The organism is Vogesella margarita (assembly GCF_028548475.1).
Taxonomy (GTDB): domain Bacteria; phylum Pseudomonadota; class Gammaproteobacteria; order Burkholderiales; family Chromobacteriaceae; genus Vogesella; species Vogesella margarita.
In genome coordinates, this window is record NZ_JAQQLE010000014.1 from 55,613 (window position 1) to 112,774 (window position 57,162).

Annotated in this window: 50 protein-coding genes and 1 other RNA gene (1 of these 51 running past the window's edge); 44 read left to right on the top strand and 7 right to left on the bottom strand. The window is 67.1% G+C overall.

The window, feature by feature from the left end; genetic code table 11:
• The first annotated feature begins 40 nt into the window (after positions 1–40).
• Together PQU96_RS14470 and PQU96_RS14475 are read left to right on the top strand one after the other, a co-directional pair.
• Complete coding sequence (locus tag PQU96_RS14470) at positions 41–577, top strand: hypothetical protein (protein ID WP_272773117.1); 537 nt, start codon at positions 41–43, stop codon at positions 575–577.
• Positions 578–1,204: 627 nt separating this feature from the next.
• Complete coding sequence (locus tag PQU96_RS14475) at positions 1,205–2,728, top strand: cryptochrome/photolyase family protein (protein ID WP_272773118.1); 1,524 nt, start codon at positions 1,205–1,207, stop codon at positions 2,726–2,728.
• Positions 2,729–2,838: 110 nt separating this feature from the next.
• Here the strand turns inward: PQU96_RS14475 and trxC are convergent, their stop codons facing one another.
• Complete coding sequence (trxC, locus tag PQU96_RS14480) at positions 2,839–3,291, bottom strand: thioredoxin TrxC (RefSeq protein WP_272773119.1); 453 nt, start codon at positions 3,289–3,291, stop codon at positions 2,839–2,841.
• A 194-nt stretch (positions 3,292–3,485) separates the two neighbouring features.
• Positions 3,486–4,256, bottom strand: a complete 771-nt coding sequence (locus PQU96_RS14485; RefSeq protein ID WP_272773120.1) for a class I SAM-dependent methyltransferase — start codon at positions 4,254–4,256, stop codon at positions 3,486–3,488.
• Positions 4,257–4,479: 223 nt separating this feature from the next.
• Between PQU96_RS14485 and PQU96_RS14490 the strand changes: the two genes are divergently transcribed.
• From PQU96_RS14490 to PQU96_RS14500, 3 genes are all read left to right on the top strand, one after another.
• Entirely contained in the window at positions 4,480–5,328 is an 849-nt protein-coding gene (locus tag PQU96_RS14490) for a DMT family transporter (RefSeq protein WP_272773121.1), read from the top strand.
• A 165-nt stretch (positions 5,329–5,493) separates the two neighbouring features.
• Positions 5,494–7,209, top strand: coding sequence for an autotransporter assembly complex protein TamA (locus PQU96_RS14495; protein ID WP_272773122.1), 1,716 nt, complete (start codon positions 5,494–5,496; stop codon positions 7,207–7,209).
• A complete protein-coding gene (locus tag PQU96_RS14500; protein WP_272773123.1) occupies positions 7,209–11,036 on the top strand; it encodes a translocation/assembly module TamB domain-containing protein in 3,828 nt (1,275 codons plus the stop codon). The genes PQU96_RS14495 and PQU96_RS14500 overlap by 1 nt, the downstream gene beginning before the upstream one ends.
• 156 nt (positions 11,037–11,192) lie before the next feature.
• Here the strand turns inward: PQU96_RS14500 and PQU96_RS14505 are convergent, their stop codons facing one another.
• Complete coding sequence (locus PQU96_RS14505; protein ID WP_272773124.1) at positions 11,193–14,309, bottom strand: bifunctional diguanylate cyclase/phosphodiesterase; 3,117 nt, start codon at positions 14,307–14,309, stop codon at positions 11,193–11,195.
• 111 nt (positions 14,310–14,420) lie between these two features.
• Between PQU96_RS14505 and rnpB the strand changes: the two genes are divergently transcribed.
• From rnpB to PQU96_RS14555, 10 genes are all read left to right on the top strand, one after another.
• Positions 14,421–14,870: RNase P RNA component class A (gene rnpB / locus PQU96_RS14510), an RNA gene on the top strand.
• 166 nt (positions 14,871–15,036) lie between these two features.
• A complete protein-coding gene (gene dusB / locus PQU96_RS14515; protein WP_272773125.1) occupies positions 15,037–16,077 on the top strand; it encodes a tRNA dihydrouridine synthase DusB in 1,041 nt (346 codons plus the stop codon).
• Between the two features lie 23 nt (positions 16,078–16,100).
• Positions 16,101–16,340, top strand: coding sequence for a DNA-binding transcriptional regulator Fis (gene fis / locus PQU96_RS14520; RefSeq protein ID WP_272773126.1), 240 nt, complete (start codon positions 16,101–16,103; stop codon positions 16,338–16,340).
• Between the two features lie 183 nt (positions 16,341–16,523).
• The gene (purH, locus tag PQU96_RS14525; protein ID WP_272773127.1) at positions 16,524–18,101 is read left to right on the top strand and encodes a bifunctional phosphoribosylaminoimidazolecarboxamide formyltransferase/IMP cyclohydrolase; all 1,578 of its coding nucleotides are present in this window, start codon (positions 16,524–16,526) and stop codon (positions 18,099–18,101) included.
• Between the two features lie 74 nt (positions 18,102–18,175).
• Positions 18,176–19,453, top strand: a complete 1,278-nt coding sequence (gene purD, locus PQU96_RS14530) for a phosphoribosylamine--glycine ligase (protein ID WP_272773128.1) — start codon at positions 18,176–18,178, stop codon at positions 19,451–19,453.
• A gap of 130 nt (positions 19,454–19,583) precedes the next feature.
• Positions 19,584–20,309, top strand: coding sequence for a substrate-binding periplasmic protein (locus PQU96_RS14535; protein WP_272773129.1), 726 nt, complete (start codon positions 19,584–19,586; stop codon positions 20,307–20,309).
• Between the two features lie 59 nt (positions 20,310–20,368).
• Positions 20,369–20,941, top strand: a complete 573-nt coding sequence (tsaC, locus tag PQU96_RS14540) for an L-threonylcarbamoyladenylate synthase type 1 TsaC (protein WP_189375169.1) — start codon at positions 20,369–20,371, stop codon at positions 20,939–20,941.
• A 20-nt stretch (positions 20,942–20,961) separates the two neighbouring features.
• The gene (tolQ, locus tag PQU96_RS14545) at positions 20,962–21,630 is read left to right on the top strand and encodes a protein TolQ (RefSeq protein ID WP_272773130.1); all 669 of its coding nucleotides are present in this window, start codon (positions 20,962–20,964) and stop codon (positions 21,628–21,630) included.
• Positions 21,631–21,750: 120 nt separating this feature from the next.
• On the top strand, positions 21,751–22,374 hold the full coding sequence (locus PQU96_RS14550) for a glutathione S-transferase family protein (RefSeq protein ID WP_272773131.1): 624 nt from the start codon (positions 21,751–21,753) through the stop codon (positions 22,372–22,374).
• 130 nt (positions 22,375–22,504) lie between these two features.
• Positions 22,505–23,884 carry a class II fumarate hydratase gene (locus PQU96_RS14555; RefSeq protein ID WP_272773132.1) on the top strand — a complete coding sequence of 460 codons (1,380 nt, stop codon included), beginning with the start codon at positions 22,505–22,507 and terminating at the stop codon, positions 23,882–23,884.
• A gap of 28 nt (positions 23,885–23,912) precedes the next feature.
• Here PQU96_RS14555 and PQU96_RS14560 read toward each other — a convergent pair whose 3' ends face one another.
• Entirely contained in the window at positions 23,913–25,337 is a 1,425-nt protein-coding gene (locus PQU96_RS14560; protein WP_272773133.1) for a methyl-accepting chemotaxis protein, read from the bottom strand.
• A complete protein-coding gene (locus tag PQU96_RS14565; RefSeq protein WP_272773134.1) occupies positions 25,334–25,876 on the bottom strand; it encodes a PAS domain-containing protein in 543 nt (180 codons plus the stop codon). Before PQU96_RS14565 ends, PQU96_RS14560 begins: the two co-directional genes overlap by 4 nt.
• A 256-nt stretch (positions 25,877–26,132) precedes the next feature.
• Here PQU96_RS14565 and yedA point away from each other — a divergent pair, with 256 nt between their 5' ends.
• The 6 genes from yedA to nagE all read left to right on the top strand — a co-directional run bounded on the left by yedA (position 26,133) and on the right by nagE (position 34,620).
• The gene (yedA, locus tag PQU96_RS14570) at positions 26,133–27,005 is read left to right on the top strand and encodes a drug/metabolite exporter YedA (protein ID WP_272773135.1); all 873 of its coding nucleotides are present in this window, start codon (positions 26,133–26,135) and stop codon (positions 27,003–27,005) included.
• A gap of 392 nt (positions 27,006–27,397) precedes the next feature.
• Positions 27,398–28,132 carry a GntR family transcriptional regulator gene (locus tag PQU96_RS14575; RefSeq protein WP_272773136.1) on the top strand — a complete coding sequence of 245 codons (735 nt, stop codon included), beginning with the start codon at positions 27,398–27,400 and terminating at the stop codon, positions 28,130–28,132.
• Complete coding sequence (gene nagA / locus PQU96_RS14580) at positions 28,129–29,247, top strand: N-acetylglucosamine-6-phosphate deacetylase (RefSeq protein WP_272773137.1); 1,119 nt, start codon at positions 28,129–28,131, stop codon at positions 29,245–29,247. Before PQU96_RS14575 ends, nagA begins: the two co-directional genes overlap by 4 nt.
• On the top strand, positions 29,228–30,250 hold the full coding sequence (locus PQU96_RS14585; RefSeq protein ID WP_272773138.1) for an SIS domain-containing protein: 1,023 nt from the start codon (positions 29,228–29,230) through the stop codon (positions 30,248–30,250). The genes nagA and PQU96_RS14585 overlap by 20 nt, the downstream gene beginning before the upstream one ends.
• A 119-nt stretch (positions 30,251–30,369) precedes the next feature.
• Positions 30,370–32,895, top strand: coding sequence for a phosphoenolpyruvate--protein phosphotransferase (ptsP, locus tag PQU96_RS14590; protein WP_272773139.1), 2,526 nt, complete (start codon positions 30,370–30,372; stop codon positions 32,893–32,895).
• A 78-nt stretch (positions 32,896–32,973) separates the two neighbouring features.
• Positions 32,974–34,620, top strand: a complete 1,647-nt coding sequence (gene nagE, locus PQU96_RS14595; RefSeq protein WP_272773140.1) for an N-acetylglucosamine-specific PTS transporter subunit IIBC — start codon at positions 32,974–32,976, stop codon at positions 34,618–34,620.
• 78 nt (positions 34,621–34,698) lie between these two features.
• On the opposite strand, the gene PQU96_RS14600 is transcribed toward nagE, so the two are convergent.
• On the bottom strand, positions 34,699–35,217 hold the full coding sequence (locus tag PQU96_RS14600) for an RDD family protein (RefSeq protein ID WP_272773141.1): 519 nt from the start codon (positions 35,215–35,217) through the stop codon (positions 34,699–34,701).
• A gap of 233 nt (positions 35,218–35,450) precedes the next feature.
• Here PQU96_RS14600 and ilvB point away from each other — a divergent pair, with 233 nt between their 5' ends.
• From ilvB to PQU96_RS14655, 11 genes are all read left to right on the top strand, one after another.
• The gene (gene ilvB, locus PQU96_RS14605) at positions 35,451–37,217 is read left to right on the top strand and encodes a biosynthetic-type acetolactate synthase large subunit (RefSeq protein ID WP_272773142.1); all 1,767 of its coding nucleotides are present in this window, start codon (positions 35,451–35,453) and stop codon (positions 37,215–37,217) included.
• Positions 37,218–37,226: 9 nt separating this feature from the next.
• Entirely contained in the window at positions 37,227–37,718 is a 492-nt protein-coding gene (ilvN, locus tag PQU96_RS14610; protein WP_189375149.1) for an acetolactate synthase small subunit, read from the top strand.
• A 51-nt stretch (positions 37,719–37,769) separates the two neighbouring features.
• Positions 37,770–38,786: a ketol-acid reductoisomerase gene (gene ilvC, locus PQU96_RS14615; protein WP_272773143.1), complete on the top strand. Its 1,017-nt coding sequence runs from the start codon at positions 37,770–37,772 to the stop codon at positions 38,784–38,786.
• Positions 38,787–39,010: 224 nt separating this feature from the next.
• Positions 39,011–39,775, top strand: a complete 765-nt coding sequence (gene pssA, locus PQU96_RS14620) for a CDP-diacylglycerol--serine O-phosphatidyltransferase (protein ID WP_272773144.1) — start codon at positions 39,011–39,013, stop codon at positions 39,773–39,775.
• Positions 39,776–39,975: 200 nt separating this feature from the next.
• Positions 39,976–41,766, top strand: coding sequence for a 2-isopropylmalate synthase (locus PQU96_RS14625; RefSeq protein ID WP_272773145.1), 1,791 nt, complete (start codon positions 39,976–39,978; stop codon positions 41,764–41,766).
• A 210-nt stretch (positions 41,767–41,976) separates the two neighbouring features.
• Positions 41,977–42,609: a dethiobiotin synthase gene (gene bioD / locus PQU96_RS14630; protein WP_272773146.1), complete on the top strand. Its 633-nt coding sequence runs from the start codon at positions 41,977–41,979 to the stop codon at positions 42,607–42,609.
• A gap of 146 nt (positions 42,610–42,755) precedes the next feature.
• Positions 42,756–43,871 (top strand): cytochrome c oxidase subunit II, encoded by a 1,116-nt coding sequence (gene coxB, locus PQU96_RS14635; RefSeq protein ID WP_272773147.1) that lies wholly within the window; start codon positions 42,756–42,758, stop codon positions 43,869–43,871.
• Positions 43,872–43,884: 13 nt separating this feature from the next.
• A complete protein-coding gene (ctaD, locus tag PQU96_RS14640; protein WP_272773148.1) occupies positions 43,885–45,528 on the top strand; it encodes a cytochrome c oxidase subunit I in 1,644 nt (547 codons plus the stop codon).
• Between the two features lies 1 nt (position 45,529).
• Complete coding sequence (locus PQU96_RS14645; protein ID WP_272773149.1) at positions 45,530–46,072, top strand: cytochrome c oxidase assembly protein; 543 nt, start codon at positions 45,530–45,532, stop codon at positions 46,070–46,072.
• Positions 46,069–46,248: a DUF2970 domain-containing protein gene (locus PQU96_RS14650; RefSeq protein ID WP_272773150.1), complete on the top strand. Its 180-nt coding sequence runs from the start codon at positions 46,069–46,071 to the stop codon at positions 46,246–46,248. The genes PQU96_RS14645 and PQU96_RS14650 overlap by 4 nt, the downstream gene beginning before the upstream one ends.
• A 15-nt stretch (positions 46,249–46,263) precedes the next feature.
• The gene (locus PQU96_RS14655) at positions 46,264–47,118 is read left to right on the top strand and encodes a cytochrome c oxidase subunit 3 (RefSeq protein WP_272773151.1); all 855 of its coding nucleotides are present in this window, start codon (positions 46,264–46,266) and stop codon (positions 47,116–47,118) included.
• Between the two features lie 155 nt (positions 47,119–47,273).
• Here PQU96_RS14655 and PQU96_RS14660 read toward each other — a convergent pair whose 3' ends face one another.
• Positions 47,274–47,468, bottom strand: coding sequence for a DUF2909 family protein (locus PQU96_RS14660; protein ID WP_272773152.1), 195 nt, complete (start codon positions 47,466–47,468; stop codon positions 47,274–47,276).
• On the opposite strand from PQU96_RS14660, the gene PQU96_RS14665 reads away from it, so the two are divergent.
• From PQU96_RS14665 to hisA, 12 genes are all read left to right on the top strand, one after another.
• The gene (locus PQU96_RS14665) at positions 47,467–48,210 is read left to right on the top strand and encodes an SURF1 family cytochrome oxidase biogenesis protein (protein ID WP_272773153.1); all 744 of its coding nucleotides are present in this window, start codon (positions 47,467–47,469) and stop codon (positions 48,208–48,210) included. The genes PQU96_RS14660 and PQU96_RS14665 overlap by 2 nt on opposite strands.
• Complete coding sequence (locus tag PQU96_RS14670) at positions 48,182–48,625, top strand: hypothetical protein (RefSeq protein WP_272773154.1); 444 nt, start codon at positions 48,182–48,184, stop codon at positions 48,623–48,625. The genes PQU96_RS14665 and PQU96_RS14670 overlap by 29 nt, the downstream gene beginning before the upstream one ends.
• A 53-nt stretch (positions 48,626–48,678) precedes the next feature.
• On the top strand, positions 48,679–49,650 hold the full coding sequence (locus tag PQU96_RS14675) for a COX15/CtaA family protein (RefSeq protein WP_272773155.1): 972 nt from the start codon (positions 48,679–48,681) through the stop codon (positions 49,648–49,650).
• A complete protein-coding gene (locus tag PQU96_RS14680) occupies positions 49,647–50,549 on the top strand; it encodes a heme o synthase (protein ID WP_272773156.1) in 903 nt (300 codons plus the stop codon). The genes PQU96_RS14675 and PQU96_RS14680 overlap by 4 nt, the downstream gene beginning before the upstream one ends.
• Before the next feature lie 4 nt (positions 50,550–50,553).
• A complete protein-coding gene (locus PQU96_RS14685; RefSeq protein WP_272773157.1) occupies positions 50,554–51,141 on the top strand; it encodes an SCO family protein in 588 nt (195 codons plus the stop codon).
• A gap of 52 nt (positions 51,142–51,193) precedes the next feature.
• Positions 51,194–51,958 carry a flagellar brake protein gene (locus tag PQU96_RS14690; RefSeq protein ID WP_272773158.1) on the top strand — a complete coding sequence of 255 codons (765 nt, stop codon included), beginning with the start codon at positions 51,194–51,196 and terminating at the stop codon, positions 51,956–51,958.
• A gap of 27 nt (positions 51,959–51,985) precedes the next feature.
• Positions 51,986–52,627, top strand: coding sequence for an ATP phosphoribosyltransferase (gene hisG / locus PQU96_RS14695; protein ID WP_272773159.1), 642 nt, complete (start codon positions 51,986–51,988; stop codon positions 52,625–52,627).
• Between the two features lie 58 nt (positions 52,628–52,685).
• On the top strand, positions 52,686–53,987 hold the full coding sequence (hisD, locus tag PQU96_RS14700; RefSeq protein WP_272773160.1) for a histidinol dehydrogenase: 1,302 nt from the start codon (positions 52,686–52,688) through the stop codon (positions 53,985–53,987).
• Between the two features lie 218 nt (positions 53,988–54,205).
• A complete protein-coding gene (hisC, locus tag PQU96_RS14705; protein ID WP_272773161.1) occupies positions 54,206–55,270 on the top strand; it encodes a histidinol-phosphate transaminase in 1,065 nt (354 codons plus the stop codon).
• A 6-nt stretch (positions 55,271–55,276) separates the two neighbouring features.
• A complete protein-coding gene (gene hisB / locus PQU96_RS14710) occupies positions 55,277–55,870 on the top strand; it encodes an imidazoleglycerol-phosphate dehydratase HisB (RefSeq protein ID WP_120812434.1) in 594 nt (197 codons plus the stop codon).
• Positions 55,867–56,508: an imidazole glycerol phosphate synthase subunit HisH gene (gene hisH, locus PQU96_RS14715; RefSeq protein WP_272773162.1), complete on the top strand. Its 642-nt coding sequence runs from the start codon at positions 55,867–55,869 to the stop codon at positions 56,506–56,508. The genes hisB and hisH overlap by 4 nt, the downstream gene beginning before the upstream one ends.
• Positions 56,509–56,532: 24 nt before the next feature.
• Positions 56,533–57,162, top strand: the 5' portion of a protein-coding gene (gene hisA, locus PQU96_RS14720; protein ID WP_120812437.1) for a 1-(5-phosphoribosyl)-5-[(5-phosphoribosylamino)methylideneamino]imidazole-4-carboxamide isomerase. 114 nt of this gene lie beyond the right edge of the window; the window shows 630 of its 744 coding nt (coding positions 1–630); it begins with the start codon at positions 56,533–56,535; its stop codon lies beyond the right edge, outside the window.

Sequence of the window (57,162 nt, forward strand, 5' to 3'; positions counted from 1 at the left end):
ATTAAAAATCAGCGAATAATAATTAAAATAAGGATAAGACGTGAATGTACATAATGTATGTTTTTTTATTCTGTTGATTTTGCAGGGTTGCCAGCCAAGTGGTTCACATCTCTCCATTTCACCAAAGAATGGTGGAGATTTGATTGTTAATTTACAAAGTTGTAACTTTCCATTTCAGGAAGTTAATTACATAGCTTTTCATACTGACATTGATGACAATCATTCTGGGTTTTCATGTGCTATTGGAGCGCCTGCTGATGATTTTGTTGAGATAAGAGAGGAAAGATCATTGGATATGAGTTTTAGGTTGAAAAATTACAATCTAATTGGTATTGAAAATGATTACACCATTTATTCAAATGGTCGGTATGAGATTGTTAGTTACCATAATGATGGTATGACTGTTTATTTGCAATACTCCATTAGATACGATGGTAGTATAAATATTTATAAAATATACCAAAATGGATTAAGTGTTTCAGTTGCATTTGATAGCCAGTCAAGAGATCGAGCGTTTCTTGTGAAAAAATCGAGAGCTATTCTGGAGTCAAAGTTTAATAATCTGATGAAAGGCTAACGCGGTAGGTTGTGCTGAGCTTGCAAAGCCCAACGTTTACCGCGACCACATACCCAAGGTTGGCCGCAAGTCGTCACGGCTTTGCGGCCAACCTTGTTTTGTCTGGGGTATCCGCTGCGCGGATGTTTTTTATCTGCCGCTTTCCGCGCGGCGGCGGGTGACTTTCTTTTGCTTCGCCAAAAGAAAGTCACCAAAGAAAAGGCGACCCGACGGCGCAGGAATTCCCGTACCAGCGGCCACCATCCCGGCGCCGCCCATACGCTGCGCTCAAAAGAGGGCGGCTTGTTTCCGGGCTGGCGGCCGCTGCTACGGCCTGCGCCAACGGGGGTGGGGCGAGTCGGTTCGGTTTTGGCTGGCGGTGGAATGGCTTGTGGCCAACCTTGGCTCATTCCAGCGCTTTTACTTTCGAGTTTTTCACGGTTAATCGTCGTCTTTGCCTTTGTCCGTGTTTTCCGTGTTCTTCCGTGGCAAAAAAATCAAAGCCGATTACCGCGCCAAGGTTGGCCGCAAGCCGTGACGGCTGTGTGGCCAGGCTTGTGTTATCGGCACGCCGTCGCGCTGTGACCTGGCCTGATGGCATCATGCAACGGCTCGCCATGCTGGTGGGCCGTTTGTCTGGGAGACTGCATGCAACTGCGCCTGATTCTGGGGGACCAGCTCAACGCTGGCCATAGCTGGTACCGCGAACGCCGCGGCGATGTGGTGTACGTGATGATGGAAATCCGCAGCGAGACCGGTTACGTCCGCCACCACGCGCAGAAGGTGCTGGCGCTGTTTGCCGCCATGCGCTGTTTTGCCGGAGCGCTGCAGGCGGCCGGTCATCGCGTGCATTACCTGCGCATTGGCGATGCGGCCAACCGCCACGACTTTGCGGCCAACCTGGGTTGGCTGGCCGCGCATTATGCTGCCGACAGCCTGGCCTGCCAGCAGGCGGACGAGCGTCGGGTGGATGTGCTCCTGGCGGCGCTGCAGCAGCAGCTGGGCCTGCCGCTGAGCGTGGTGGACAGCGAGCATTTCTACACCGCGCGTGATGAGGCGGCAGCGCTGTTCGGCAGCAAGGGCTGGCGTATGGAAACCTTCTACCGCCACATGCGCCAGCGTCACGGCGTGCTGCTGGATGGCGCCGGCAAGCCTGAAGGCGGGCAGTGGAACTACGATGCGGCCAACCGCGAGCCGTATCGCGGCGAGGTGCCGCTGGCGCCGTGGCCGTTTGCCGGCCACGACGAACGCGCGCTGTGGCAGGAAATCGTGGATGCCGGCGTGCAGACGCTGGGTGAGCCGCAGGCCGACGCGCTGCGCTGGCCGCTGAGCCGGCGCGAGGCGCGCGCCTGGCTGGCCGATTTCATCCGGCAGCGGCTGCGACACTTTGGCCGCTATCAGGACGCGCTGGTGCACGACGAGGCCTGGCTGTTTCACAGCGGGCTGAGTTTTGCGCTGAATACCAAGATGCTGTCGCCGCACGAGGTGGTGCACGCCGCCGAGGCCGCGTGGCGCAGCGACCCGACGCTGCCGCTGGCCAGCGTCGAGGGCTTCATCCGCCAGATTCTGGGTTGGCGCGAATACGTGCGCGGCGTGTACTGGGCGCGGCCGGATTTCGGCCGCGTCAACGTGCTGCAGCACAGCCGGCCGTTGCCGCGCTGGTTCTGGGATGGCGACACCGGCATGGCCTGCGTGGCGCAGGCGGTGCGCGGCAGCCTGCAGCACGCCTACGCCCACCACATCCAGCGCCTGATGGTCACCGGCAACATCGCGCTGCTGCTGGGCTGCGATCCGGACGAAGTGGATGCCTGGTATCTGGGCATCTACATCGATGCCTTCGAGTGGGTGGAGCAGCCCAACACGCGCGGCATGAGCCAGTGGGCCGATGGCGGCTTCATGGCCAGCAAGCCCTATGTGTCCGGCGGCGCCTATCTGGCGCGCATGGGCGACCACTGCGCGCACTGCCGCTACACGGTCAAGCAGAAAACCGGGCCGCAAGCCTGCCCGTTCAACAGCCTGTACTGGCACTTTCTGGCTCGGCACGAGGCGACGCTGGCGGCCAACCCGCGCCTGGCCATGCCCTACGCCAGCTGGCGCAAGATGGATGCGGCGACGCGGCAGGCGCTGCTGGCGCAGGCTGACGCCTGTATCCGGAACGCCGATACGCTGTAGCAATCATCCCCGGATGCGCTGTCGCCTATCCGGGCGACACGTGTTCATGCCCGGCAAGGTTGGCCGCAGGTCGTGCCGTCTTACGCTGCGCCAACCCGACCTGCACACGCTTACCGCCCCGCCTTCTGTAGCCCGGCGGCGATCCAGCGCTGGATGCTGGCTGCGTCCATGGCGCCGGCCTGGCGGGCAATCTCGCGCCCGCCGACGAACAGGATCAGGGTCGGGATGCTGCGGATGGCGAAGCGCTGGCCGAGGGTGGTTTCGTTCTGGGTGTTGATCTTGGCGAAGCGCACCTGCGGCAGGGCGGCGGCGGCCTGGGCGAAGGCCGGGCCCATCATCTGGCAGGGGCCGCACCACGGCGCCCAGAAATCCACCACCACCGGGATGTCGTTGCGCGAGATGTGGCGCTCGGCGTGGTCCACGGTCAGTTCCAGCGGTTTGCCGGTCAGCAGCGGCTGGTGGCACTGGCCGCAGTTGGGGCCGTCGGTGAGGCGGCTGGCGGGGACGCGGTTGAGCGCGTGGCAGTGCGGGCAGGCCAGGTGCAGGGCGGTGGGGGTGTTCATGGCAGGCTCCAGGGGGTCTCTGCTGGCCATATCGGTGCGGTGTGGCCACTTTCAAGGCTTGGCGCCTGCTGCCGGTCCGTGCGGCCAGCCGCCTGACGCACTGGGCTGACCTTGGCCGGGCACCTGCCGCAGCTCAGGCCGCAAGGTTGGCCGCAGGCGTCACCGCCTTGCGGCCAACGTTAGCCTGTGCCCGCTCAGCCGGCGCGCTGGCCCCACCACAGCCCGGTGCGGGTGGTGAAGCTGCCGTCGGCTTCCAGTTGCAGCGCGCTAGCGACTTCCTGCGGCGCCTCCTGCTGCAGCTGGCGCAGCAGGGCGACTTTTTCCGGCGGCGTGCGCATGCGGCTGACCCAGCTGCCGAATTCCAGCCGCAGCGGCCAGCCTTGCTGCTGTTGCAGGCTGATGCCGGCGTCGGCCAGCAGCCGGCGCCATTCCGCGTCGGAACGGTCGCGGATGTGGGAGCGGTCGCGCAGCAATTCCCAGCACTGCAGGTGGGTGTCGACCAGCGCGTCGGCGTCGGTTTCCACATCGATCAGCAGCAGGTAACCGCCGGGGCGCAGCACGCGGCACATCTCGCGCACGCCGGCGGCGAGGTCCAGCCAGTGGTGGGCGCTGTAGCGGCTGGCGACCAGGTCGAAGCTGGCGTCGGCAAACGGCAGCGCGGCGGCGTCGCCCTGTTGCGTGACGATGTTGGCGTGGCCGTTGGCGGCGGCTGCCGTGGCGACGGTAGCCAGCATCCCCGGCGCCGGGTCCAGCGCCACCACTTCGCCCAGCAGCGGCGCCAGCGCGAAGCTGAGGTGGCCGGCGCCACAGCCGACATCGAGGGTGCGGCCGTCGCGTGGCAGGTGGGCGGCGACCAGCTGTTGCGCAGCGGCGAGGTCGGGGCCGGCGGCGTGCACCGCGCTGGTGAGGTAGGCTTGCGCCTGCGGGTCGAACTGTTGCCGGGTGGCCTGGTGATGGCTGCTCATGTCGGGTGCTCCGCAATAGGGGAACACCGACCTTAACCGCTGCCGGATAGGGGTACAAGATAAGCAGTTATCATGGTATCCGCGCTACCTGCCTGTGCGGCTGGCAGTGGCCGGCGCGCGCCGGCGCCGCAAAAAGCGGTTATGGTAGGCAGTACCAGCCGCTGGCGGCGCTCGCCAGTGGCCTATCCCGATTTCTTGCCCTATCCCTGTTAAAGGAGCCGCCGTGACCCCACGCGTGCAGACCCTGTGGCTGACCTGGCTGGCGATGCTGGCCTTTGCCGGCAATTCGCTGCTGTGCCGGCTGGCGCTGAGCAGCACCGGCATCGACGCCGCCAGTTTCACCGCGATCCGCCTGCTGTCCGGCGCGCTGATGCTGGCGGCGCTGGTGGCGTGGCAAACGCGGCGCTGGCCGGCGGCCGGCAGCTGGCGCGGCGCGGCGGCGCTATTCGTCTACGCCGCCGCGTTCTCGTTTGCCTATCTCAGCCTGCCGGCGGCCAGTGGCGCGCTGTGCCTCTTCGGCGCGGTGCAGGCGACCATGATCGCCTGCGGCTGGTGGCAGGGCGAACGCCTGGCCGCCCGCCAGTGGCTGGGGTTTGCCGCCGCGCTGGGCGGGCTGTTGCTGCTGCTGTTGCCGGGGGCGTCGGCGCCGCCGCTGGGCGGCATGTTGCTGATGTTGCTGGCCGGCATGGCGTGGGGTGCGTATTCGCTGCTCGGGCGCGGCGCCGGCGACGCCACCGCGGTGACCGCCGGCAATTTCCTGCGTGCGCTGCCGCTGGCCTTGCTGTTGTGGCTGTGGCAGGCGCCGCCCTTGTCGCCGCCGGCGGCCGGGGTAGGGTACGCGGTGGCATCGGGGGCGCTGGCGTCCGGCCTCGGCTACGCGATCTGGTATCGCGCGCTGCGCGGGCTGAGTGCCAGCAGCGCGGCCACGGTGCAGCTGAGCGTGCCGCTGCTGACGGCGCTGGCCGGCTGGCTGCTGCTGGCCGAGCAGCCGGGCTGGCGCCTGCTGGTGGCGGCGCTGGCGATACTCGGCGGCATCGCGCTGGTGATCCGTGCGCGGCCGCAGCGCGCCTAGACGGCGTCGGCGCCGGCAAGGTTGGCCGCAACCCCGGCTGCGTGGGGAACATGGCGCGGTGGCGAGGGTCTGTTGCAGGGCGCCGGCCGTGTGAATGTCATTTTTCATCGCGCGGCAACTGCACTACCATGGGCGCTTGCCCACCCACCTTCCGATTGTCTGCCCATGTATCGCGTCCTGTTCCTGCTTGCCTGCCTGCCCCTGTCTGCCCACGCGCTGGATTACCGCGTTGAGCTGGAGGCGCCGTCGGAGCTGGCCGGGCTGCTGCGCGACAACCTCGACCTGTACACGCTGCAGCAGGACGAGGCGCTGACGGCGCAGGACCTGGACAGCATCGTGGCCGGCACCCCGGCCGAGGCGCGCGCGCTGCTGGAGACCGAGGGCTATTTCGACAGCGAGGTCAAGGTTGGCCGCGACGGCGACACGGTGCGGGTGCAGGTCAGCGCCGGCGCGCCGGTGATCGTGCGCGCGGTCGATGTCACGCTGCAGGGGCCGGTGCGGCAGCAGGCGGATTTCAGCCGCTTTCTTTCCAAGGTGATGGAAGACTGGGCGCTGCCGGAGGGGGCGGTGTTCCGCCAGGACGACTGGGACAGCAGCAAGAAGGCGGCGCTGCGCCCCTTCCTGCTCGACCGCTTCCCGCAGGCGAAGATCAGCGCTTCGCAGGTGCGCATCGACCCGGCCAGCCGTGAGGCGCGGGTGACGCTGACGGTGGACAGCGGGCCGCTGATCCGCTTCGGCGACTTCCGCATCGACGGCCTGCAGCGCTATCCGGCAAGCATCGTCAGCGGCATGGCCGATTTCGCGCCCGGCGCGCCGTACTCGCAGCCGTCTCTGCTGGCGTTGCAGGCGGCGCTGGAGAACGATCCGCACTTCACCGGCGTGGTGGTGGCGCCGCTGTGGGAGCAGCGGCAGGGCGACACCGTGCCGTTGGGCATCACCCTGAGCGAGCAGCAGCGGCAGAAGCTGGAGGTCGGCCTCAACTACAGCACCGGCGACGGCGCCGGCACCCGCCTGGGTTACGAACACTACAACCTGCTGCGCCGCGGCTATACCGGCTCGGTGGCCTACGACTGGAAAAAGTCGCGGCAGCAGCTGGATCTGGGCCTCGGCTTCTCGCGTGGCAGCGACGGCTACGCGCACAGCCTCAACCTGCAGCAGCGCCACGCCGAGCAGAACCTGACCATCACCGACGCCACCGAGCTGGGCCTGTTCCGCGTGCGCCAGCAAGGCGAGATCGAGGCCCGCTTCGGCGTGGAATACCTGATCGAACGCGAGCAGATCGAGGGCGAGGCCACCCGCGACAACAAGGCGCTGGTGCTGTCCTACGGCTGGGCAAAGCGCGCGGTGGACAACCCGCTGCGCCCTGCGGCCGGCTACCTGCTGGAGGGGCACGTGTCCGGCGCCGGGCTGGCGGCGGACACCCGCTTCCTGCGCGGCTACGGCCGCGGTGCGCTGTACTGGAGCCCGTCCTTCATGCGCGGCACCTGGCTCACGCGGCTGGAGCTGGGCCAGGTGTGGGCCGACGACGCGCTGCAGGTGCCGGCGTCGCGCCTGTTCAAGGCCGGCGGCGTCGGCAGCGTGCGCGGCTACGACTACCAGAGCCTGGGCATCGTCAGCCCGGACAGCGGCGCGGTCACCGGCGGCCGCGTGCTGGCCACCGCGACGCTGGAGTACCAGTATCCGCTGACACCGGCGTGGCGGCTGGCGGCGTTTGTCGATGGCGGTGACGCCGCCGACAGCTGGCAGAGCTGGCGCCTGGCGCGCGCACAGGGGGTCGGCGTGCGCTGGCTCAGCCCGCTGGCGCCGCTGGCGTTCGACATCGCCTACGGCGCGCGCGACCAGCGCTGGCGCTGGAACCTCAACCTGGGGCTGGCCTTCTGATGGCGCACACCGAAGACCTGCTGCCGTCGTCGCCGCCGGCCGATGTGCCCCCCGTGATACCGGAACCGCCGCCGCCGCCGCGCCGCCGCCTGCGGTGGTTGCGCTGGCTGCTGCTGGCACTGTTGCTGTTGCTGCTCGGTGTCGGCGGCGCGCTGGCGTGGTTCACCGCCACGCCGCTAGGCTTCGCCAGCCTGTGGCCGCTGCTGGAGCGCGCCAGCGGCGGCCAGCTCAAGGTTGGCCGCAGCCACGGCACGCTGTGGCACGGCTTCGTGCTGGAAGACATCCGCTGGCAGACGCCGCAACAGCAGCTGGCGCTGAGCCGGCTGCAGCTGGCATGGTCGCCGCAGCGGCTGTGGCAGCGCCAGTTGCAGATCGAACAATTGCACCTGGGCGTGCTGCGTTATCACGGCAGCCAGCCGTCCGACGGCCGGCCGCCGCAAGCGCCGGCCCACTTGCGCCTGCCGCTGGAGGTCGCCATCGACAGCCTGCGTCTGGACTCGCTGCAGCTGGGTGATGCGCCGCCGCTGCTGAACGCGCTCGACGCCGGCTACCACTACCGGCAACAGCAGCACGCACTGGTGTTGCGCCGGCTGGACAGCCCGTGGGGGCGGATGCACGCCAGCGTGGCGCTGGGCAGCCGCGCGCCGTTCGCGCTCGGCGGGCGGCTGGAATACGATGGCGCGCTGGAAGGCGTCGCCAGCCGCGGTGTGCTGACGCTGCAGCAGACGCTGCTGGCGCCGCGCGTCAGCGGCAGTGTCAGCGCGCTGGGCCTGTCGGCCGAGCTGAACGCGCGGCTGCGCCCGTTCGCGCCGCAGGCGCTGCAACGCCTGCAGCAGCTGGACGTGCGCGTCGGCGGCATCAATCCGCAGGCCTTGCAGCCGGCCTGGCCGCAGGCACGGCTGGGCCTCGCGCTGCAGCTGGCACCGGGAGCTAGCGGCGTGCTCGACGGTGGCGTGTCGCTGATCAACTACCAGCCGGGCGCGCTCAGCGCGCGGCGGCTGCCGCTGTCGCTGCTGTACGGGCCGTTCCGCATCCGCGACGACACCCTGTACCTGGACAATCTGGTGGCGGAGCTGGCCGACGGCCGCGCCACCCTGAACGGCAGCGCCAGCCCCGCCGCGCTGGCGCTGGCGCTGCACCTGGACGGCATCCACAGCCAAGCGCTGCTGGCCGACTTGCCCTCGCACCGCATCGGCGGTGATATCCGCGTGAGCGGCAGCGCGCGCGCGCCGCAACTGGCGCTGGCATTGGCCAGCGGCAAGCTGTCGCTACGCGGCGGCCTGGCGATGCCGGCGCCGCAGCAGTGGCAATTGCGCCAGCTGCAGCTGGGCACCGGCGCCGGCCGGCTGCTGCTGGACGGCACGCTGGCGCTGGGCGAGGTGCCGCGGCTGGACGCGCAGGGCAGGCTGCAGGCGCTGAACCCGGCGGCGCTGTCGCCGCAGCTGCCGGTGGGCAATATCAACGGCAATTTCAGCGCCAGGGTGAGCCTCGCGCCCGCGCCGCAGGGCGAGCTGCAATTGCAGCTGACGCCGGGCACGCTGTCTGGCGCGCCCCTGTCCGGCCGGCTGCAGGCCGGCTGGCAGGCGCAGCGGCTGAGTACGCTGCAGGGGCAGCTGCAGCTGGGCGGCAACAGCCTGCGCCTTGCCGGTAGCTACGGCAAGCCGGGCGACCGCTTGCAGATGCAGCTCGACGCGCCGCAGCTGGGCCTGCTCGGCCCGGCGTTTGCCGGACGGGTGCGCGGCGAGCTGGACCTGGGCGGGGTGCCGGCGCGGCCGCAGCTGCGCGCCGACCTGCAGGCCAGCGAGCTGCGCCTGCCGGGCGCGCTGACGGTGGCCAGCCTCAGCCTGCAGGGCGAGAGCGGCATCGCCGACGACAGCCCGCTGCGCCTGCGCCTCGACGGCCGCGCGCTGGCGCTGGGCGAGCGGCAGCTGGCGCGGCTGAGCCTGCAGGCCGAGGGCAGCCGCCTCGCGCACCGGCTGCAGCTGAGTGCCGCCGGCCGCCTGCAACAGCACGAACAGCAGCTGCAATTGCAATTGGCCGGCGGTTTCGAGCGCGGCGGCAGCAACTGGCGCGGCACGCTGCAGCAGCTGGAGGCGACGGGCTGGGTGCCGCTGCGCCTGCAGCAGCCGGTGGCGCTGCGCGCGGGGGCGGCCAACGTTTCGCTGGCGGCCAGCCGCTGGCAGGCGCTGGGCGCGCAGTGGCAGCTGGGCGAGAGCGGCTGGCAGCGCGGCGGCGGCTGGCGCAGCGAGGGCCGGGTGCAGGGGCTGGCCTTGTCGGCACTGGCGCCGTGGTTCAGCCCGCCCTTGCGCCAGACGCTGGTGTTCGACGCCGGCTGGCAGCTGAACGGCGCACAAGGTTGGCCGCAAGGCAGCATGGAACTACAGCGCACGCAGGGCGATGTCTGGCTGCCGGCGCCGGCCGGCGATCAGGCGCTGGGGCTGAGCCGGGCGATGCTGCGTGTCGGCCTCGGCGAGCGCGGGCCGCTGGCATTGGCGCTGGACAGCCGCTTCGGCAAGCTCGCCGCCGACGGCAGCGTGCTGTGGGGCAACGGTGGCAATGTCGCCAACGCGGCGCTGACCGGCAGCGTGCGGCTGCAATTGCCGTCGCTGGCGCAGGCGCAACCGTGGCTGAAGGCGGGCATGGAGTTGTCCGGCAGTCTCGACGCCACGCTGCAACTGGGCGGCACGCTGTCGTCGCCGACGCTGGACGGGCCGCTGCTGGGCCGTGACTTGCGCTTCGTCGAGCGCCGCAACGGCATCCGCCTGGAGCAGGGCCAGCTGCAGGCACGGCTGGCCGGCCAGCAGCTGCTGATCGACAGCCTGCGCTTCGGCAAGCAGGGCGAGCTGACCGGCAGTGGCCGCATCGACCTGTTCCAGGCGACGCCGGATGTGCTGTTGCTGCTCGACTTCAAGCGCTTCGCCGCACTGGAGCGGCCGGGGCGGCGCCTGCTGCTGTCCGGGCGCAGCCGCGTCGAGGTGAAGCAGCGGGTGGTGACGCTGAGCGGCAACCTCAGTGTCGACGAGGGCCGCATCGACATCCCGAAACTGGGCGGGCCGCGCCTGTCCGACGACGTGGTGGTGCTGGGGCGCGAGGTGGTCGACGACGCCGGCAACCGCTGGCCGCTGGCGCTGGATCTGCGCATCGCGCTCGGCGACAAGTTGCGCTTCGGCGGCAACGGGCTGGAGGCGTGGCTGGGCGGCGAGGTGCGGCTGCTGGCGGAGCAGGGCGGCACGCTGCAGGCGCGCGGCCAGATCCGCGTCGACAAGGGCCGCTTCAAGGCCTACGGCCAGGATCTGGACATCAGCCGCGGCGTGGTCACCTTCAGCGGGCCGCTGGACAACCCGGCGCTGGACCTGCGCGCCACGCGCCGCTTCTCGCCGGTCGGCGCCGGGGTCGAGGTGCGCGGCGCGCTGCTGACGCCGACGGTGAAGCTGGTGGCGGACGAGGCGATGTCGGAGAAGGACAAGCTGTCGTGGCTGGTGCTGGGCCGCGCCGCCGCGGCCGGCGACAACACCGGGGGCGCCGGTGCCGCCGCCGGCGGCATGCTCGCCGGCCTGATCAACGACCAGGTCGGGCTGTTCGACGACATCGGCGTGCAGTCGCGGGCGGAGAGCACCAGCAGCGCCGGCGTGGTCAGCCCGGCGGAGCAGGTGGTGACGCTGGGCAAGCAGCTGACGCGCGAGCTGTACGTCGGCTACGAGTACGGGCTGAAGAGCGCCGAGCAGGCGCTGAAGGTCAGCTACCAGCTGTCGCGCACGCTGTCGCTGATCGGCCGCGCCGGCCGCGACGCGTCGACGGAAGTGCGCTATACCCGCCGCTTCGACTGAGGCGTGGTGTAGTGCCTGCGGCAACGGATCGCAATGGCGCGACGCGGCGTTAAAATGCCTGTGGCCTGCTTGTTTGTTTCTGGATAAACACCGTTTCCTCCGGCGTTTTTGCCTTGTCTTGCGTGAGCGTGCGCGACCTTGAACCGGTTCCGAGGCTCAGGCCGCGTCGGCCGGCGCCTGCAGCCGGCACAGCGCCAGCGCGTCGTTGACCGCCAGCGGTCGGCCGGTGAGATAGCCCTGCACCGTGTCGCAGCCCAGCGCCTGTAGTGCCGCCAGCTCGGCCTCGGTCTCCACGCCCTCGGCCAGAGACTCCATGTCCAGGTTGCGCGCCAGGGTGATGATGGCGGACACGATGGCGGCGTTGTCGCGGTTGTGCTGCAGCCCGCTGACGAAGGAGCGGTCGATCTTCACCGTGTCCGGCGCGAAGTTCTTCAGGTAGGCGAGGCTGGAGTAGCCGGTGCCGAAATCGTCCACCGCCAGCCGTACCCCCAGCGCCTTGATGCCGGCCAGCTGCTGCCGCACCGGGCCGCTGTAGTCGATCAGCGTGCCCTCGGTCACTTCCAGCTCCAGCAGCGCCGGCGGCAGGCCGCTGTCGCGCAGCACCCGCGCCACCTCGGCGCAGAAGTCGCCGTGGGTCAGCTGCCGCGCCGAGACGTTGACGGCGATGGTCAGCTGCCGGCCGTGGCGCACCCACTCCGTCGCGGTGCGGCAGGCCTGTTCCAGCACCCACAGTCCCAGCTCGGTGATCACGCCGGAGTCTTCGGCCACCGGGATGAAGCGCGCCGGCGACACCAGGCGGCCGTCCGGCTGGCGCCAGCGCAGCAGCGCCTCGAAGCCGTTGAGGCGGCGGCTGGCGATGTCGTACTTGGGTTGCAGTTCGAGATAGAACCGCTGCTGCGCCATCGCCAGCCGCAGCTGGTTTTCCAGCAGCAGCCGCTCGCTGACCTCGGCGGTCATGCCGGGGTCGAAGAAGCGGAACGCGTTGCGGCCGCTGGCCTTGGCCTGGTACATCGCCATGTCGGCATTCTTGAGCAGCAGCGCCGGGCTGCCGCCGTCGGCCGGCGCCACCGCGATGCCGATGCTGGCGCTGATCACCAGCGTGTGGCCGCGAATAGTGAACGGCGCCTCCAGCACCTGCAGCACGCGCTCGGCGACCAGGCCGGCCTGCGCGCTGTCGGCCAGCTCCGGCAGGATGATCACGAACTCGTCGCCGCCGGTGCGGCCAACGGTGTCCATCTCGCGCAGCATGTGTTGGGTGCGGCCGGCGACCTGGCGCAGCAGCTCGTCGCCGGCGTCGTGGCCCAGGGTGTCGTTGACGTTCTTGAAGCGGTCGAGGTCCATGAACAGCACCGCCACCTTGTGCTGCTTGCGCTCGGCCAGGTGCAGCGACTGCTGCAGGCGGTCGTGCAGCAGCAGGCGGTTGGGCAGGTCGGTCAGGAAGTCGTACTCGGCCAGGTGCTGCACCCGCGCCTCGGTGGCCTTGCGCTCGCTGATGTCGGAGAACAGCGCCACGTAGTGGCTGACGCTGCCGTCGCCGTTGCGCACCTGGTTGATGGTCAGCCACTCCGGGTAGATCTCGCCGTTCTTGCGCCGGTTCCAGATCTCGCCGCTCCAGTAGCCGCGCGCGCGCAGGTGGTTCCACATGTCGGCGTAGAAGGCGGCGTCGTGGCGGCCGGAGCCCAGCAGCGCCGGGGTGTTGCCCAGCGCCTCGGCCTCGCTGTAGCCGGTGATGTCGCTGAAGGCGCGGTTGACGGCGATGATGCGGCTGTCGGCGTCGGTGATCAGGATCGCCTCCGAGCTGGCCTCGAACACCGTTGCGGCCAACCTTTGCTGCCGTTCGTGGCTGACGCGGGCGCTGACGTCGCGCGCGGTGGCGCAGCGGTAGTGCTCGCCCTGGTAGCAGAGGCCGCTGAGGCTGACCTCCAGCGTTACCTCGCCGCCGTCGCCTGGCAGGCGGCGCACATAGTGCGCCTGGCCGCCGCTGTAGTGTTCCTCGAACAGCTCCGCCATGCGCGACGTGTTGCCGGCGCCGAAGCAGCGCCGGGCCGCCTCGTTGTGGTACACCACGCAGCCCTGCGCGCTGAGCAGCACGATGGCGTCGGCGGCGCTGTCGCTCATGTGGCGCGTCAGCTCGATCTCGCGCGCCTTGTCCTCCACCTGCCGTTGCGATGCCTGCAGCCGCTGCTGGTACTGCGCGATCAGCGCCCCCAGCCAGCGACTGAAGTGCACCGAGAACAGCCACGCCAGGCACAGCGCCAGGGTCAGGATCAGCAGCGTGGTCAGCACCCGGTTGCGGGTCTTCTCGCCCAGCGCCTGCGCCTTCGCGGCGCCGGACAGGGCCAGTTCCTGTTCGGGGACGATGCTGACCACGCGCCACTGCCACGACGGCACCACGGCCACGTAGGCGCTATAGCGGGCGGCGGCGTGTTCGAAGTCGACGAAATAGCCCTGCGGCGTGGCCGCCAGCTGCCGTTGCAGCGCGGCGGGCAGCACGAAGCCGCGCTGGCCCGGGATCTGGCGCAGGCGGCCGTGGCTGTCGATCACGGCGAAGAAGCCGCGCTCGCCGACCGGCATCTGCGCCAGCGTCTGCAGTGCCTGCCGCTGCAGGTCTTCTTCCACGTTCAGCACGTACTCGCCGCCGCCGATCAGCCAGCCGAACGGCTCGAAGCGGCGCGAGTAGGCGATCTTCTCCGACATGAAGGCCTCGCCGGGGCGGTACCAGCGGTAGCTGGCAAAGCCGCTGCCGGCGCGGTTGTCCACCGACAGCAGCAGCTTGCGCATGACGTAGGCGCCCTGGTCGTCCTGATTGTCGAGCAGGCTGCGGCCCTCGCGCTGCGGGCTGGTCGGCAGCAGCACGCAGTCGCCGTCCAGGCTGTCGATGAAGTAGTAGCCGCGAGCGCCGAAGTAGCGCAGCGGGCGCAGGCTCTCCACGATCTCGCGCTGCAGTGCCGCGTCGCCCAGGCGGCCGTGATGGCGGCGGTACAGGCTGTCGGCCAGCGCGTAGGCCTGGTCGACCTGCTCGCGCAGGCGCTGGCGCAGGATGTCCTGTGTCTGCGAGTACAGCGTCTCCAGCGAGTTGCCGGCGTGGTCGCCGTAGGCCTTGAGGAAGGTCTGGCCGCGCAGCCGCGCCTCGGCCGCCACCACCGTGCTGTCGTCGCGGTAGTCGCGCCACTGGTGGTAGAAAAAGTAGCTGGCCAGCAGCAGCACCACCATCAGCACCAGCCCCAGCATGCCGCTCAGTTGTAATCGTGCGAGTTTGTGGTGATCTGTCATGAAGCGGGTGGCGGGGGCGGTGGTGGGGAGGGTCAGTATAGGGAAGCGTGCGCGGTGACAGATTGATAATTGTCAGTGCCGGGCGGCACTTTGCGCTACAATCCGCGCCGGGAAGTCGGCCAGGCAGTCGCCGCGTGCTTGCACGGGGAGGAAAGTCCGGGCTCCAAAGGGCAGGATGCTGGCTAACGGCCAGGCGTCGTGAGGCGACGGAAAGTGGAACAGAGAGCTGAACCGCCGATGGCCGGATGTGTCACCCGCAAGGGTGCGCATCGTACTGTTCAGGGCAGAATACGCGCTGCATGCAGCGTACGTTTTGCGTTAGTGCTGGTTCGCCAGCCCGCTGACAGCGGCACAGGCAAGGGTGAAAAGGTGCGGTAAGAGCGCACCGCGGACGTAGCGATACGGACGGCAGGCTAAACCCCATCCGGAGCAAGACCAAATAGGGGTACATTGGCGTGGCCCGCGCTGTACCCGGGTAGGTTGCTTGAGCCTGTCGGTAACGGCAGGACTAGAGGAATGACTGTCCAACGACAAAACCCGGCTTATCGACCGACTTCCCACCCCCATCCCCTCCGCAACATCCCCCGTTTTTCACTTGTCATGCAGCCGGCCGCGAGCAGCTGCGGCCAACCTTGTTTTAGCTTAAAAAATAAGCAAAAAGGTTTTTACCGCCTGCGCAAAAGGCAGTACAATGGCCGCCCTTTCGCCTCCATGTCTTTCTTTTGCAATGCAAATCGGCCCTTACACGCTCAAGAACCAGCTGATCGTCGCCCCCATGGCGGGCGTGACCGACCGGCCGTTCCGCATGCTGTGCAAGAGACTGGGCGCCGGCATGGCGGTGTCGGAAATGATCACCGCCAACAAGTCGCTGTGGACCACCAAGAAGACCCTGCTGCGCGCCGACCATAGCGGCGAAGTCGAGCCCATCGTGGTGCAGATCGCCGGCGGCGACGCGGCGATGCTGGCCGAGGCGGCGCAGCTGAACGTGGCGCGCGGCGCGCAGATCATCGACATCAACATGGGCTGCCCGGCGAAGAAGGTGTGCAACGTCGCCGCCGGCTCCGCGCTGTTGCGTGACCTCGACAACGTTGGCCGCATCCTCGACGCGGTGGTGCGCGCGGTGGACGTGCCGGTGACGCTGAAGACCCGCACCGGCTGGAGCAGCGAGGTCAAGACCGCGCTGCAGGTGGCGAAGATGGCCGAAGACGCCGGCATCGCCGCACTGGCGTTGCACGGGCGCACGCGCGAGGACATGTATCGCGGCGCCGCCGAGTACGACACCATCGCCGCGGTGAAGCGGGCGGTGGCTATCCCGGTGATCGCCAACGGCGACATCGACAGTCCACAGAAGGCGAAGCGGGTGCTGGACGCCACCGGCGCCGACGCGATCATGATCGGCCGCGCCGCGCAGGGGCGACCGTGGATCTTCCGCGAGATCCAGCACTTCCTGGATACCGGCGAGACGCTGCCGCCGCCGCGCATCAGCGAGATCGACGACATCATGCAGGGCCACCTCGACGAGCTGTACCGTTTTTACGGCGAATACTCCGGCTGCCGCATCGCGCGCAAGCACATCGCCTGGTACACCCGCGGCCTGCGTGGCAGCAACGAATTCCGTCAGGCGATGTACGCGCTGGAATCGACCAGTGCGCAGCGCCAGGCAGTGGCACAGTATTTCGCAACGCTGGCGGCCAGTTCCGAGCGGCTGGAGTACGTGTCCACCGGACCGCACGAGGACGAGGACGCGACAGCGTGTGCGGGCGATTAAGCAACAATACGAAGCGGCAAACCATGAACAACAATAACGACGATATTTCCCATTGCGTCAGGCTGGCGATGGAGCAGTACTTCCGCGACCTGGACGGCGAGACGCCGGCCGCCATCTACGACATGGTGCTGGCACGGGTGGAAAAACCGCTGCTGGAGGTGGTGCTCAACCACACCCAGGGCAACCAGACGCGCGCGGCCGAGCTGCTCGGCCTCAACCGCAACACCCTGCGCAAGAAGATGAAGTCGTACGACCTGATTTGAAACCGGAGCCATCCGCCGTCGCGGATGGCTTTTCTTTGGATAGCGAACTCCCCTGCAGCGCAGGGGCGGGGGACGGGATCACCAGCACCGGCCGGCGCGTGGCGCCAGCCGGTATACAGCAAGATTTGAGTTGGCCGCGGGCGTGCCCGTTGCCACGTTTTACTTTGAAGGCGGTAGAAAACCATGACCAAGATCGAACGTGCGCTGATCAGCGTTTCTGACAAAACCGGTGTGCTTGAATTTGCCCAGGCGCTGGCCGGCTTCGGTGTCGAAATCCTCTCCACCGGCGGCACTTCCAAGCTGCTGCGCGATGCCGGCGTGCCGGTAATCGACGTATCCGACTACACCGGCTTCCCGGAAATGCTGGACGGCCGGGTGAAGACCCTGCATCCGAAAGTGCACGGCGGCATCCTCGGCCGTCGCGACCTGCCGGAACACGTCGCCACCATGAAGGAACACGGCATCGGCAACATCGACCTGGTCTGCGTGAACCTCTACCCGTTCGAAGCCACCATCGCCAACCCGGACTGCACGCTGGAAGATGCGATCGAGAACATCGACATCGGCGGCCCGACCATGGTGCGCTCCGCCGCCAAGAACTGGCAGCACGTGGCCATCGTCACCGATGCCGCTGACTACGCAACCCTGGCCGCAGAAATGGGCACCAATGGCGGCAAGCTGTCCAAGCTGACCCGCCTCAACCTGTCGAAGAAGGCGTTCACCCACACCGCCGCCTACGACGGCGCAATCTCCAACTACCTGACCAGCCTGGTCGACGGCGTGGACAGCGGCGTGCCGGAGCGCGTGGCGTTCCCGAACCGCCTGAACGCGCAGTGGATCAAGGTGCAGGACATGCGTTACGGCGAGAACCCGCACCAGGCCGCCGCCTTCTACCGCGACCTCGACCCGGCCGCCGGCACCATCGCCGGCTACCGCCAGCTGCAGGGCAAGGAGCTGTCCTACAACAACATCGCCGACGCCGATGCGGCGTGGGAAGCCGTGAAGACCTTCGACGCGCCGGCCTGCGTGATTGTCAAGCACGCCAACCCGTGCGGCGTGGCCATCGCCGCCGACACCCTGACGGCTTACAAGCTGGCGTTCGCCACCGACACCACCAGCGCCTTCGGCGGCATCATCGCCTTCAACCGTCCTGTGGATGCCGAGACCGTTGAAGCCGTGACCGGCCAGTTCCTGGAGGTGCTGATGGCACCGGCGTTCACCGATGAAGCGAAAGCCATCATCGCCGCCAAGAAAAACGTGCGCGTACTGGAAATCCCGCTGGAAGCCGGTGCCAACCGCTTCGAGCTGAAGCGCGTCGGCGGCGGCGTGCTGGTGCAGACCCCGGACATCCGCAACGTCGGCCTCGACGAGCTGCGCGTGGTGACCAAGCGTGCGCCGACCGAACAGGAAATGGCCGACCTGCTGTTCGCCTGGCGCGTCGCCAAGTACGTGAAGTCCAACGCGATTGTTTTCTGCAAAAATGGCCAGACCGCCGGTATCGGCGCCGGCCAGATGAGCCGCGTGGACTCCACCCGCATCGCCGCGCGCAAGGCACAGGACGCCGGCCTGACGCTGCAGGGTGCCGTGGCCTCCAGTGACGCCTTCTTCCCGTTCCGCGACGGCATCGACGTGATCGCCGAGCAGGGCATCAAGGCCATCATCCAGCCGGGCGGCTCCATGCGTGACGACGAAGTGTTCGCCGCCGCCGATGAGCACGGCATCGCCATGGTGCTGACCGGCGTGCGCCACTTCCGCCACTAAATCTTCAATCGTTGCAAAGGTTGGCCGCAGCCTGCGGCCAACCGTGGCAGACCCGACCTCAAGGAAGCTGAGTCATGAAAGTACTCGTTATCGGTTCCGGCGGCCGCGAACACGCGCTGGCCTGGCGTGTGGCGCAATCGCCGCGCGTGTCCAAGGTATTCGTGGCGCCGGGTAACGCCGGTACCGCGCTCGATCCGCATCTGGTCAATGTCGCCATCACGGCCATTCCCGAGCTGATCGAGTTTGTTAAGCACGAGCAGATCGAGCTGACCGTGGTCGGCCCTGAAGCGCCGCTGGCCGCCGGCGTGGTCGACGCCTTCCGCGCCGCCGGCCTGAAGATCTTCGGCCCGACGCAGTACTGCGCGCAGCTGGAAAGCTCCAAGGACTTCGCCAAGGCGTTCATGAAGCGCCACGGCATTCCGACCGCCGGCTACGAAACCTTCAGCGACGCCGCCGCGGCGCACGACTACGTCACTCGCAAGGATGCGCCGATCGTGATCAAGGCCGACGGCCTGGCCGCCGGCAAGGGCGTGGTGGTGGCGATGACGCTGGACGAGGCGCACGCCGCCATCGACGACATGCTGCTGGGCAACAAGATGGGTGACGCCGGCTCGCGCGTGGTGATCGAGGACTTCCTCGAAGGCGAGGAAGCCAGCTTCATCGTGATGGTCGACGGCGACAACGTGCTGGCGATGGCGACCAGCCAGGACCACAAGCGCCTGCTCGACGACGACAAGGGCCCCAACACCGGCGGCATGGGCGCCTACAGCCCGGCCCCGGTAGTGACGCCGGAAGTGCACCACCGCGCGATGCGCGACATCATCCTGCCGACGGTGCGCGGCATGAAGATCGACGGTCACAGCTATACCGGCTTCCTGTACGCCGGGCTGATGATCGACAAGCAGGGCAACCCGTATACCATCGAGTTCAACTGCCGCTTCGGCGACCCGGAAACGCAGCCGATCATGGCGCGCCTGAAATCCGACTTCACCGTGCTGCTGGAGGCCGGCATCAACGGCACCCTCGACAAGGTGGAAGCGGAGTGGGACCGTCGCGTGGCGATGGGCGTGGTGCTGGCTGCCGCCGGCTACCCGGATGCGCCGCGCAAGGGTGACGTGATCAGCGGCATCCCGGCCGCTACCGACGACACCATGACCTTCCACGCCGGCAGCAGCGTCAACGACGCCGGCCAGCTGGTCACCAGCGGCGGCCGCGTGCTGTGCGTGGTCGGCCTGGGCGACAGCGTGCGCGTGGCACAGCAGAAGGCGTACGCGGTCGCCGACCAGATCCAGTTCGCCGGCAAGCAGCTGCGCCGCGACATCGGCAACCGCGCGCTGAACCGCGCCAAGTAAGGCGTGACGGCGGGCAGGCAACGGCACCTTCGGGTGCCGTTTTTCATGGGCGTCGCCGGCGCAAACCGGCCGGCGGCACGCCGCGAGCGCGGTCTACACTGCAGTAAGCGTTGGCAAGAAAGGGTGTGCCATGAACTTCCTGCGTCGCGTCGGCCTGCTGTGCTGCCTGGCGCTGCCCCTGCACGCCGCCGAACCGCCGCAGCTGCGGCTGCTGACCGAAGACTACCCGCCGTTCAACATGCAGCTGGCGGACGGCCGGATCGGCGGCCTGTCCAGCGACATCGTGCGCGAGATCCTGCGCCGCGCCGGCATCCGCTACCGCATCGAGCTGCTGCCGTGGGTGCGCGCCTACAACAGCGCGGTGCTGGAGCCGAACACCTGCGTGTACTCCACCACCCGCACCGAGCAGCGCGAGCACCAACTGCAGTGGATCGGCCCGGTGGTGGAAAACCCGTGGGTGCTGTACGGCCGCGACGACGGGCCCAAGGAGCTGAGCAATCTGGAGGCGGCGCGGCGCTACCGGCTGGGCGGCTATTCCGGCGATGCGGTGGCGCAGTACCTGATCAGCCGCGGCTTCGAGGTCGATCTGGCGTCCAACGACGAGCAGAACCTGCGCAAACTGCTTGCCGGCCGCATCGACCTGTGGGCGACCGGCAAGTACCTCGGCGCCGCGCTGATCGCCCGCGAAAAGGCCGCCAGGCTGCGTCCGCTGCTGACCTTCAACACCACCTTCCTCTATCTCGCCTGCAACCAGATGATGGCCGATGGCACGGTGCGCCTGCTCAACGAGCACCTGCGAGGGATGCACAAAGACGGCACAGTGGCTAGAATCAACGCCCGTTACCTGAACGACTGAACGGAACCCGCCGCGCCGCGTGCGGTCTGTCCGCTCATCACCTTGCGACCTGCCATCAAGTGAACCGTCCTTTTCCCCGTCTGCCCCGCCACGGGCAACAGCGTGCCGCGCGCGGCCACCTGCAACAGGGTGGCGTGATCGCCTACGCCACCGAGTCGTGTTTCGGGCTGGGCTGCGATCCATTCGACGTGCGCGCCATCCGCCGCCTGCTGGCGATCAAGGCGCGCCCCAACCACAAGGGCCTGATCGTGATTGCGGCCAACCTTGAGCAGCTGCGGCCGCTGATCCGGCCGCTGACGCCGGCGCAGCTGGCCGTCGTCAACCGCTACTGGCCGGGGCCGTACACCTTTCTGCTACCGGCTGCGCCGCGGGTGCCGGCGCTGCTGCGCGGTCGCCACGACAAGATCGCGGTGCGCGTCACCGCCCATGGCGAGGCGGCGGCGCTATGCCTGGCGCTGGGCCACGCCATCGTGTCGACCTCGGCCAACCGCGCCGGCCAGCGCTCGCTGAAGACGGCGCGCGGCTGCCGCCAGGCCTTCGGCGCGCGGGTGCTGACGCTGCAGGGCCGCATCGGCAAGCGGCGCAAGCCTTCCACCATCATCGATCTCGATACCGGTCGCGTACTGCGCTGACCGCCAACCCAGGAGCCATCGTGCAAGAACTTTCGGTCATTGGTCTTATCCTTCACGCCAGCCTGCCGGTGCAGCTGGTGATGGCGGGGCTGGTGGTGCTGTCCCTGCTGTCGTGGGGCATCATCTTCAACAAGCTGGCGGTGCTGCGCCGCGCCCGTCTCGCCACCCAGGACTTCGAGCAGCAGTTCTGGAGCGGCATCGACCTCAACCGCCTGTACGAGGACACCCGGCAGCGCCCACACGCGGCCGGCGTGGAGAAGCTGTTCCAGGCCGGGTTTGCCGAGTTCGCCAAGCTGCGGCGCCAGGGCGGCGTCGACAACTCCGAGCAGCTGGACGGCGCCCGCCGCGCGATGCGCGCCGCCGCGCAGCGCGAGCTGGACGCGCTGGATCATCACAATGCCTTCCTCGCCACCGTCGGCTCGGTCAGCCCCTATATCGGCCTGTTCGGCACGGTGTGGGGCATCATGCACGCCTTCATCGGCCTGGGTAACGCCGGCCAGGCCACGCTGGCCACGGTGGCACCTGGCATCGCCGAGGCGCTGATCGCCACCGCCATCGGCCTGTTCGCGGCGATTCCGGCGGTGGTGGCCTACAACCGCTTCGCCGCCGACGTCGACCGCCTCGCCGGCCGTTTCGACTCCTTCATGGAAGAGTTCTCCAACATCCTGCAAAGGTTGGCCGCACGCTGAGGCGGCGCGCTGGCCGCCGCCGTGCGGTGACGCAAGGCCGGGCTGTCGCTGATTTTCCCCCGCAATATGCAGTACGGCCGGCGCCAGCCGGCGTCCGGTTACCAACACCAAGGACACGCAATGCTGCAGATACTCGGTAGGGCATCGTCGATCAATGTGCGCAAGGTCCTCTGGACCTGCGCCGAGCTGGACATCGCGTTCGAGCGCGAGGACTGGGGCACGGGCTTTCGCTCGACGCACAGCCCCGAATTCATGGCGCTGAATCCCAACGCCATGGTGCCGGTGATCCGGGACGACGATTTCGTGCTGTGGGAATCCAACACCATCATCCGCTACCTGGCGTCCCGCTACGGCGGCGAGTCGTTCTATCCGACGCCAGCGCGGGCGAGGGCCAGGGTGGACCAATGGCTGGACTGGCAGGCCACGGATCTCAACAACGCGTGGAGCTATGCCTTCATGTCCCTGGTCCGGCACTCGCCGGCGCACCAGGACAGCGCCGCACTGGCGCAGGCGTGCAGCAAGTGGGCACAGCATATGGCCATCCTCGATCGACAGCTGGACAGCACCGGCGCCTACGTCAGCGGCGACGCGTTTTCGCTCGCCGACATCGCCATCGGGCTGTCGGTACACCGCTGGTTTGCCACCCCGCTTGAGCATCCGCCACTGCCGGCGGTGGCGGCCTATTACGAGCGGCTGAGCCAGCGTCCGGGTTACCTGCTGCACGGTCGGAACGGCACGCCCTGAGCCTACGGGCTGCGGTGTCACACCCCACCCCGCATCGAAGCCGACGCCCCGCGTCGGCTTTTTTCATGCCTGCAGCACGGTGGCGTGTAGGGTCTACAGTGAAGCAAGCGGAACAGGCAGGAGAACGGCGATGGACACAGTACGGATGGAACGGGACAGCATGGGCGAGCTGGCGGTGCCGGCCGACGCCCTCTACGGCGCGCAGACCCAGCGCGCGGTGCAGAATTTTCCGGTCAGCGGCCAGCGCCTGCCGGAGGACTTCATCCGCGCGCTGCTGCTGGCCAAGCTGGCGGCGGCGCGCGCCAATGTCGCGCTGGGGCAGCTGACGGCGGAGCAGGGCGACGCCATCGCCGCCGCCTGCCGTCAGCTGCTGGACGACGCGGCGCTGATGACGCACTTTCCGCTGGACGTGTACCAGACCGGCTCCGGCACCAGCAGCAACATGAACGCCAACGAGGTGATCGCCACCCTCGCCAGCCGCGTGCTGGGCAGCGCGGTGAGCGCCAACGACCACGTCAACTGCGCGCAGAGCAGCAACGACACCATCCCCAGCGCCATCCACATCGCGGCGGCGCTGGCGCTGCGCGAGCAGCTGTTGCCAGCGCTGCAGCACCTGCAGCAGATCACGCAGGCCAAGGCGCTGCAGGTTGGCCACCACGTCAAGACCGGCCGCACCCACCTGATGGACGCGATGCCGGTGCGCCTGGGCCAGAGCCTGAACGGCTGGGCGCAGCAGATTGCGGCCAACCTTGGCCGCCTGCAGCAGCTGCGCCCCGGCCTGCTGCAGCTGGCGCAGGGCGGCACCGCGGTCGGCACCGGCATCAACGCCGATCCGCGCTTCGCCGCCCGTTTCTGTGCCGAGCTGCAGGCGCTGACCGGGCTGGCGTTCGCGCCGGCGCCGGACTATTTCGCGGCGATGGGCGCGCAGGATACCGCGGTGGCGCTGTCCGGCCAGCTGCGCACCACCGCGGTGTCGCTGATGAAGATCGCCAACGACCTGCGCTGGATGAATTCCGGGCCGCTGGCCGGGCTGGGCGAGATCGAGCTGGAAGCGCTGCAGCCGGGCTCGTCCATCATGCCGGGCAAGGTCAACCCGGTGATTCCGGAGGCGGTGTGCATGGTGGCGGCGCAGGTGATCGGGCTGGATGCGGCGGTGGCGGTGGCGGGGCAGTCCGGCAATTTCGAGCTGAACGTGATGCTGCCGCTGATCGCCAGCAACCTGCTGAGCAGCATCGCGCTGCTGGCCAGTGCGTCGCGGCTGCTGGCGGACAAGGCCATCGCCGGTTTCAGCGTCAACGAGGCGCGGCTGCAGCAGGCGCTGGCGCGCAACCCCATCCTGGTCACCGCGCTGAACCCGGTGATCGGCTACGCCCGCGCCGCCGAGATCGCCAAGCAGGCCTACCGCGAGGGGCGCGCCATCATCGATGTCGCCGCCGAAAATACCGGTCTGGACCGCGACGAGCTGGCGCGGCTGCTGGACCCGGCCAGGCTCACCCACGGCGGGCTGTGAGCGTGCGGCCAACCTTGGCCGCAGCTAGTCAGTGTCCGCCGGGCGGGGGACTGTCGGCGAGGCGGTCGAACAGCGCCAGCAGCGCGTCGCTGTGCCGCTCCAGCTCGCGCATGTCGGCGACGATGCGCGCCTCTTCCAGCGCGCCGCCGGCCGCCGCGGCACCGGTGGCACTGGCGCCGTGCTGGCGGATCTGCTCCGCCAGCCGCTGCAGCTCGGCCTGCTGCGCGCCGCCGTCCAGCGCCGCGAGGTCGAGGCCGTCGTGGTGCTCGCCCAGCGGCTTGCCTTCTTCCAGCGCGTTGTAGGCCTGCTGCTTGTACATCACGTGGCCGATCTTCTGCAGCGACAGGTGCGACTTGTTGCGCACGCACAGCACCTGCGCCAGCACCTGGTCGGACTGGCCGGCGAGACTGGCGAAGCGCTGGCGGAACGATTCCACCGACTCCTTGACGTGGCCGGCGACGTTGCCGGCCTCGCCGGCGCGCGTCTGCATGTGGCCGATGCGGCTGGAGAGGGTGGCGAGGATGTGCTGCACACGGTTGGCGGTGTCCTTGCTGCGCTCGGCCAGCTTGCGCACTTCATCGGCGACCACGGCGAAGCCGCGGCCGGATTCGCCGGCGCGCGCGGCCTCGATCGCCGCGTTCAGCGCCAGCAGGTTGGTCTGGTCGGCGATGTCGGAGATCGCTGCCAGCGAGCTTTCGATGCCCTGCCATTCGCCGGCCAGCGCGCTGCTGGCCTCGTTCATGCTGCCGACGCTGCCGACGATGGTGTCCAGCTGGGTGGACAGCTGCTCGGCGCTGTGCAGGCTGTCGCGCGCGCCGCTGGCGGTGTCGCGGGTGATGCGGCCAACGTCGGCCATCGCCGCGCTGATGGCGCCGAGGTCCTGCTGGCTGCTGGCAAGGTTGCTGCGCAGGTGCGGGTTGCTCAGCGCGGCCAGCTGCGACGACAGCCGGTTGCGGCGCACGAAGCTGTCGTTGTCCTGCATCGCCTGGATGGCGGTGTCCATCGCCTGCAGCGAGCTGGACAGCACCCCGGGCAGGCCCTTGCTCAGCGGGCGGCGGCTGTAGTCGCCGGCGCTGACGCGGGCGAAGCAGGTGTTGACCTCCTTGAAGTAGGTCTCGATCTGGTCGAGGAAGTCGTTCAGCTCCCACGCCACCAGCCCGACCTCGCCGAGGTTGCGGGTGTCGGTGGCGCGGTGGTGCAGCTCGCCCTTGCAGGCGAGGCCCAGCTGCAGGTGCAGGGTGTCCAGCAAGCGGAAGATGCGGCCGCTGCTATGCCACAGGTACAGCGCCAGCACGCTGCCGCCGAGCACCAGCAGCGCGCCCAGCGCCAGGCGCAGCGTGTGGTCGAGGAAGAAGCTGGCGACCACGTAGACCAGGGTCAGCAGGTTGGAGGCGATCAGCCAGTAGCCCATCTGCGCGCGCAGCAGCGGCGGCCATTTGCGGCGTGGTTTCATGCGCTGGCTCCTGCCTGTTCCAGCGCCAGCACGAATTGCTGGTAGCTGACTTGTTTTTCGGCCAGCTGCGCGAGCAGCCACTGCATCGACGCGTCAGGCGCCGCCGCCTTGCCGGCCTGCGCCTCGATCGCGCACATCTGCTGGTACAGCGGGGTGACCGCGGCGATGCCGGCGCGCGTTGGCTGGCGCCGCACCGAGTAGTAGCCGGCCAGCGTGCGCTGCGCGGTGTAGTCGGGGGTGATGTTGGCGAACACCCAGTAGTAGTCGCCCTGCGCGGTGTAGTTCTTCACCAGGCCGAAGAATTCCTGTCCCGCCTGCAGCGTCTTCCACAGCAGGCGGTACACGCCGCGCGGCATGTCCGGGTGGCGGATCAGGTTGTGCGGCTTGCCCAGCAGCTCGTGTTCGGCGTAGCCGGCGATGCGCATGAAGGTGCGGTTGGCGTAGCTGATGTGGCCGGAAGGATCGGTCTTGGTGATGATCAGGTCGTCGGGAGCCAGCTGGATTTCCCGCCCCCCGGATTGCCGTTGGGATGAGTTCATTGTGTGTCTCTTGCCAAATGGATCGGCGCCACTATACGGCGGCGCCGGTGCTGGCAAGCGGCGGGCGAGCGGGTGCTTGTTCTGCATCAACTTTACTGCGGCCTTGCTTGGCATAGTTACAACAACCTGTCCCTAATTATGACATTAGCCTTAATAATCAAGGCTGTGCCATGGGGCAGAACAGGCTTTTCGACATTTGCCCCTTGTGCCGGCGCGATGCGAAAGGCATCGTTGGCGGTCCAACCGGTAGACCGCCATGAACCTGACCTCGCACCAGCTGAAACTGCTCGCCGCCTTCCTTGCCCTGTACCTGATCTGGGGTTCCACCTACTTTGCCATCCACATCGCCGTGACGTCGTGGCCGCCGTTCCTGATGGCCGGGGTGCGCTTCGTGCTGGCCGGCACGCTGATGTACGGCTTCCTGCGCTGGCGCGGTGCGGCCAACCCCACGCTGGCGGAGCTGAAGGGCGCCGCCCTCCTGGGCATCCTGATGCCGGCCATCGGCAACGGTTTCGTCACGCTGGCGCAAAAGGAGGTCTCCTCCGGCGTGGCGGCGCTGGTGGTGGCCACCGTACCGCTGTTCGCCATCCTGTTCGCGCGCCTGTTCGGCCATCGCCCGCGCAAGATGGAGCTGGCCGGCGTGCTGCTGGGTATCGCCGGCATCGTGGTGCTGAACCTGGGCAGCAACCTGCGGGCGTCGCCGGCCGGCGCCGCCGCGCTGCTGTTCGCCTCCGCCGGCTGGGCGCTGGGCTCGGCGTGGAGCAAGCACCTGACCCAGCCCAAGGGCCTGATGTCCAGCGCGATGATGATGCTCACCGGCGGTGGTGCACTGCTGCTGGGTAGTTTTGTTAGCGGCGAGCAGCTGGCGGGCATGCCGCCGCTGTCCGGCTGGCTGGCCATGCTGTACCTGGCCGTTTTCGGCTCGCTGGTGGCCTACACCGCCTACATGTTCCTGCTGCAGCACGTCAGCGCCGCCGCCGCCACCAGCTACGCCTACGTGAACCCGATGATCGCGGTGCTGCTGGGGGTGTGGTTGCTGAACGAGCACATCGGCGCGGCCGAGCTGCTGTCGATGACCATCATCCTGGCCGGGGTGGGGCTGATCGGCTGGAAGAAGGCGCCGCGCTAGCCCACGTGCCCGGATGCGCTGCACTGATCCGGGCCAGCCGCTGTCACACCGAACCGCCCGCGAGGGCGGTTTTTCTTTGCCGGCGTGCGGCCAACGTTGGCCGCAAACCATCCCCCGCCCATCCCGGTGTTGCGTTTTTGATACCTTCTTAATACCAGTTGTGCAAACTGCCCGGCACCCCGAAAAGCCAGCACCGGCGCGGACCGGCGTTTTTCCGTGCCGATTCCTGCCGGAAATGCTGCAACGCAGCGTTGCCAATATCACCAACTGGTCTACAACTGGTATTGACGTGGTTGGGTAGTGGTATTAATTTTGTGGCAACAACGCGGCTGGGACGGCAGGCAGGCAAGTCGTAAACTGATGCCTTTCCAAGACCACTTGAGGATCTCGCCATGGATGAACGCTGGCAGGCACTGAAACCGGACGAAGCGCAGAGCACGCCGCTTTACCTGCAGTTCGCCCGCAAGCTGGCCGACGCCATCAACGCCGGCTGGTGGCAGGCCGACGAGGCGCTGCCGTCGGAACGTACTTTCTCCGACGAGCTGGGCATCTCGCGTGTTACCGCTCGCAAGGCACTGGACGTTCTGCTGGAGCAGGGGCTGATCCGTCGCCGCCATGGCTCCGGCACCTTCATCACCCCGCGGCTGGAGCAACCGCTGTCACGGCTGACCAGCTTCACCGAGATGCTGAAGCAGAAGGGTTTTGAACCGTCGTCGGTATGGCTGGAGCGCAGCATCGCCACGCCGACGCACGACGAGGTGATCAAGCTGGGGCTGTCGCCCACCGCACAGGTGGTGCGGCTCAAGCGCCAGCGGCTGGCGGACGGCGTGGTGATGGCCATCGAGCAGAGCACGCTGCCGCTGGCCTATCTGCCGGACCCGCAGGCGGTGGGCAGCTCGCTGTATGCCTTCCTGGATGCCGCCGGCCACCCGGTGGTGCGCGCGCTGCAGCACATCCGCGCGGTGAACGCCGGGCCGGATATTGCCGCCAGTGCCGGTATCAAGCAGGGCGAGGCGATGTTGTTGATGACGCGTATCGGCTACACCGCCGACAACGTGGCGATAGAGCTGACCGACACCTGGTGTCGCAACGATTACTACGACTTTGTGGCAGAGCTGAGACGATGAACACACGGGTACTGCAGGGACGCATGCTGACCGCCGCCGGCTGGCTGGACGGCGAGCTGCATCTGGACAACAACGGCCGCATCGCCGCCATAGACGGCCGCCTGGCCGCAGGCGGCGAGCCGGCGCGCTACCTGCTGCCCGGTTTCATCGACCTGCACGTACACGGCGGTGGCGGGGTGGACATCATGGAGGCGGGCGATGCGGCCAGCCATGTGGCGCGCACCCACGCCCGCTTCGGCACCACCTCGCTGCTGGCCACCACCATGACTGCACCGCGCGCCGAACTGGCCCATGTGCTGGCCGCGCTGGGCCGGCTGGCCGGCGAACGCACTGCCGGCAGTGCCCGCATTCTGGGCGTGCACCTGGAAGGCCCCTACATCAACCCCGGCAAGCTCGGCGCCCAGCCGGACGACGCCGTGGCCGCGGTGATGGACGAGATCGACTACTACCGTTCGCTGGCACCGCTGAAGGTGCTGACGCTGGCGCCGGAGATTGCCGGCCACCACGCGGTGATCCGCCGCCTGAGCGAGGACGGCATCCGCGTGCAACTGGGCCACACCCTGGGCAGCTACGAAGAAGGCGTGGCCGCGCTGCAGGAAGGCGCCAGCGGCTTCACCCACCTGTTCAACGCCATGACCGCGCTGCATCACCGCGAGCCGGGCATGGTGGGCGCCGCACTGGCGCACGCCGAATACGCCGAGCTGATCCCCGACCTGCTGCACGTGCACCCCGGTGCGATGCACGCCGCGCTGCGCGCCATTCCGCGCCTCTACTGCGTAACCGATTCCACCGCCGCCGCCGGCATGCCGGACGGCGAATACAAGCTCGGCTCCCACACCGTGACCAAGTGCATGGGTGGCGTGCGCCTGGCCGACGGCACCCTGGCCGGCAGCACCCTGACCATGGATCAGGCGCTGCGCAACCTGGTGCAGATCGGCCTGCCGCTGGCACAGGCGAGCAACCGGCTGTCGCTGTACCCGGCCGACTATCTGGGCGTGGCCGACCGTGGCCGCCTGGAAACCGGCGCCTGGGCCGACATCGTGGTGATGGATCCGCAACTGGCGGTGCAACAAGTTTTCGTAGAAGGAGAGTGCCTTGAGCTCGCTAATGCTTGATGAAGCCCTGTTTGCCGCCGAAGCGGTTGCCGCCCAACACATGTACGCCGACGAGGGGCTGGCGCTGCTGGGGCGCGAGCTGGCCAAGGCGCCGCCGCAGCTGGCGCTGACTGTGGCCCGCGGCAGCTCGGACCATGCGGCCAACTATTTCGCCTACCTGGCGATGCAGCGCACCGGCACGCCGGTGGTATCGCTGCCGATGTCGCTGATCACCCTGCACCACGCGCCGCTGGCGGTACGCGGGCAGCTGGCGGTGGCGCTGTCGCAGTCCGGCCGCAGCCCGGACCTGGTGGACACCATGGCGGCGCTGTCGCAAGCCGGCGCCCGCACCGTGGCGCTGGTGAACCAGCCGGATTCGCCGCTGGCCGCCGCCTGCGAGTGGTCGCTGCCCTTGTGTGCCGGCGCGGAAAAGAGCGTGGCCGCCACCAAGAGCTACATCGCCTCGCTGTCCGCCGTCGCCCGCCTGGTGGCGCACTGGCAGCGCGACACAGGCCTGCTGGCGGCGCTGGAAACCCTGCCGCAGGCGCTGCAGGAGGCCACCCGGCTGGACTGGTCGCCGGCTATCGAGGTGCTGCAGCACGCCGAACGCATCATGGTGGTAGGCCGCGGCCTCGGCTTTGCCGTGGCGCTGGAAGCGGCGCTGAAATTCAAGGAAACCTGCGCCATCCAGGCGGAGGCGTTCTCCGGTGCAGAGATCAAACACGGCCCGATGGCGCTGATCGACGACGGCTACCCGCTGCTGATCTTCGCCCCGCGCGGCCCGGAGCAGGCCGGCCTGATCGCCCTGGCCGAGGAAATGCGCGGCCGTGGCGCCCGCGTGCTGCTGGCCGCGCCGGCGGATGTCGCCAGCTGTGACCTGACACTGGCGGTGGCCTGTGACGAGGCACTGGACCCGCTGCTGGCGATCCAGAGCTTCTATCTGATGGCGGCGCGCCTGTCCGAGGCGCGCGGGCTGAACCCGGATGAGCCGCGGCACCTGAACAAGGTGACCTGCACGCTGTAAGGCGTCGCTGCCGGCGGCACCACGCCGCCACAATCCTCACAAGAACAACACACACAAGCACGACTGCGCGTACGGCTGGGGAAAGCCGCACCCGCAACACAAGAAAACGGAGGCATCCCATGTCCGCAACCCTCACGCTGGCCGCGCCGTTGAGCGGCCTTGTGCTCCCCCTGTCTGCCGTGCCGGACCCGGTGTTCGCCGGCGGCATGATGGGCGCCGGCCTCGCCATCGAGCCGCTGTCGTCCACGTTGCTGGCGCCGTGCGCCGGCGAGGTGATCCAGCTGTCCCCCACCGGCCACGCGCTGACCCTGCGCGCGGCCAACGGCGCCGAGGTGCTGCTGCACATCGGCATCGACACCGTGAAGCTGGGCGGTGCCGGCTTCACGCCGCTGGTGGCCACGGGTGCGCAGGTGGTCTGCGGCCAACCCTTGATCGAGTTCGACATCGACGCCATCGCCCGCCGCGCGCCGTCGCTGCTGACCGTGGTGGTGGTCAGCAACAGCGACGCGATGACGCTGTCCGACAGTGCCAGCGGCCCGGTGCAGGCCGGTGCCGCCGGTCTGCTGACCATCCGCGCCAACGGGGTGGATCAGGCGTCCGCACCGGCCGCCGCGCCGGCCTGCAGCGACAGCGCGCGGGTGGCGCACGAGGGTGGCCTGCACGCGCGCCCCAGCGCCTTGCTGCAGGGCGTGGCGCGCCGATTCGACGCGCAGCTGGACATCGAATTCAACGGCCAGCGCGCCAATGCCCGCAGCGTCACCGCGCTGATGACGCTGGGCGTGGGCGAGGGCGACCGCGTCACCGTGCACGCAGGCGGCGCGCAGGCGGCCGAAGCGCTGGCGGCGATGCTGGCGGCGCTTCAGACCGCCACCGCGGCCGGTCACGCACCGGCAGCGGCCATCACGGCGCCGGTCTCCGCACCGGTTACAGCATTGGCGGCCCGCAGCGACGGCAAGCTCGGCGGCGTCTGTGCCGCGCCGGGGATGGCGGTCGGCACCGTGGTGTTGCTGGCGCAGCAGGAGCGGGTGCTCGACGAACGTGGCCACGGCGTCGAGGTGGAGCTGGCGGCGCTGACGCGGGCGCTGGCCCAGGTGCAGCAGGCGGTGGCACAGGACGTGGCGCAGGCCGAGGCGCGCGGCGCACACGCCGAGAGCGAGATCTTCGGCGCCCATCTGGCCTTGCTGGACGACCCGCAGCTGCAGCAGGCGGCGGAGGGTTTCGTGCGCGACGGTTACAGCGCGGCATTTGCCTACCGCCGCGCGATCCGGCAGCAGAGCGAGGTGCTGCTGGCGCTGGACAACGCGCTGCTGGCCGAGCGCGTCGCCGACCTGAAGGACCTCGAACGCCGCGTCATCAGCGCGTTGCTGGGCGAGGCGCCGGCGCTGGCCGAGCTGCCGCCGCAGGCGGTGGTGGTGGCCGACGACCTGACGCCGTCGCAACTGACGCGGCTGCCGCGCGAACGCCTCGCCGCGCTGGTGCTGGCCCGTGGCGGCGCCAGCAATCACGTCGCCATCCTCTGCCGCGCGCTGGCGATCCCGTCGCTGGTCGCCGCCGGTGACGCGGTGCTGGCGCTGGCCGCCGGCAGCACGGTGTGGCTGGACGCCGGCGACGGCTGGCTCGATCCGGCGCCGACTGCGGCCAACCTTGCCGCCGCGCACCAGCAGATCGCCGGGCGCGAGGCGCGGCGCGACAGCCTGCGCCGGCACGCGGCCGCCCCGGCGCACACGCTGGACGGCGTCGCCATCGAGGTCGCCGCCAACATCGTCAACGCGGCCGAGGCCGCCGAGGCGGTGCGCCACGGTGCCGACGGCGTCGGCCTGCTGCGCACCGAATTCCTCTTTGCCCACCGCAGCGACGCCCCGGCCGAGGCCGAGCAGCGCGCCGCCTGCCAGGCGGTGCTGGACGCGCTGGACGGCCGCACGGCCATCATCCGCACCCTCGACGCCGGCGGCGACAAGGAGGTGCCCTACCTGCCGCTGCCACCGGAGGACAACCCGGCGCTGGGCCTGCGCGGCATCCGCACCGGGCTGGCGATGCCGGCGGTGCTGGACAGCCAGCTGCGCGCGCTGCTGTCGCTCACACCATTGTCGCGGCTGCGCATCCTGCTGCCGATGATTACCGATTTGTCCGAGCTGCAGCAGGTGCGCGCGCGCATCGACGAGCTGGCGCGCGAGATGGGGCTGAGCGAGCGGCCGCAGCTGGGGGTGATGATCGAGGTGCCGTCCGCCGCGCTGCTGGCCGAGCAGCTGGCCGCCCACGCCGATTTCCTGTCCATCGGCACCAACGACCTGACGCAGTACACGCTGGCGATGGACCGCTGCAGCCCGGCGCTGGCGGCACGGCTAGACCCGCTGCATCCGGCGGTTCTGCGCCTGATCGAGATGACGGTACGCGGCGCGCGCCAGCACGGGCGCTGGGTCGGGGTCTGCGGCGCGATGGCGTCGGATCTGGCGGCGGTGCCGGTACTGCTGGGCCTCGGCGTCACCGAGCTGTCGGTCAGCCCGGCGCTGGTGCCGGAGGTGAAGGCCTGCGTCCGCCAGCTGCAGCTGGCGCAGTGCCGCGAACAGGCGCAGGCGCTGCTGCAGCAAAGCTCGCCGCAGGCGGTGCGCGCGCTGCTGCAGCTGGCGGACACCGGCCAGCACTGAGGCGCACACGCAGAACACAACACAGCGTGGCGGGCCTCGCCGCCACGACTGATCCATAACGAGGCAGAGGAGAACACAGTGAATACTACGAGCAAATTTGCCGGTATCCAGCAGCTGGGTCGCGCGCTGATGCTGCCGATCGCGGTGCTGCCGGTAGCCGGTCTGCTGTTGCGGCTGGGGCAGCCCGACCTGTTGAACATCGCGGTGATGGCACAGGCCGGCGACGCCATCTTCGGCAACCTGGCGCTGCTGTTCGCCATCGGCGTGGCGGTCGGTTTCGCCCGCGACAACAACGGCACCGCCGGTCTGGCCGGTGCCATCGGCTACCTGGTGCTGACCGCGGTGCTGAAGGTGATCGATGCCAAGATCAATATGGGCGTGCTGGCCGGCATCACCGCCGGCATCAGCGCCGGCCTCTTATACAACCGCTACAAGGACATCGCGCTGCCGTCCTATCTCGCCTTCTTCGGCGGCAAGCGCTTCGTGCCGATCGCCACCGGTTTCGCCATGTTGCTGGCCGGCGTGGTGCTGGGCCAGGTGTGGCCGCCGGTGCAGCACGGCATCGACAGCGTCGGCCACTGGCTGATCAACGCCGGCGAGATCGGGCTGTTCATCTACGGCGTGCTCAACCGCCTGCTGATCGTCACCGGCCTGCACCACATCCTCAATTCGCTGGTGTGGTTCGTGTTCGGCAGCTTCCCCGACCCGACGATTGCCGGCAAGGTGGCCACCGGCGACCTCAACCGCTTCTTCGCCGGCGATCCGGGTGCCGGGCAATTCATGGCCGGTTTCTTCCCGGTGATGATGTTCGGCCTGCCGGCGGCGTGCCTGGCGATGTACCGCGCCGCGCTGCCGGAGAACAAGGCGGCGGTCGGCGGCATCCTGCTGTCGATGGCGCTGACCGCCATGCTCACCGGCGTCACCGAACCGGTGGAGTTCGCCTTCATGTTCCTGGCGCCAGTGCTGTACGTGATCCACGCGCTGCTGACCGGGCTGTCGATGGCGCTGATGCACGCGCTGGACATCCGCCTCGGCTTCACCTTCTCCGCCGGCCTGTTCGACTACGCGCTGTCGGCAGGCAAGGGGCAGAACCCGCTGCTGATGCTGCCGGTGGGCGTGGCCTACTTCGCGATTTACTACGGCGTGTTCAGCTTCTTCATCCGCAAGTACAACCTGATGACGCTGGGGCGCGAGCCGGCCAGTAGTGCTCCGCTCGCGGCCAACGTTGGCCGCAAGGGCAGCGCGCGCGCCGCGGGCTTCATCGCCGCGCTGGGTGGTGGCGCCAACCTGAAATCGGTGGATGCCTGCACCACGCGCCTGCGCCTGCAGGTGGGCCGCAACGAGCTGGTGGACGAGGCGGCGCTGAAGGCGCTGGGCTCGCGCGGGCTGATCAAGCCGGCCGCCGGCAGCGTGCAGGTGGTGCTGGGGCCGGAGGCGGAAATCGTCGCCGACGAGATCCGCAGCGCGCTGGCGAACGGTACGCCAGCGGCCGACGACATCGACCGCGCACAGTGGCTGGCGGCGCTGGGTGGTGCGGCCAACGTCAAGGCGGTGGCGCTGGTGGCCGGCAGCCGGCTGCGGGTGGAGCTGGCCGACGCCAGCCGTGTCGACAGCGCGCAGTTGAGTGTGCTGGGCGCCGCCGGGGTGATGCCGCTGCCGGGCAACCTGCTGCATCTGGTGCTGGGTGCGGATGCGCCGCGCTACGCGGCCGCGCTGCAGGTGTAAGCGTTCGCTGCCCGTTCGCCGGGCAATAAAAAAGCCGCCAGACCGTATGGTCTGGCGGCTTTTTTTGCGGTGATCGGCTCAGCGTTTGCGCGCCAGTGGCGGCAGCAGGCGCAGGCGGGTGCCGGCGAGGCGGTCGTGCAGGAACTGCTTGTCGTTGTCGATCAGCGCCCACAGCACCGGCAGTACATCCCACAGCAGCGCCACCGCCATCGCATGCTGCCGCGAGTCGAACAGCGGCTGCCACGCGGTGTAGGCCAGCGCCGGCACGCCCAGGTACAGCACCAGCGCCACCACGAAGCGCATCGCCGCGTGCGGCCAGCGCAGCGCGCCGCCGTCCGCCAGCGTCAGTTGCAGCCGCCATGGTTTCATCGCCAGCGTCTGCCCGCCGCGGGTCCAGCAATAGCCGAAGTAGCCGAACATCACCAGCGCCAGGAACAGCTGCATCAGCACGCTCATCCAGCGTGCGTTGCCGCTCCACACCACCAGCGGGGTAAACAGCGCGGCCGCGACCAGCAGCACGGCGCCCAGCAGCAAAGCTTCGTAGCACAGGCTGGCCAGTCGGCGCAGCAATCCGGGGTGGGTGAAATGTTGATTCATGCCGTGAAAATAATAATGAGGGAGTAAAGGGCCGCGCCGGCAAAACCGGCGCAAGCAACCAGACATGGTATCAAAGCCGTCCCGTGCCGCCTACCCTGCAAAAGTGGCTGTTTTTGAATGTTTTTGGCGCTTTTTTGCACCTGCACAAAAGCGCTTGACCGCTATTTCAAACTTAAGCTAAGTTCATTCACTACGGGACATAAAACAACTACTCAGCAATCAAAGAGGCAAAGATGCAGATATCGGGCGCGGAAATCCTGGTACGCAGCTTGCAGGAAGAAGGAGTCGAATTCGTTTTCGGCTACCCCGGCGGCGCGGTACTCGAGATATATGATGCAATTTTCAGGCAGCAAGAGTTCAAACACGTGCTGGTGCGCCACGAACAGGCGGCGGTGCACGCGGCGGATGCCTACTCGCGCTCCTGTGACAAGGTCGGCGTGGCCCTGGTCACCTCCGGCCCCGGTGCCACCAACGCGGTGACCGGCATTGCCACCGCCTACATGGATTCGGTGCCGATGGTGGTGATCTCCGGCCAGGTATCGACGCCGGCCATCGGCCTCGACGCCTTCCAGGAAGTGGACATGGTCGGCATCACCCGGCCGTGCGTGAAGCACAACTTCCTGGTGAAGGACATCAACGAGCTGGCCACCACCATCAAGAAGGCGTTCTACATCGCCGCGACCGGCCGTCCGGGCCCGGTGGTGGTGGACGTGCCTAAGGACGTGACCCAGCAGCTGGCCGAATTCCACTATCCGGAAAGCGTGAGCATCCGCTCCTACGTGCCGGTGACCCGCGGCCATCCGGGCCAGATCAAGAAGGCCGCCAGCCTGCTGGCCGAAGCCAAGCGTCCGTACATCTATGTCGGCGGCGGCGCGGTGCAGGGCGGTGCCTCGGCGGAAGTGACCGAGCTGGTGAAGATGCTGGGCGTGCCGTGTACCAACACGCTGATGGGCCTGGGCGCCTATCCCGGCGACGACCGCCAGTTCCTCGGCATGCTGGGCATGCACGGTACCTACGAAGCCAATATGGCGATGCAGTACTGCGACGTGCTGATCGCCGTCGGCGCGCGTTTCGACGACCGCGTGATCAGCGTGCCCTCGCATTTCCTGGCGCAGCCGAAGAAGATCGTCCACATCGATATCGACCCGTCCTCCATCGCCAAGCGCGTGAAGGTGGACGTGCCCATCGTCGGCGACGTGAAACACGTGCTGCGCGACCTGATCGACCTGATGAAGCAGAACGGGCAGCGCCCGGATGCGGCCAACCTTGCCGGCTGGTGGAAGCAGATCGAGCAATGGCGCAGCTACAACAGCCTGCTGTACACCCCGTCGACCGAGTTCATCAAGCCGCAGTCGGTGGTGCAGAAGCTGTACGAGATTACCGGCGGCGACGCCATCATCACCTCCGACGTCGGCCAGCACCAGATGTGGGCGGCGCAGTACTACCCGTTCAAGCGCCCGAAACAATGGCTGAACTCCGGTGGTTTGGGTACCATGGGTTTCGGTCTGCCTGCCGCCATCGGCGCGCAGCTGGCCAACCCGAATGCACAGGTGGCCTGCATCACCGGTGAAGGCTCGATCCAGATGAACATCCAGGAGCTGTCCACCGCCAAGCAGTACCACACGCCGGTGAAGGTGATTGCGCTGAACAACCGCTACCTGGGCATGGTGCGCCAGTGGCAGGAGTTCTTCTACGGCACGCGTTACGCCGAGTCCTATATGGATGCGCTACCGGATTTCGTCGGCATCGCCGAGGCCTACGGCCACGTCGGCATGAAGATCGAGAACCCGGCCGATGTCGAGGGTGCGCTGCGTGAGGCATTCAGCCCGGCATTGAAAGAGCGTCTGGTGTTCATGGACTTCCGTACCGACCAGTCCGAAAACGTGTTCCCGATGATCCAGAACGGCAAGGGTCTGGACCAGATGGATCTGCCGCCGCACATGCGCGAGCTGCAGATCGCTCCTTTCGAGAACAACCGTGACTACGGCAACATGTGCTAAGGCAGTGGCATGAGACATATACTTTCTATTTTGCTGGAAAACGAAGCGGGTGCGCTGTCGCGAGTAGTGGGACTTTTCTCCGCACGCGCATACAATATCGATTCACTGACGGTGTCGACTACCGAAGACCCGACACTGTCACGGATGACCATCGTCACCCACGGGTCCGACGAAGTCATCGAACAGATCACCAAGCAGCTCAACAAGCTGATCGAGGTGGTCAAGGTGATTGACCTCAACGAGTCCGACCATATCGAACGCGAGATGATGTTGATCAAGGTCCGTGCCACCGGCAAGGATCGGGAAGAAATGAAGCGGATGGCTGACATCTTCCGTGGTCGCATCATCGACGTGACGGAAAAGACCTACACCATCGAGCTCACCGGTACGAGCGACAAGCTGGGCGCCTTTATCGAGGCGATCGACCGTTCAGTGATCCTGGAAACGGTGCGTACCGGTGCATCCGGAATTGGTCGCGGCGAACGTATTTTGAAGATCTGAATCACCGGGGCGGCCATCAGCTGCCCTAGAACAAACTAGGGATATAAGACAATGAAAGTTTTCTACGACAAAGACGCTGATCTTTCCATCATCAAGGACCAGAAAGTTGCCATCATCGGTTACGGTTCCCAGGGTCACGCGCACGCGCAGAACCTGAAGGATTCCGGCGTGGATGTGGTGGTGGGCCTGCGCAAGGACGGCGCATCGTGGAAAAAGGCCGAAGCGGCCGGTCACAAAGTGAAAGAAGTGGCCGATGCCGTGAAGAAGGCGGATCTGGTGATGATCCTGCTGCCGGACGAATCGCAGCCTGACGTGTACCACAGCGAAATCGCCCCGAACATCAAGAAGGGCGCCACCCTGGCCTTCGCGCACGGTTTCAACGTGCACTACAACCAGATCGTGCCGCGCGAAGACCTGGACGTGATCATGGTCGCCCCGAAAGGCCCGGGCCACACCGTGCGTTCCGAGTACGTGAAGGGCGGCGGTGTACCGACCCTGATCGCCGTGTACCAGGACAAGTCCGGCAAGGCACGTGACGTGGCCCTGTCCTACGCTGCGGCCAACGGCGGCACCAAGGGCGGCGTGATCGAGACCAACTTCCGCGAAGAAACCGAAACCGACCTGTTCGGCGAACAGGCCGTACTGTGCGGCGGCGCGGTAGAACTGGTGAAAGCCGGTTTCGAAACCCTGACCGAAGCCGGCTACGCGCCGGAAATGGCTTACTTCGAGTGCCTGCACGAGCTGAAGCTGATCGTCGACCTGATGTACGAAGGCGGCATCGCCAACATGAACTACTCCATCTCCAACAATGCGGAGTATGGCGAGTACGTGACCGGCCCTGAAGTGGTGACCTCCGCCACCAAGGAAGCGATGAAAAAAGCGCTGTACCGCATCCAGTCCGGCGAATACGCCAAGATGTTCATCCTGGAAGGCAAGACCAACTACCCGAGCATGACTGCCCGTCGCCGCCTGACCGCCGATCATCCGATCGAAAAAGTCGGTGCCGAACTGCGCGCGATGATGCCTTGGATCTCCAAGAACAAGCTGGTCGACCAGTCCAAGAACTAAGCCTGCCGCCTCGCGGCCAGAGCCAAGCCGGGCAGCTGCCCGGCTTTTTCTTTGCCTGTGCGTCGCACGCCGGCGTTGGCGGGAGCTGCCGCGCCGCATGACGCTTGGTAAGCGTGGCATCGCGGATTAGAATGCAGCCTTGTCTTGCCGCCGGCGCACAAGGTTGGCCGCAAGTCCCGTTTCCTTCCGGCGCGCCTTGCCGTTGCCCGATGTCGAGAACCTGCATGCATATTGACCCGAAGCCCATCAAGCCGTCCCTGCGCCGCCAGGGCATTTACCTGCTGCCCAATTCCTTCACCCTCGCCGCGCTGTTCGCCGGCTTCTACGCCATCGTGCAGGCGATGAACCAGAACTTCGAACACGCGGCGGTGGCGATCTTCATCGCCATGATCCTCGACGGCATGGACGGCCGCGTGGCGCGGCTGACGCACAGCCAGAGCGCGTTCGGCGCCGAGTTCGACAGCCTGTCGGACATGGTCAGTTTCGGCGTGGCGCCGGCGCTGATCGCCTACGAGTGGATGCTGAAGGACCTGGGCAAGCTGGGCTGGATGATCGCCTTCATCCACTGCGCCGGCGCCGCGCTGCGTCTGGCGCGCTTCAACACCATGATCGGCTCCACCGACAAGCGCTGGTTCATCGGCCTGCCCAGCCCGGCCGCGGCGGCGCTGGTGGCCGGCCTGGTGTGGATCTGCCACGCCTACGGCTACAACGACCTGCCGGGCCTGCAGTGGATCGCGCTGGGCTTCACCGCGTTCTCCGGCATCACCATGGTCACCAATGTGAAATTCTGGAGCTTCAAGGAGATCCACCTGCGCCGTCGTGTGCCCTTCGTGATGCTGCTGGCGCTGGTGGTGGTGCTGATGCTGCTGATGTCGGAGCCGCCGCTGGTGCTGTTCGGCTTCTTCGTCTGCTACGCGCTGTCCGGTTACGTGATGGCGCTGCTGGGGCTGGGCAAGAAGAGTGCGCCGCTGGAACCGCCGCAGGCGTAAGACAAACGCGGTGCCGCCATGCGGCTGGCTGGACAAAGGCGACTGTGGTCGCCTTTGTTTTGTCCGTTTATTCTACATATTGTCCGATACTTACGCTTTGACAACAGGTTTTGCCGTGTCGCAACAAAATTATTCGACAAAATTTGACAGCCTGTCGGGCAAAACGTAAGGTTGAGCCATAACAAACAAGGAGCAGTGGCATGCAATTGGACATCGAACGTCTGATCGAGGATTTTGGAGGCCCAGGCGCGCTCGCGGAAGCGTTGAATGCGGCCTTCCCCGATGAGCCGGTGTCGCGTGCCGCCATCTACAAGTGGCGCGAGCGCGGCACCCTGCCGCTGGCGCAGCTGAACAAGCTGGCCAGGCTCGCCGCCGACCAAGGGAAACGGTTCGATTTCAACGACTATCTGACCGGGGCACAGGCCACGGGACAAGGGAGCACACCTGACATGGGCGATCGTCTTTACATTTTTGATACCACCTTGCGTGATGGCGAACAGTCGCCGGGCGCGTCGATGACCAAGGAAGAAAAAATCCGTATCGCCCGCCAGCTGGAGCGCCTCGGTGTCGACGTGATCGAAGCCGGCTTTGCCGCCGCCAGCCCAGGCGATGCCGACGCGATCCGCGCTATCGCCGAAGTGGTGAAGGAGTCGACCGTCTGTTCGCTGGCGCGGGCTAACGAGCGCGACATCCGCGCCGCAGGCGAGGCGATCAAGCCGGCCGCGCGTGGCCGCATCCACACCTTCATCGCCACCAGCCCGATCCACATGGAGAAGAAGCTGCGCATGACACCGGACGAGGTGGTCGATGCTGCGGTGAAGGCGGTGAAACTGGCCCGTGAGTACACCGACGACGTCGAGTTCTCCGCCGAGGACGCGCTGCGCTCCGATATCGATTTCCTCGCCCGCATCTTCGGCGAAGTGATCAAGGCCGGCGCCACCACACTGAACGTGCCGGACACCGTCGGCTACGCGGTGCCGAAGATCACCGAGGCTTTCTTCCGCGAGCTGATCGCCAAGACCCCGGGCGGCGACAAGGTGATCTGGTCGGCGCACTGCCACAACGACCTCGGCATGGCGGTCGCCAACAGCCTCGGCGCGGTACTGGGCGGCGCACGGCAGGTGGAGTGCACCATCAACGGCCTGGGCGAGCGCGCCGGCAACGCCGCGATGGAAGAAATCGTGATGGCGGTGCGCACCCGCAAGGACGTGTTCAACGTGGAAACCCGCGTCGACGCCACCCAGATCGTGCCGGCGTCCAAGCTGGTGTCGACCATCACCGGCTACCCGGTGCAGCCGAACAAGGCCATCGTCGGCGCCAACGCCTTCGCCCACGAGTCCGGCATCCATCAGGACGGCGTGCTCAAGCACCGCGAAACCTACGAGATCATGTCCGCCGAATCGGTGGGCTGGACCGCCAACCGCCTGACGCTGGGCAAACTGTCCGGCCGCAACGCCTTCCGCACCAAGCTCACCGCGCTGGGCATCGTGCTGGACTCCGAAGAAGCGCTGAACGCCGCCTTCGCCCGCTTCAAGGAACTGGCCGACAAGAAGCGCGAGATCTTCGACGAAGACCTGCACGCGCTGGTGTCCGATCAGCTGGTGACCGCCGAGCAGGAAGACTACAAGTTCGTGTCGCTGAAAGTGGCGACCGAGACCGGCGAGGCGCCGCAGGCGCAGATCGTGTTCGTCGAGCACGGCAACGAGCAGCGTGCCGAATCCACCGGCTCCGGCCCGGTCGACGCCGCGTTCAAGGCGATCGAGAGCGTGGTGAAGAGCGAGGCCGAGCTGGAACTGTACTCGGTCAACGCCATCACCAAGGGCACCGAATCGCAGGGTGAAGTGACCGTGCGTCTGGCCAAGGACGGCCGCATTGTCAACGGCCAGGGCTCGGATACCGACATCATTGTCGCCAGCGCCAAGGCCTACCTCGCGGCACTGAACAAGCTGAACAGCAAGACCGAGCGCGTCTACGCCCAGGGCCCGGTCTAAAGAGCGCGCAACCGTGGCAGCAAAACGTCCGACCCGGAAAGGTTGGCCGCCGCGGTAAAGATCAAAGGCCCACAAGGCCGCACCCTTCCGCCTTTGCCAGTACCACGGCAGACGCAGACAGCCGACCCACGAGGTCGGCCTTGTCGCGTCTGTCTTTTCATTTTCCGGTTTGGCCGCATCTGATGGCCACTCAATGACAGGATCCATACCGTGGCACAAGGCTATTTCATTACCGGCACCGATACCGAGATCGGCAAGACCCACAGCGCGGTGCAGCTGATCCGCCACTGGCAGGCGCAGGGAAAACGCGTGCTGGCGATGAAGCCGGTGGCCTCCGGCTGCGAGCTGCAGCCCGATGGCAGCCTGCTTAACGACGACGTGGTGCGTCTCACCGCCGCCACCGGGCAGACCGATCTGGCGCTGATGAACCCGTACCGTTTCCTGCCCCCGGTGTCGCCGCACATCGCCGCGCGCGAGGCCGGCGTGAGCATCGATCCGGTGCTGATCGTCGAGCACTACCAAAGGTTGGCCGCAGACGCCGACGTGGTGCTGGTGGAGGGCGCCGGCGGCTGGCTGGCGCCGCTGTCTGACACGCTGGACATGCAGGGCCTGGCGCAGCAGCTGCAGCTGCCGGTGATCCTGGTGGTGGGCATGCGGCTTGGCTGCATCAACCACGCGCTGCTGACGGCGCAGGCGATCCGCGCCAGCGGCTGCACCCTGGCCGGCTGGATCGCCAACCGCGTGGTGCCGGCGCAGCTGGCCTTTGAAGACAATCTGGCGACGCTTACGCGCGCGTTGGGCGAACCATTGCTGAGCCTGCCTTACGAGGCGCGGGCAGCCTGAATGGCGGCGCCGGTTTGCGGCGCCGCACCATGATAAATACTTGTTTTATCGGCTGATCTTCCTATTCTCGATAAAGCGCTGCGGCACAGATCGCGGTCAGCGACCGGGTTCCCGGCCAACACGAGACTTTACTTGGGGAAGACGCCATGGCCAGTCGTCGCGTCCTGTTACTGCTCACCGGCTGGTCGCCTGCCGTGCTGGCGGCCGGCGTCAATCTGCAGCCGCCGGTCACCGGCATCGCGCAGGATATCTACGACCTGCACATGCTGCTGCTGTACATCACGGGCGGCATCTTCGTGCTGGTCTTCGGCGTGATGTTCTGGGCCATCCTGCGCCACCGAAAATCAGCCGGTCATCAGGCGAAACACTTCCACGAAAACACCACCGTCGAGATCGTCTGGACGCTGATTCCGCTCTTGATCCTGGTGGCGATGGCGTGGCCGGCGACGCGGCTGATCCTGCAGCAGAAGAGCAGCGCCGGCGCCGAGCTGACCATCAAGGTCACCGGCTACCAGTGGAAGTGGCACTACGACTATCTCGACGACGGCGTCGCCTTCATGAGCCATCTGGCCACGCCGCAAAGCGCCATCCACCAGGTGGCCGATCGTGGCGAACACTACCTGCTGGAGGTCGACCAGCCGCTGGTGGTGCCGACCGGCACCAAGGTGCGGCTGCTGCTGACCGCGAACGACGTGATTCACGCCTGGTGGGTGCCGCAACTGGGGGTGAAGCAGGACGCGATTCCCGGCTTCGTGCGCGACAGCTGGTTCAAGGTCGATCGCCCCGGCACCTATCGTGGTCAGTGCGCCGAGCTGTGCGGCAAGGACCACGGCTTCATGCCCATCGTGGTCGAGGCCAAGGCGCCGGCCGATTACCAGGCATGGTTGGCCGCAAGACAAAAAGCCGCTGCGGCCAACCTTGAAGATCCGAACAAGATCTGGCCGCTGGCCGAACTGGTGGCGCGCGGCGAGAAGGTGTACACGCAGAACTGCGTCGCCTGCCACCAGGCCAACGGCAAGGGCATCCCCGGCGCCTTCCCGGCACTGGACGGCTCGGCTATTGCCACCAAGGACAAGCCCGGCCACATCGATATCGTGCTCAACGGCAGCAAGAAGAACGCCGCGATGGCGGCCTGGGGCAAGCAGCTGTCGGATACCGATATTGCGGCGGTGATCACCTACGAGCGCAACGCGTGGGGTAATCACACCGGCGACGTGGTGCAGCCGAAGGACATCAAGGCTGCCCGTGGCGGCAAAGCGTAAGGGGGAAGAGGGCATGACTGCGATCGACAGTGCACTGCAGCCGGCGCACGACACCGCGCACGGCCACCACGCCAAGCCAAGCGGCATCGGCCGCTGGCTGTTCGCCACCAACCACAAGGACATCGGCTCGCTGTACCTGTGGTTCGCGTTCAGCATGTTCATCTTCGGCGGCGTGCTGGCGCTGTGCATCCGCGCCGAGCTGTTCCGCCCCGGCCTGCAGTTCTGGCAGCCGGAGCTGTTCAACCAGTTCACCACCCTGCACGGGCTGATCATGGTGTTCGGCGCCATCATGCCGGCGTTCACCGGCCTCGCCAACTGGATGCTGCCCTTGATGATAGGCGCGCCGGACATGGCGTTTGCGCGTATGAACAACTGGAGTTTCTGGCTGCTGCCGCCGGCGGCGCTGCTGCTGCTGCTCTCGTTCGCGGTGCCCGGCGGCGCGGCGGCGGCGGGCTGGACGCTGTACGCGCCCTTGTCCACCCAGATGGGCATGGGCATGGACCTGACCATCTTCGCCATCCACATCATGGGCGTCAGCTCGATCATGGGCTCGATCAACATCATCGTCACCATCCTGAATCTGCGCGCGCCGGGCATGACGATGATGAAGATGCCGATGTTCGCCTGGGCCAGCCTGATCACCGCCTACCTGATCATTGCGGTGATGCCGGTGCTGGCCGGGGTGGTGACCATGGTGCTGACCGACCGTCACTTCGGCACCCACTTCTTCAATGCCGCCGGCGGCGGCGACCCGGTGCTGTACCAGCACATCTTCTGGTTCTTCGGCCACCCCGAGGTCTACATCATGGCGCTGCCGGCCTTCGGCATCGTCAGCCACATCATCCCCACCTTCAGCCGCAAGCCGCTGTTTGGCTACACCTCGATGGTGTACGCCACCAGCTCCATCGCCATCCTCAGCTTCATGGTGTGGGCGCACCACATGTTCACCACCGGCATGCCGGCCACCGCGCAGCTGTTCTTCATGTACGCGACGATGCTGATCGCGGTGCCGACCGGGGTGAAGGTATTCAACTGGATCGGCACCATGTGGCAGGGAAGCATGAGCTTCGAAACGCCGATGCTGTTCGCCATCGGCTTCATCTGCCTGTTTACCGTCGGCGGCCTGTCCGGGGTGACGCTGAGCATCGCCGCCATCGACATCCAGCTGCAGGACACCTACTACGTGGTGGCGCACTTCCACTACGTGCTGGTGGCCGGCGCGCTGTTCAGCCTGTTCGCCGCGGTGTACTACTGGTTCCCGAAAATGACCGGGCGCATGTACTCGGAGTTCTGGGGCAAGTTCCACTTCTGGTGGTCGCTGCTGTGGTTCAACGTGACCTTTTTCCCGATGCACTTCCTCGGCCTTGCCGGCATGCCGCGCCGCATTCCCGACTACAACATGCAGTTCACCGACTTCAACACCATGGCCAGCGTCGGCGCCTTCTGTTTCGGGCTGGGGCAGCTGATCTTCTTCGCCAACATGTTGCACAGCCTGCGCCACGGCCGGCCGGCTGCGGCCAAGCCGTGGGAGGGCGCCGACACGCTGGAGTGGCAGATCGCCACCCCGGCGCCGTATCACAGCTTTGTCGAGGCGCCGGATCTGGAAGTCGGCGAAAACGGCCGCATCGATGCCATGCACGGCGGAAAGCACCACTGACATGAACAAGCCGCCCGCCACCCTGCACGACAACCGCCTGCTGCTGCTGAAGCTGCTGCTGCTGGCCTGCGTGATGTTCGTGTTCGCCTGGGGGCTGATCCCTGTCTACGACGCTCTGTGCCGGCTGACCGGGCTGGGCAGCCTGCAACGGCCGGACGAGGTCGGCAGCCAAAGGTTGGCCGCAACGCCGCTGGCGCCGGTGCTGCTGACCTTCGACGCCACGGTGCAGCCGGGGCTGCCGTGGCAGGTGCGGCCGCTGACGCGCACGCTGCGCGCGGTGCCGGGCGAGTTCGTGCGCGTCGATTACGAGATCACCAATGCCAGCAACCGCCAGGTGATCGGCCAGGCGATCCCGCGCTACCTGCCGGCGGCGGCGGCGGAGTACGTGAAGAAGCTGGACTGCTTCTGCTTTGCGCAGCAGGCGTTTGAGCCAGGGCAGACCAAGCGCTTTCCGGTGGTGTTCGTGATCGACAAGAACGTGCCGGCCGGACTCGACAGCATCACGCTGGCCTACACCATCTTTGATGTGCCGGGGCGATCATGAATCCGCTACGGGCGTTTGCGGCGGTGTTCTGCGCGTTTTTCGGCGTGCGGCGCGGACGTGCGGCCAACGTTGACCGCCAGTTGCGCTTTGCCGACCTCATCGCGGCGGCGATCATTCTGGTGGCGCTGTTTGTCGGCGGCCTGCTGTTGCTGGTCAGCTGGCTGACGGCGCCCTGAGCGGACGGAGGAATCATGCATAACGACACCTCGCACCACTATTTCGTGCCCGATCCGTCGCGCTGGCCGGTCATTGGCGCGGTGGCGCTGTTTGCGCTGGGGCTGGGCGGCGCCTTCACCGTCAACGGCATCGCTGCCGGCAAGTTCGGCCTGCTGCTGGGCGTGTTGATCCTGCTGTGGATGCTGTTCGGCTGGTTTGGCGACGTGATCCGCGAAAGTCTGTCCGGCCGCTACCAGCGGCGCGAGGATGCCTCGTTCCGCTGGGGCATGAGCTGGTTCATCTTTTCAGAAGTGATGTTCTTCGCCGCCTTCTTCGGCGCGCTGTTCTACGTGCGGACCATCTCGGTGCCGGAGCTGGGCAACGAACTGCACCAGCTGCTGTACCCCGGCTTTGCCGCCAGCTGGCCGCTGGCCACCGGCCCCGGCATCAGCGCCACCTACCAGGCGATGGGGCCGTGGGGGCTGCCGGCAATCAATACCCTGATCCTGCTGTCGTCCGGTGCCACGCTGACCTGGGCGCACTGGGGGCTGCTATCCGGCTCCCGCAGGCAGCTGACAGGCGGCCTCGGGCTGACGGTGGTGCTGGGCGCGCTGTTCCTCGGGCTGCAGATTTACGAGTACGCGCACGCGATGAACGAGCTGGGCCTGTCGCTGGCCTCCGGCGCCTACGGCATGACCTTCTTCATGCTGACCGGTTTTCACGGTCTGCACGTGCTGCTCGGCGCCATCATGCTGGCGGTGGTGTGGCTGCGGGTGCTGCGCGGGCATTTCAATGCCGAGCACCACTTCGCGTTCGAGGCCGCGGCGTGGTACTGGCACTTTGTCGACGTGGTGTGGCTGATCCTGTTCGTGTTCGTGTACTGGCTGTAGCGGCGGGACGCATCTGAACGTGTTTACGATCTAGCGAGCTAGAGCGAGACAAGGCGAAAACGGCTGAGGAAGCGGAGTTTACAAGTGGTAAATGAGCATTCCGAAGGCGTTTTCAACGCCGTATCGCCGACGCGCAGCAGATCGTGAACAGGTTCTCAGCGCCCGTGCGGCAGCCACCAGCCCAGCATGCCGCCGGCCATCAGCAGCAGGAACAGCCCCAGCGACAGCGCCACGCGCAGGGTTAGTGCCCTGGCGGTCTGGCGCGGCGAGGTGCCTCGGCTGACGCTGCGCAGGGCAAAGGCCAGCGTCAGCATGATCAGCAACAGCAGGGTGATGGCGGCAATCTTCATGACATGTCCTCCGGTGGGTGTAATCCAGTCTAGCAGCCGTGCCGGCTTTCGCCGCCAGCGTGGCCGGCTGCGGCTGGCGTGGCTGTTGTGGTTGCTGGCGCTGCTGCCTTTTTTGCTGGCGCTGTGGCAGTGGCAGCGCGGCCAGCAACGGCAGGTGCAGCTGCTCCACCACGAGTTCAACCTGCGGCAGGCACCGCAACCGTTGGCCGCACTGGCCGCCAGCACGGTGCCGGCCGGCCAGCGCGCCTGGTTGCAGGTACGCGGCAGCGAACCGGAGATCCGCGTCGCCAATGCGCTGCTCGGCGGGGCCAGCGGCGTCCGCATCTGGCAGCCGGTGCAACTGCCCGACGGCAGCTGGGTGGTGGTCGATCGCGGATGGCTGCGCGGGCCGGCGGCCTACGTGCGTATTCCGCTGCCACCGTTGCGCTTGCAGGGCTACTGGCTGCCGCGACCGCAGCCCTACCTGCTGTCCGGTGCGCGGGTGGCGGATCGAGGCGAGGTCGATGCGCTGGACTGGGCGGCGCTGGCGCGGCGCCTGCCGGGGCGGCTGCACGACGGCCTGCTGGTGCTGGATGTGACCCTGCCGCCACTGGAACCGTGGCCGGTGCGGCCGCCGTTCGATCCGCAGCGCCACTATGCCTATGCCTTGCAATGGCTGCTGCTTGGGCTATGCCTGATTACAGGAGCATGGATCGTGCAGAGGAGGGGACGGGATGAGCGCTCGGGATCGCGGACGGATTAAGTTGCTGCTGATTGCGCTGCTGTGCGTGCTGCCGGTGCTGGCGTCTTGGCTGTCGTATCGTTGGCTGCCGCCAGCCGGCGGCAAGAGCTATGGCCAGCTGCTGGCGACACCGCTGCCGCAGGCACGGCAGCAAGGTTGGCCGCAAGGGCGCTGGGTGCTGCTCGACGCTGCCGCAAGCTGCAATCTGGCCTGCGAGCAGCGCCGCTTCGCGATGCGGCAGATCCACACCGCGCAGGGCGAGGCCGCCACGCGGCTGGTGCGGCGCCAGCAGGCCGATGCTACGCTGCGGCAGGACGGTTTCTATCTGGTGGACCCGCACGGCAACGGCGTGCTGTTCTACCCGGATGGCGCCGCGCCGGCGGCGGTGATCAGGGAAATCCGCAGTGTGCTGAAAAACAATAACAGCCTCGGCTAAAGTGGCCGCGGCAACGGCTGTCCGTGTCGGTACGGGCAGGGAAGGGTGGCAGGATGAGACGCGTGCTGTGGCTGGCCTTGTTGCTGGTGTGCATCGTGGTGCCGCTGGGGGCGTACGTGCGGCTGTCGGATGCCGGTCTTGGTTGCCCGGACTGGCCGGGCTGCTATGGCCGGCTGTCGCCGCTGCACGCGGCGCCGTTGATCCAGGAGCAGCATGCGGCCAACCCTGACGGCCCGGTGAGCCTGGCCAAGGCGTGGAAGGAGATGAGCCATCGTTACCTCGCCGCCAGCCTCGGCCTGCTGCTGCTGGCACTGAACGTACTGGCCTGGCGCCAGCGCCGGCTGCGCGGCTGGGCAGCACTGCTGCTGTTGCTGGTGTGCGTGCAGGGCGCGCTGGGGATGTGGACCGTCACCCTGCTGCTGAAACCGGCCATCGTCAGCGCCCACCTGCTGGGTGGCATGACGCTGGCGGCGCTGCTGGCCGCCTGCTGCTGGTGGCAGCGGCGCCTGCCGCAGCGCCATGCGGTTGGGTCGGCCAGCTTTGCGCTGGCGTCGCTGCTGCCCTTGCTGCTGCTGCTGCAGATCGCGCTCGGCGGCTGGGTGTCGAGCAATTACGCGGCGCTGGCCTGTCAGGGCTTTCCGGCCTGCAACGGCGCGTGGTGGCCGGACGCGCAGTGGCAGGGCGCCTTCCATCTGCTGCGCGAGCTGGGCGAAGGCCAGGACGGCGCGCCGCTGCTGGGCAGCCATCTGCTGGCCATGCACTGGGCGCACCGGCTGGGCGCCGCGCTGGTGTCGTTGCTGCTGCTGTGGCTGGCGCTGCGGCTGTGGCGCCAGTCGCCGCTGCGGCCGCTGTTGTGCCTGTTGCTGGGCAGCTGGCTGCTGCAGGTTTCGCTCGGTGTCGGCAATGTGCTGTTGCAACTGCCGCTGCCCCTGGCGGTGGCGCACAACGCCGGCGCCATGCTGCTGCTGATCGTCGCCACGCTGCTGTTGCTGTCGCTGGATCCCACCCCGAGGAGAACACGATGACCGCCCTGACCACTCCCTCCCTGCGTCGTCATGCCGGTGCCCTGTGGCAGCTGGCGAAACCGAAAGTGGTGGCGCTGATCGTGTTCTGCGCCGTGATCGGCATGGTGCTGGCGGTGCCGGGCTGGCCCGACCCCGGCCGCATGCTGGCCGCCACGCTCGGCATCGCGCTGGTGGCTGGCGCCGCGGCGATGATTAACTGCCTGGTGGAGCGCACCATCGACGCCCGCATGCGCCGTACCGCGCGCCGCGCCACCGCCAGCGGCGAGCTGGGGGCGGCCGAGACGCTGCTGGTGGCGCTGACCGCGTTGGGGCTGGGCATGGCGCTGCTGATCGCGCTGGTCAACGCGCTGACCGCGTGGCTGACGCTGGCCACCTTTGCCGGCTACGCCATCGTCTACACCCTGCTGCTGAAGCCGAACACGCCGCAGAACATCGTGATCGGCGGCGCCAGCGGCGCGATGCCGCCCATCCTCGGCTGGGCGGCGATGACCGGCGAGGTCAGCGCGATGGCGATGGTGCTGTTCCTGATCATCTACACCTGGACGCCGCCGCATTTCTGGACGCTGGCGCTGTACCGCCGCGACGACTACGCCCGCGCCGGCCTGCCGATGCTGCCGCTGACCCACGGTCAGCCGTTCACCACGCTGTCCATCCTGCTCTACACCGTGCTGCTGGCGGCGGTGACCCTGCTGCCGCTGGCGCTGCAGGCGGCGGGGGCGGTGTACCTGCTGGCCATCCTGCTGCTCAACGCGCGCTTTGTGCTGCTTGCCGCCCGCCTGCACCGTCATTATGCTGACGACTCCGCGCGGCGCTGCTTCCGCTGGTCGATCCAGTTCCTGACCTGGCTGTTCGCCGCCCTGTTGCTTGACCGCGTCTTTTTCCTGCCCCTGAGTGGATGACCCCATGCCCCTGCTTGTACGCTTGCTGCTGCTTGTTGCCTTGATGACCGGACTGGCCGCCTGTGATAGCACACCACCGCCGCTGGCATTCAAGGGCACCGACATCAGCGGCGCCAGCTTCGGCCAGCCGTTCACCCTCACCGGTCACGACGGCAAGCGCCACTCGCTGGACGAGTTCAAGGGCAAGGTGGTGGCGCTGTTCTTCGGCTATACCCACTGCCCGGACGTGTGCCCGACCACCATGCTGGAGTTCGCCCAGGTGGCGAAGCAGCTGGGCGCCGACGGCGAGCGGCTGCAGGTGCTGTTCGTCAGCGTCGACCCGCAGCGCGACACGCCGGCGGTGCTGGCCGGTTACGTCCCGCATTTCGACCCGCGCTTTCTCGGCCTGACCGGTAGCGAGGCGGAAGTTGCCGCCGTGGCCGGCCACTTCAAGATCGTCGCCCAGCGCCAGCCGGCAGCGGGCGGCGGCTACACCGTGGATCACAGCGCCGGCAGCTATCTGTTCGACCGGGAGGGCAAGCTGCGGGTGTATTTGCCCTACGCCACGCCGGCCGGCGATATCGCCCATGATGTAAAGGCCTTATTGGGTTAAACTGCGTAGTGACCGTTGTATCCCTTACTACCGCATTCCGGACGTCGTAACCGTGACCGATGACCTCACGCCCGGTGCCGCCAGTGGCGGCACCTCGCCCAGCATAGACCTGAGCAAATACACGCTGACCAGCACGGCTGAAGTGGTGTATCACCTGCGCGGCATCGTGCAGCAGGGACAGATGGTGACGGTATTTTCCAACAAGGGAAAATCCTTCATCCTCACCCGCATCCTGGAACTGGATAGCGCCGCGCGCACCATGGTGCTGGACTGGGGGGCCAACGAGCACGCCAACAAGCTGTTCCTGGAGAGCGAGCGCAACATCTACGTCTGCTCGCCGGCCGGGGTCAAAACCCAGTTTTCCACCGGCCAGCCGCGTCGCATCAGCTTCCAGGGCGGTGACGCCTTCGAGGTAGACCTACCGGAGCAGGTGATCAAGCTGCAGCGCCGCGAGTTCTTCCGCATTCCCACCCCGATCGCCAATCCGGTGCTGTGCCAGTTTCTGGACCATCCCGCCGGCGAGCTGTCGCTGCCGTTGGCCGATATCAGCCTCGGCGGTGCCGCACTGGTGCTGTCCACGGCACAGGCGGCCAAGTTCCATATCGCCGACCGCTACCAGGTATCGATCGAGCTGAAGCCGTTCGGCGTGCTGCAGGTGCAGCTGGAAATCCGCCACCTGATTCCGGTTCAGCATAAAAACGGCCAGGAAAGCATCCGCGCCGGATGCTGCTTCGCCAATATGAACACCCCGCGCGAAACCATGGTGCAACGTTACGTGGCCAACCTTGAGCGAGAGCGCCGGGCTCTGGTACGCTGATCCCCATTATTGCAACGCATCAATATCATGACCCTGACCATTGCCCTCTCGAAGGGCCGCATTTTTGAAGAAACCCTGCCGCTGCTGGCCGCTGCCGGCATCGAACCCGCCGAAGCCCCGGAATCCTCGCGCAAGCTGATCATCGGTACCAACCGTCCCGACGTGCAGCTGGTGATCGTGCGCGCCTCCGACGTGCCGACCTACGTGCAGTACGGCGCCGCCGACCTGGGCATCGCCGGCCGTGACGTGCTGATCGAGCACGGTGGCGCCGGCCTGTACCAGCCGCTGGACCTCAACATCGCCAAGTGCAAGATGATGGTGGCGGTGGAAAACGGCTTCGACTACGACGCCGCGGTCAAGCACGGTGCGCGCCTGAAGATCGCCACCAAGTACCCGCAGATCGCGCGCGAGCATTTCGCCGCCAAGGGCGTGCACGTCGACATCATCAAGCTGTACGGCTCGATGGAGCTGGCGCCGCTGGTCGGCCTCGCCGACGCCATCGTCGACCTGGTATCCACCGGCAGCACGCTGAAGGCCAACAACCTGCAGGCGGTGGAACACATCATCGACATCAGCTCGCGACTGGTGGTGAACCAGGCCGCGCTCAAACTCAAGTACGACACCATCCAGCCGGTGCTGGACGCCTTCGCCGGCGCGGTGTCGCAGTAAGCCTAATGCCTGTTGCGGCCAACCTTGAGGTTGGCCGCAAGCCTATGGAGCCGTAACCATGCAACGCCTGTCTTCTTCCCAAGCCGATTTCGATGCCCGTCTCAAGGCGCTGCTGGCGTTCGAAACCGCCCAGGACCCGGCGGTGGACGCCGCCGTCGCCGCCATCTGCGACGACGTGAAAGCCCGTGGCGACGCGGCGGTGGTGGAATACACCAACCGTTTCGACCGCATGAGCGTGGCCGACATGGCGGCGCTGACGCTGAGCCGCGAGCAGCTGCAAGCCGCCCACGACCGCCTGCCGGCCCACGTGCGCGAGGCGCTGGAAGCCGCCGCCGAGCGCGTGCGCCGCTACCACGAAAAGCAGCTGGCGCACTCGTGGAGCTACGAGGACGAAGACGGCACCCTGCTGGGCCAGCAAGTGACGCCGCTGGACCGCGTCGGCATCTACGTGCCCGGCGGCAAGGCCGCCTACCCCAGCTCGGTGCTGATGAACGCGCTGCCGGCCAAGGTGGCCGGTGTGGGCGAAATCATCATGGTGGTGCCGACGCCGAACGGCGAACAGAACGATCTGGTGCTGGCGGCCGCTTATATTGCCGGCGTGGACAAGGTGTTCACCTGTGGCGGTGCGCAGGCTGTCGCCGCGCTGGCCTACGGCACCGAGAGCGTGCCGCAGGTAGACAAGATCACCGGCCCGGGCAACGCCTACGTGGCCGCCGCCAAGCGCCGCGTGTTCGGTGTGGTCGGCATCGACATGGTGGCCGGCCCGTCCGAGATCCTGGTGATCTGCGACGGCGACACAGACCCGGACTGGATCGCGATGGACCTGTTCAGCCAGGCCGAACACGACGAGATCGCGCAGGCCATCCTGCTGTGCCCATCCGCCGACTACATCGCCCGCGTCGAGGCCAGCATCGAAAAACTGCTGCCGGCCATGCCGCGCCGCGCCATCATCGAGGCCAGCCTCGGCAACCGCGGCGCGCTGATCGAGGTGAGCGACCTGGACGAGGCCTGCGCCATCTCCAACTACATCGCGCCGGAGCACCTGGAGCTGTCGGTGGCTCAGCCGGAAGCTTGGCTGGACAAGCTGCGGCACGCCGGCGCCATCTTCATGGGCCGCTTCACCTCGGAGAGCCTGGGCGACTACTGTGCCGGCCCCAACCACGTGCTGCCGACCAGCCGTACCGCGCGCTTTGCCAGCCCGCTGGGTGTGTACGACTTCCAGAAGCGCAGCAGCCTGATCCGCGTGTCGCACGCCGGCGCGCAGAAGCTGGGCAAGATCGCCAGCGTGCTGGCGCACGGCGAGGGGCTGACCGCCCACGCCCGCGCCGCCGAACTGCGGCTGGATCAGGCCGGCGACTGAGCGCGCGGCGAGCCGTCACCGTCTTGTCATGGCCGGCACTGCTGGCCATTTTCATGTCATGGTGCGGCGGCGCTGCGTTGCTGCACCGCCGCAGAAAAGCCGTCGCGGCGCTAGGCGACCCCTGCCAAAACAGGTAGGATGAAAGCCTTGTGAATTGATTGTGTCGGGCTTTGCCGGCAGTTCCATCCGGCGGCGCCGGTAACGAAATGTCGAATAAAATGTCTATACAGCAGCTGTTCCGCCCCGACGTGTTGGCCATGCAGGCCTACCACGTTGCCGATGCCGCCGGCTTCATCAAGCTGGACGCCATGGAAAACCCGTACCGTCTGCCGGAGCCGCTGCGCAGCGAGCTGGGGCAGACCCTGGCCGATGTCGCCCTCAACCGCTACCCCGATCCGCATGGCGATGGCCTGAAGGAGCAGCTCAAGGCGGCCTTCGCGATCCCGGCCGCCGCCGACGTCGTCCTCGGCAACGGCTCCGACGAAATCATCACCCTGATCACCCAGGCACTGGCCACTCCCGACACCGTGGTGATGGCGCTGGAGCCGTCCTTCGTGATGTACAGGCTTAACGCGCAGTTCTCGCGCGTGCGCTACGTCGGCGTGCCGCTGGCCGCCGACTTCAGCCTCGACCTGCCGGCCACACTGGCCGCCATCGCCAGCGAACAGCCGGCGGTAGTGTTCGTGTCCTACCCCAACAACCCGACCGGGCCGCGCTTTGCCCGCGCCGAGGTGCAGGCGATACTCGATGCCGCCCCGGGGCTGGTGGTGGTCGACGAGGCCTACCAGGCGTTTGCCGACGACAGCTTCATGGATCTGGCCGGCAGCCACGAGCGCCTGATCGTGATGCGCACGTTGTCCAAGCTTGGCCTCGCCGGCTTGCGTCTGGGCTATGCCGCCGGTCACCCGCAGGTGATGGCGCAGCTGGACAAGGTGCGCCCACCGTACAACATCAACGTGCTGACCCAGGCCGCCGCCAAGTTCGCGCTGCGCCATATCGAGGTATTCGACGCGCAGGCGGCGGAATTGCGCCGCGAACGCGAAAGGTTGGCCGCAGCGCTGAGCGCGCTGCCGCAGCTGAAGGTGTTCCCGTCGGAGGCCAACTTCCTTACCGTGCGCGTGCCGGATGCACCGGCGCTGTTTGCCGCGCTGAAAGAGGCGCGCATCTTGGTGAAAAACCTGCACGGCTACCATTCGCTGCTGGCCAACTGCCTGCGCCTGACCGTCGGCAGCCCGGACGAAAACACCGCGGTTCTGGCCGCGATCACCACCTACTTTGCCTGAGCCACCATGCGCACCGCTACCGTTACCCGCAATACCCTGGAAACCCAGATCACCGCCACCGTCAATCTCGACGGCAGCGGCGTCGGCCGCTTTGATACCGGCGTGCCGTTTCTCGATCACATGATGGACCAGATCGCCCGCCACGGCCTGATCGACCTCGACATCACCGCGCGCGGCGACCTGCACATCGACGCCCATCACACCGTCGAAGACATCGGCATCACGCTGGGCCAGGCCTTCGCCAAGGCCATCGGCGACAAGAAAGGCATCCGCCGCTACGGCCACGCCTACGTGCCGCTGGACGAGGCGCTGTCGCGGGTGGTGATCGACCTGTCCGGCCGCCCCGGACTGCAGTACCACATCCCGTTCACCCGTGCCGCCATCGGCGGTTTCGATGTCGACCTGTTCAGCGAATTCTTCCACGGCTTCGTCAATCACAGCATGGTGACGCTGCACATCGACAACCTGCGCGGTGTGAACAGCCACCACCAGGCGGAGACGGTGTTCAAGGCCTTCGGCCGCGCGCTGCGCATGGCGGTGGAGTTCGACGAGCGCATGGCCGGCATCACGCCATCGACCAAGGGGACCCTGACCGCATGAAGGTAGCCGTCATCGATTACGGCATGGGCAATCTGCACTCGGTGCTGAAGTCCGTGCAGAGCGTCAACGACATCGGCGCCGACATCTTCCTGACCTCCGATCCGGAGCGGGTGGTGACGGCGGACAAGGTGGTGTTTCCCGGCCAGGGTGCGATGCCGGACTGCATGCGTGAGCTGAACGCGCACGGCCTGGCCGAGGCGGTACGCGAAACCACGCAGACCAAGCCGTTCTTCGGCATCTGCGTCGGCGCCCAGCTGCTGTTCGAGCGCAGCGAGGAGGGCAACACCCCTGGCCTCGGCATCTTCAAGGGCGAGGTCAAACGCTTCGCGGCCAACCTGCGCGACGCGCACGGCGAGCGCCTGAAAGTGCCGCACATGGGCTGGAACCGCGTGTTCCAGCTGGTGCCGCACCCGCTGTTCGCCGGCATCGAAGACGGCGAGCGTTTCTATTTTGTGCACAGTTACCACTTCGCACCGCAGGACCCGCAGCTGACGCTGGCACAAAGCGAGTACCCCGACCGGTTTTCCTGTATCGTCGGACGTGGCAATATCTTTGCCACCCAATTTCACACCGAAAAGAGCCATCGCGCCGGACTTCAGATGATGAAGAACTTCCTGGCCTGGGATGGCACTGTTTAACTTACCGAAGATTCTGTTCGCACCATGCTGCTGATACCTGCTATCGACCTCAAGGATGGTCAATGCGTACGCCTGAAACAGGGCGTGATGGACGACGCCACCGTTTTTTCCGATGACCCGGTCAAGGTCGCGCTGCACTGGCGTGACCAGGGCGCCCGCCGCCTGCACCTGGTGGATCTGAACGGCGCCTTTGCCGGCAAGCCGAAGAACCTGTCGGTGATCCGCGACATTCTCGGCGCGGTCGGCGACGACATGCCGGTACAGCTCGGCGGCGGCATTCGCGACCTGGATACCATCGAGAAGTACTTCGACCTGGGCCTGAAATACGTGATCATCGGCACCGCCGCGGTGAAGAACCCGGGCTTCCTGCACGACGCCTGCGACGCCTTCCCCGGCCAGGTGATCGTCGGTCTCGACGCCAAGGACGGCATGGTTGCCATCGACGGCTGGGCCAAGGTCACCACCCACAACGTGATCGACCTCGCCAAGCGCTTTGAAGACTACGGCGTGAACTCGGTGATCTACACCGATATCGGCCGCGACGGCATGATGAACGGCGTCAACATCGACGCCACCGTCAAGCTGGCGCAGGCACTGACTGTTCCGGTGATCGCCTCCGGCGGCCTGACCAATCTCGACGATGTGCGCAACCTG

Excerpts from the sequence above, each read along its gene's own strand:
- PQU96_RS14665 (WP_272773153.1), top strand. The coding sequence starts at position 47,467 with ATGACATGTCCTCCGGTGGGTGTAATCCAGTCTAGCAGCCGTGCCGGC.
- PQU96_RS14680 (WP_272773156.1), top strand. The coding sequence starts at position 49,647 with ATGACCGCCCTGACCACTCCCTCCCTGCGTCGTCATGCCGGTGCCCTG.
- PQU96_RS14560 (WP_272773133.1), bottom strand. The coding sequence starts at position 25,337 with ATGAAACCACGCCGCAAATGGCCGCCGCTGCTGCGCGCGCAGATGGGC.
- hisB (WP_120812434.1), top strand. The coding sequence starts at position 55,277 with ATGCGCACCGCTACCGTTACCCGCAATACCCTGGAAACCCAGATCACC.
- PQU96_RS14660 (WP_272773152.1), bottom strand. The coding sequence starts at position 47,468 with ATGAAGATTGCCGCCATCACCCTGCTGTTGCTGATCATGCTGACGCTG.
- ctaD (WP_272773148.1), top strand. The coding sequence starts at position 43,885 with ATGACTGCGATCGACAGTGCACTGCAGCCGGCGCACGACACCGCGCAC.
- PQU96_RS14645 (WP_272773149.1), top strand. The coding sequence starts at position 45,530 with ATGAACAAGCCGCCCGCCACCCTGCACGACAACCGCCTGCTGCTGCTG.
- purD (WP_272773128.1), top strand. The coding sequence starts at position 18,176 with ATGAAAGTACTCGTTATCGGTTCCGGCGGCCGCGAACACGCGCTGGCC.
- pssA (WP_272773144.1), top strand. The coding sequence starts at position 39,011 with ATGCATATTGACCCGAAGCCCATCAAGCCGTCCCTGCGCCGCCAGGGC.
- hisG (WP_272773159.1), top strand. The coding sequence starts at position 51,986 with ATGACCCTGACCATTGCCCTCTCGAAGGGCCGCATTTTTGAAGAAACC.
- PQU96_RS14495 (WP_272773122.1), top strand. The coding sequence starts at position 5,494 with ATGTATCGCGTCCTGTTCCTGCTTGCCTGCCTGCCCCTGTCTGCCCAC.
- ilvC (WP_272773143.1), top strand. The coding sequence starts at position 37,770 with ATGAAAGTTTTCTACGACAAAGACGCTGATCTTTCCATCATCAAGGAC.
- ilvN (WP_189375149.1), top strand. The coding sequence starts at position 37,227 with ATGAGACATATACTTTCTATTTTGCTGGAAAACGAAGCGGGTGCGCTG.
- PQU96_RS14485 (WP_272773120.1), bottom strand. The coding sequence starts at position 4,256 with ATGAGCAGCCATCACCAGGCCACCCGGCAACAGTTCGACCCGCAGGCG.
- fis (WP_272773126.1), top strand. The coding sequence starts at position 16,101 with ATGAACAACAATAACGACGATATTTCCCATTGCGTCAGGCTGGCGATG.
- PQU96_RS14600 (WP_272773141.1), bottom strand. The coding sequence starts at position 35,217 with ATGAATCAACATTTCACCCACCCCGGATTGCTGCGCCGACTGGCCAGC.
- trxC (WP_272773119.1), bottom strand. The coding sequence starts at position 3,291 with ATGAACACCCCCACCGCCCTGCACCTGGCCTGCCCGCACTGCCACGCG.
- PQU96_RS14575 (WP_272773136.1), top strand. The coding sequence starts at position 27,398 with ATGGATGAACGCTGGCAGGCACTGAAACCGGACGAAGCGCAGAGCACG.
- PQU96_RS14650 (WP_272773150.1), top strand. The coding sequence starts at position 46,069 with ATGAATCCGCTACGGGCGTTTGCGGCGGTGTTCTGCGCGTTTTTCGGC.
- hisD (WP_272773160.1), top strand. The coding sequence starts at position 52,686 with ATGCAACGCCTGTCTTCTTCCCAAGCCGATTTCGATGCCCGTCTCAAG.
- hisH (WP_272773162.1), top strand. The coding sequence starts at position 55,867 with ATGAAGGTAGCCGTCATCGATTACGGCATGGGCAATCTGCACTCGGTG.
- PQU96_RS14625 (WP_272773145.1), top strand. The coding sequence starts at position 39,976 with ATGCAATTGGACATCGAACGTCTGATCGAGGATTTTGGAGGCCCAGGC.
- PQU96_RS14685 (WP_272773157.1), top strand. The coding sequence starts at position 50,554 with ATGCCCCTGCTTGTACGCTTGCTGCTGCTTGTTGCCTTGATGACCGGA.
- PQU96_RS14475 (WP_272773118.1), top strand. The coding sequence starts at position 1,205 with ATGCAACTGCGCCTGATTCTGGGGGACCAGCTCAACGCTGGCCATAGC.
- purH (WP_272773127.1), top strand. The coding sequence starts at position 16,524 with ATGACCAAGATCGAACGTGCGCTGATCAGCGTTTCTGACAAAACCGGT.
- PQU96_RS14655 (WP_272773151.1), top strand. The coding sequence starts at position 46,264 with ATGCATAACGACACCTCGCACCACTATTTCGTGCCCGATCCGTCGCGC.
- PQU96_RS14565 (WP_272773134.1), bottom strand. The coding sequence starts at position 25,876 with ATGAACTCATCCCAACGGCAATCCGGGGGGCGGGAAATCCAGCTGGCT.
- PQU96_RS14555 (WP_272773132.1), top strand. The coding sequence starts at position 22,505 with ATGGACACAGTACGGATGGAACGGGACAGCATGGGCGAGCTGGCGGTG.
- PQU96_RS14500 (WP_272773123.1), top strand. The coding sequence starts at position 7,209 with ATGGCGCACACCGAAGACCTGCTGCCGTCGTCGCCGCCGGCCGATGTG.
- PQU96_RS14535 (WP_272773129.1), top strand. The coding sequence starts at position 19,584 with ATGAACTTCCTGCGTCGCGTCGGCCTGCTGTGCTGCCTGGCGCTGCCC.
- ilvB (WP_272773142.1), top strand. The coding sequence starts at position 35,451 with ATGCAGATATCGGGCGCGGAAATCCTGGTACGCAGCTTGCAGGAAGAA.
- coxB (WP_272773147.1), top strand. The coding sequence starts at position 42,756 with ATGGCCAGTCGTCGCGTCCTGTTACTGCTCACCGGCTGGTCGCCTGCC.
- nagA (WP_272773137.1), top strand. The coding sequence starts at position 28,129 with ATGAACACACGGGTACTGCAGGGACGCATGCTGACCGCCGCCGGCTGG.
- ptsP (WP_272773139.1), top strand. The coding sequence starts at position 30,370 with ATGTCCGCAACCCTCACGCTGGCCGCGCCGTTGAGCGGCCTTGTGCTC.
- PQU96_RS14550 (WP_272773131.1), top strand. The coding sequence starts at position 21,751 with ATGCTGCAGATACTCGGTAGGGCATCGTCGATCAATGTGCGCAAGGTC.
- dusB (WP_272773125.1), top strand. The coding sequence starts at position 15,037 with ATGCAAATCGGCCCTTACACGCTCAAGAACCAGCTGATCGTCGCCCCC.
- PQU96_RS14670 (WP_272773154.1), top strand. The coding sequence starts at position 48,182 with ATGAGCGCTCGGGATCGCGGACGGATTAAGTTGCTGCTGATTGCGCTG.
- hisC (WP_272773161.1), top strand. The coding sequence starts at position 54,206 with ATGTCTATACAGCAGCTGTTCCGCCCCGACGTGTTGGCCATGCAGGCC.
- PQU96_RS14675 (WP_272773155.1), top strand. The coding sequence starts at position 48,679 with ATGAGACGCGTGCTGTGGCTGGCCTTGTTGCTGGTGTGCATCGTGGTG.
- PQU96_RS14505 (WP_272773124.1), bottom strand. The coding sequence starts at position 14,309 with ATGACAGATCACCACAAACTCGCACGATTACAACTGAGCGGCATGCTG.
- yedA (WP_272773135.1), top strand. The coding sequence starts at position 26,133 with ATGAACCTGACCTCGCACCAGCTGAAACTGCTCGCCGCCTTCCTTGCC.